This is a genomic window from Actinokineospora globicatena (assembly GCF_024171945.1).
Lineage (GTDB): Bacteria > Actinomycetota > Actinomycetes > Mycobacteriales > Pseudonocardiaceae > Actinokineospora > Actinokineospora globicatena.
Window position 1 is genome coordinate 1,654,543 of the sequence record NZ_JAMTCR010000002.1, and the last position, 56,565, is coordinate 1,711,107.

General features: G+C 71.0%; 57 protein-coding genes (1 of these 57 only partly in view). 37 read left to right on the forward strand and 20 right to left on the reverse strand.

What is annotated here, in order from left to right:
• On the forward strand, positions 1-360 hold the 3' portion of the coding sequence (locus tag LV79_RS08080; RefSeq protein WP_253833712.1) for an RICIN domain-containing protein. Its footprint begins 153 nt before the window's first position; the window shows 360 of its 513 coding nt (coding positions 154-513); its start codon lies beyond the left edge, outside the window; its stop codon occupies positions 358-360.
• A 32-nt stretch (positions 361-392) separates the two neighbouring features.
• Here the strand turns inward: LV79_RS08080 and LV79_RS08085 are convergent, their stop codons facing one another.
• The gene (locus LV79_RS08085) at positions 393-1,802 is read right to left on the reverse strand and encodes an acyl-CoA synthetase (RefSeq protein ID WP_253833713.1); all 1,410 of its coding nucleotides are present in this window, start codon (positions 1,800-1,802) and stop codon (positions 393-395) included.
• A gap of 119 nt (positions 1,803-1,921) precedes the next feature.
• On the opposite strand from LV79_RS08085, the gene LV79_RS08090 reads away from it, so the two are divergent.
• Genes LV79_RS08090 through tsaD form a run of 4 tightly spaced genes read left to right on the forward strand, consistent with a single transcriptional unit; the run spans position 1,922 to position 4,726 of the window.
• Positions 1,922-2,545 carry a hypothetical protein gene (locus tag LV79_RS08090; RefSeq protein ID WP_253833714.1) on the forward strand — a complete coding sequence of 208 codons (624 nt, stop codon included), beginning with the start codon at positions 1,922-1,924 and terminating at the stop codon, positions 2,543-2,545.
• 35 nt (positions 2,546-2,580) lie between these two features.
• On the forward strand, positions 2,581-3,219 hold the full coding sequence (tsaB, locus tag LV79_RS08095; protein WP_253833715.1) for a tRNA (adenosine(37)-N6)-threonylcarbamoyltransferase complex dimerization subunit type 1 TsaB: 639 nt from the start codon (positions 2,581-2,583) through the stop codon (positions 3,217-3,219).
• Positions 3,216-3,692 carry a ribosomal protein S18-alanine N-acetyltransferase gene (gene rimI, locus LV79_RS08100; RefSeq protein WP_301320419.1) on the forward strand — a complete coding sequence of 159 codons (477 nt, stop codon included), beginning with the start codon at positions 3,216-3,218 and terminating at the stop codon, positions 3,690-3,692. The genes tsaB and rimI overlap by 4 nt, the downstream gene beginning before the upstream one ends.
• Entirely contained in the window at positions 3,689-4,726 is a 1,038-nt protein-coding gene (gene tsaD / locus LV79_RS08105) for a tRNA (adenosine(37)-N6)-threonylcarbamoyltransferase complex transferase subunit TsaD (protein WP_253833717.1), read from the forward strand. Before rimI ends, tsaD begins: the two co-directional genes overlap by 4 nt.
• Before the next feature lie 25 nt (positions 4,727-4,751).
• Here the strand turns inward: tsaD and LV79_RS08110 are convergent, their stop codons facing one another.
• From LV79_RS08110 to LV79_RS08120, 3 genes are all read right to left on the reverse strand, one after another.
• Positions 4,752-5,462: a hypothetical protein gene (locus LV79_RS08110; protein WP_253833719.1), complete on the reverse strand. Its 711-nt coding sequence runs from the start codon at positions 5,460-5,462 to the stop codon at positions 4,752-4,754.
• Positions 5,463-5,512: 50 nt separating this feature from the next.
• On the reverse strand, positions 5,513-5,761 hold the full coding sequence (locus LV79_RS08115) for a hypothetical protein (protein WP_253833720.1): 249 nt from the start codon (positions 5,759-5,761) through the stop codon (positions 5,513-5,515).
• Positions 5,762-5,944: 183 nt separating this feature from the next.
• Positions 5,945-6,835, reverse strand: a complete 891-nt coding sequence (locus LV79_RS08120; RefSeq protein ID WP_253833721.1) for a patatin-like phospholipase family protein — start codon at positions 6,833-6,835, stop codon at positions 5,945-5,947.
• Between the two features lie 145 nt (positions 6,836-6,980).
• On the opposite strand from LV79_RS08120, the gene LV79_RS08125 reads away from it, so the two are divergent.
• Entirely contained in the window at positions 6,981-8,519 is a 1,539-nt protein-coding gene (locus LV79_RS08125) for an alkaline phosphatase D family protein (protein ID WP_253833722.1), read from the forward strand.
• Positions 8,520-8,595: 76 nt separating this feature from the next.
• A complete protein-coding gene (locus LV79_RS08130; RefSeq protein ID WP_253833723.1) occupies positions 8,596-9,138 on the forward strand; it encodes an MOSC domain-containing protein in 543 nt (180 codons plus the stop codon).
• 4 nt (positions 9,139-9,142) lie between these two features.
• On the opposite strand, the gene LV79_RS08135 is transcribed toward LV79_RS08130, so the two are convergent.
• Positions 9,143-9,637 carry a GNAT family N-acetyltransferase gene (locus LV79_RS08135; protein WP_253833724.1) on the reverse strand — a complete coding sequence of 165 codons (495 nt, stop codon included), beginning with the start codon at positions 9,635-9,637 and terminating at the stop codon, positions 9,143-9,145.
• 224 nt (positions 9,638-9,861) lie between these two features.
• Between LV79_RS08135 and groES the strand changes: the two genes are divergently transcribed.
• Both groES and groL read left to right on the forward strand, forming a co-directional pair.
• Complete coding sequence (gene groES / locus LV79_RS08140; RefSeq protein ID WP_026316263.1) at positions 9,862-10,155, forward strand: co-chaperone GroES; 294 nt, start codon at positions 9,862-9,864, stop codon at positions 10,153-10,155.
• A gap of 91 nt (positions 10,156-10,246) precedes the next feature.
• Positions 10,247-11,872 (forward strand): chaperonin GroEL, encoded by a 1,626-nt coding sequence (groL, locus tag LV79_RS08145; RefSeq protein WP_253833725.1) that lies wholly within the window; start codon positions 10,247-10,249, stop codon positions 11,870-11,872.
• A 63-nt stretch (positions 11,873-11,935) separates the two neighbouring features.
• Here the strand turns inward: groL and LV79_RS08150 are convergent, their stop codons facing one another.
• Complete coding sequence (locus tag LV79_RS08150) at positions 11,936-12,235, reverse strand: WhiB family transcriptional regulator (protein WP_092777779.1); 300 nt, start codon at positions 12,233-12,235, stop codon at positions 11,936-11,938.
• A gap of 202 nt (positions 12,236-12,437) precedes the next feature.
• Between LV79_RS08150 and LV79_RS08155 the strand changes: the two genes are divergently transcribed.
• The 5 genes from LV79_RS08155 to LV79_RS08175 all read left to right on the forward strand — a co-directional run bounded on the left by LV79_RS08155 (position 12,438) and on the right by LV79_RS08175 (position 17,070).
• Positions 12,438-13,511: a MerR family transcriptional regulator gene (locus tag LV79_RS08155; RefSeq protein ID WP_308208927.1), complete on the forward strand. Its 1,074-nt coding sequence runs from the start codon at positions 12,438-12,440 to the stop codon at positions 13,509-13,511.
• The gene (locus tag LV79_RS08160) at positions 13,504-14,409 is read left to right on the forward strand and encodes a hypothetical protein (protein WP_253833726.1); all 906 of its coding nucleotides are present in this window, start codon (positions 13,504-13,506) and stop codon (positions 14,407-14,409) included. Before LV79_RS08155 ends, LV79_RS08160 begins: the two co-directional genes overlap by 8 nt.
• 123 nt (positions 14,410-14,532) lie before the next feature.
• Complete coding sequence (locus tag LV79_RS08165; protein WP_018682728.1) at positions 14,533-15,129, forward strand: response regulator transcription factor; 597 nt, start codon at positions 14,533-14,535, stop codon at positions 15,127-15,129.
• 269 nt (positions 15,130-15,398) lie between these two features.
• The gene (locus tag LV79_RS08170; protein ID WP_253833727.1) at positions 15,399-15,971 is read left to right on the forward strand and encodes a sigma-70 family RNA polymerase sigma factor; all 573 of its coding nucleotides are present in this window, start codon (positions 15,399-15,401) and stop codon (positions 15,969-15,971) included.
• A gap of 1 nt (position 15,972) precedes the next feature.
• Positions 15,973-17,070 (forward strand): anti-sigma-D factor RsdA, encoded by a 1,098-nt coding sequence (locus LV79_RS08175; protein ID WP_253833737.1) that lies wholly within the window; start codon positions 15,973-15,975, stop codon positions 17,068-17,070.
• A gap of 76 nt (positions 17,071-17,146) precedes the next feature.
• On the opposite strand, the gene LV79_RS08180 is transcribed toward LV79_RS08175, so the two are convergent.
• Positions 17,147-17,524 carry a DUF5319 domain-containing protein gene (locus LV79_RS08180; RefSeq protein WP_253835903.1) on the reverse strand — a complete coding sequence of 126 codons (378 nt, stop codon included), beginning with the start codon at positions 17,522-17,524 and terminating at the stop codon, positions 17,147-17,149.
• A 245-nt stretch (positions 17,525-17,769) separates the two neighbouring features.
• On the opposite strand from LV79_RS08180, the gene guaB reads away from it, so the two are divergent.
• The 4 genes from guaB to LV79_RS08200 all read left to right on the forward strand — a co-directional run bounded on the left by guaB (position 17,770) and on the right by LV79_RS08200 (position 22,760).
• On the forward strand, positions 17,770-19,281 hold the full coding sequence (gene guaB, locus LV79_RS08185) for an IMP dehydrogenase (RefSeq protein ID WP_253833739.1): 1,512 nt from the start codon (positions 17,770-17,772) through the stop codon (positions 19,279-19,281).
• Between the two features lie 31 nt (positions 19,282-19,312).
• Positions 19,313-20,458 carry a GuaB3 family IMP dehydrogenase-related protein gene (locus tag LV79_RS08190; protein WP_253833745.1) on the forward strand — a complete coding sequence of 382 codons (1,146 nt, stop codon included), beginning with the start codon at positions 19,313-19,315 and terminating at the stop codon, positions 20,456-20,458.
• The gene (locus LV79_RS08195; RefSeq protein WP_253833746.1) at positions 20,455-20,955 is read left to right on the forward strand and encodes a GNAT family N-acetyltransferase; all 501 of its coding nucleotides are present in this window, start codon (positions 20,455-20,457) and stop codon (positions 20,953-20,955) included. Before LV79_RS08190 ends, LV79_RS08195 begins: the two co-directional genes overlap by 4 nt.
• 80 nt (positions 20,956-21,035) lie before the next feature.
• Positions 21,036-22,760 carry a GMC family oxidoreductase gene (locus LV79_RS08200; RefSeq protein ID WP_253833747.1) on the forward strand — a complete coding sequence of 575 codons (1,725 nt, stop codon included), beginning with the start codon at positions 21,036-21,038 and terminating at the stop codon, positions 22,758-22,760.
• Between the two features lie 51 nt (positions 22,761-22,811).
• Here the strand turns inward: LV79_RS08200 and LV79_RS08205 are convergent, their stop codons facing one another.
• Together LV79_RS08205 and LV79_RS08210 are read right to left on the reverse strand one after the other, a co-directional pair.
• Positions 22,812-24,368, reverse strand: a complete 1,557-nt coding sequence (locus LV79_RS08205) for an FAD-dependent monooxygenase (protein ID WP_253833748.1) — start codon at positions 24,366-24,368, stop codon at positions 22,812-22,814.
• Entirely contained in the window at positions 24,365-25,348 is a 984-nt protein-coding gene (locus LV79_RS08210; protein ID WP_253833749.1) for an MBL fold metallo-hydrolase, read from the reverse strand. The genes LV79_RS08205 and LV79_RS08210 overlap by 4 nt, the downstream gene beginning before the upstream one ends.
• A gap of 491 nt (positions 25,349-25,839) precedes the next feature.
• On the opposite strand from LV79_RS08210, the gene LV79_RS08215 reads away from it, so the two are divergent.
• The 3 genes from LV79_RS08215 to LV79_RS08225 are packed head-to-tail and all read left to right on the forward strand — an operon-like array spanning position 25,840 to position 28,152.
• The gene (locus LV79_RS08215) at positions 25,840-27,093 is read left to right on the forward strand and encodes an FAD-binding oxidoreductase (protein WP_253833751.1); all 1,254 of its coding nucleotides are present in this window, start codon (positions 25,840-25,842) and stop codon (positions 27,091-27,093) included.
• 51 nt (positions 27,094-27,144) lie between these two features.
• Complete coding sequence (locus LV79_RS08220) at positions 27,145-27,552, forward strand: universal stress protein (RefSeq protein WP_253833752.1); 408 nt, start codon at positions 27,145-27,147, stop codon at positions 27,550-27,552.
• Positions 27,553-27,564: 12 nt separating this feature from the next.
• Positions 27,565-28,152: a pentapeptide repeat-containing protein gene (locus LV79_RS08225; RefSeq protein WP_253833762.1), complete on the forward strand. Its 588-nt coding sequence runs from the start codon at positions 27,565-27,567 to the stop codon at positions 28,150-28,152.
• A gap of 25 nt (positions 28,153-28,177) precedes the next feature.
• On the opposite strand, the gene LV79_RS34375 is transcribed toward LV79_RS08225, so the two are convergent.
• Positions 28,178-31,972, reverse strand: a complete 3,795-nt coding sequence (locus LV79_RS34375) for a glycohydrolase toxin TNT-related protein (RefSeq protein ID WP_253833764.1) — start codon at positions 31,970-31,972, stop codon at positions 28,178-28,180.
• Between the two features lie 119 nt (positions 31,973-32,091).
• Between LV79_RS34375 and LV79_RS08235 the strand changes: the two genes are divergently transcribed.
• The 5 genes from LV79_RS08235 to LV79_RS08255 are packed head-to-tail and all read left to right on the forward strand — an operon-like array spanning position 32,092 to position 36,460.
• Positions 32,092-33,300 carry an MFS transporter gene (locus LV79_RS08235; RefSeq protein ID WP_253833766.1) on the forward strand — a complete coding sequence of 403 codons (1,209 nt, stop codon included), beginning with the start codon at positions 32,092-32,094 and terminating at the stop codon, positions 33,298-33,300.
• Between the two features lie 59 nt (positions 33,301-33,359).
• Positions 33,360-34,346, forward strand: a complete 987-nt coding sequence (locus LV79_RS08240) for a helix-turn-helix transcriptional regulator (protein WP_253833768.1) — start codon at positions 33,360-33,362, stop codon at positions 34,344-34,346.
• Entirely contained in the window at positions 34,337-35,293 is a 957-nt protein-coding gene (locus tag LV79_RS08245) for a DMT family transporter (protein WP_253833770.1), read from the forward strand. The genes LV79_RS08240 and LV79_RS08245 overlap by 10 nt, the downstream gene beginning before the upstream one ends.
• A 13-nt stretch (positions 35,294-35,306) precedes the next feature.
• The gene (locus LV79_RS08250; RefSeq protein WP_253833772.1) at positions 35,307-36,161 is read left to right on the forward strand and encodes a bifunctional methylenetetrahydrofolate dehydrogenase/methenyltetrahydrofolate cyclohydrolase; all 855 of its coding nucleotides are present in this window, start codon (positions 35,307-35,309) and stop codon (positions 36,159-36,161) included.
• Positions 36,158-36,460: a DUF3017 domain-containing protein gene (locus LV79_RS08255; RefSeq protein WP_253833774.1), complete on the forward strand. Its 303-nt coding sequence runs from the start codon at positions 36,158-36,160 to the stop codon at positions 36,458-36,460. The genes LV79_RS08250 and LV79_RS08255 overlap by 4 nt, the downstream gene beginning before the upstream one ends.
• Here LV79_RS08255 and LV79_RS08260 read toward each other — a convergent pair.
• On the reverse strand, positions 36,450-37,286 hold the full coding sequence (locus LV79_RS08260) for a helix-turn-helix domain-containing protein (protein WP_253833776.1): 837 nt from the start codon (positions 37,284-37,286) through the stop codon (positions 36,450-36,452). The two genes, LV79_RS08255 and LV79_RS08260, sit on opposite strands and share 11 nt — an antisense overlap.
• 209 nt (positions 37,287-37,495) lie before the next feature.
• Here LV79_RS08260 and LV79_RS08265 point away from each other — a divergent pair, with 209 nt between their 5' ends.
• The 4 genes from LV79_RS08265 to LV79_RS08280 all read left to right on the forward strand — a co-directional run bounded on the left by LV79_RS08265 (position 37,496) and on the right by LV79_RS08280 (position 40,302).
• Positions 37,496-38,479 (forward strand): malate dehydrogenase, encoded by a 984-nt coding sequence (locus LV79_RS08265; RefSeq protein ID WP_253833784.1) that lies wholly within the window; start codon positions 37,496-37,498, stop codon positions 38,477-38,479.
• A gap of 64 nt (positions 38,480-38,543) precedes the next feature.
• Positions 38,544-39,359, forward strand: a complete 816-nt coding sequence (locus LV79_RS08270) for an inositol monophosphatase family protein (RefSeq protein ID WP_308208928.1) — start codon at positions 38,544-38,546, stop codon at positions 39,357-39,359.
• Between the two features lie 77 nt (positions 39,360-39,436).
• Positions 39,437-39,841 carry a hypothetical protein gene (locus LV79_RS08275; protein WP_253833786.1) on the forward strand — a complete coding sequence of 135 codons (405 nt, stop codon included), beginning with the start codon at positions 39,437-39,439 and terminating at the stop codon, positions 39,839-39,841.
• A gap of 68 nt (positions 39,842-39,909) precedes the next feature.
• On the forward strand, positions 39,910-40,302 hold the full coding sequence (locus LV79_RS08280) for a hypothetical protein (RefSeq protein WP_253833788.1): 393 nt from the start codon (positions 39,910-39,912) through the stop codon (positions 40,300-40,302).
• Here LV79_RS08280 and LV79_RS08285 read toward each other — a convergent pair.
• Entirely contained in the window at positions 40,299-41,252 is a 954-nt protein-coding gene (locus LV79_RS08285; protein WP_253833790.1) for a zinc-binding dehydrogenase, read from the reverse strand. The genes LV79_RS08280 and LV79_RS08285 overlap by 4 nt on opposite strands.
• Before the next feature lie 330 nt (positions 41,253-41,582).
• Here LV79_RS08285 and LV79_RS08290 point away from each other — a divergent pair, with 330 nt between their 5' ends.
• A complete protein-coding gene (locus LV79_RS08290; RefSeq protein WP_253833792.1) occupies positions 41,583-41,987 on the forward strand; it encodes an SsgA family sporulation/cell division regulator in 405 nt (134 codons plus the stop codon).
• A gap of 120 nt (positions 41,988-42,107) precedes the next feature.
• On the opposite strand, the gene LV79_RS08295 is transcribed toward LV79_RS08290, so the two are convergent.
• The 4 genes from LV79_RS08295 to LV79_RS08310 all read right to left on the reverse strand — a co-directional run bounded on the left by LV79_RS08295 (position 42,108) and on the right by LV79_RS08310 (position 45,165).
• A complete protein-coding gene (locus LV79_RS08295) occupies positions 42,108-42,476 on the reverse strand; it encodes a bacteriophage spanin2 family protein (RefSeq protein WP_253833794.1) in 369 nt (122 codons plus the stop codon).
• 52 nt (positions 42,477-42,528) lie between these two features.
• Entirely contained in the window at positions 42,529-43,926 is a 1,398-nt protein-coding gene (locus LV79_RS08300) for a serine/threonine-protein kinase (protein WP_253833796.1), read from the reverse strand.
• A gap of 66 nt (positions 43,927-43,992) precedes the next feature.
• Positions 43,993-44,574: an HhH-GPD-type base excision DNA repair protein gene (locus LV79_RS08305; protein ID WP_253833798.1), complete on the reverse strand. Its 582-nt coding sequence runs from the start codon at positions 44,572-44,574 to the stop codon at positions 43,993-43,995.
• A gap of 147 nt (positions 44,575-44,721) precedes the next feature.
• The gene (locus tag LV79_RS08310; RefSeq protein WP_253833800.1) at positions 44,722-45,165 is read right to left on the reverse strand and encodes a hypothetical protein; all 444 of its coding nucleotides are present in this window, start codon (positions 45,163-45,165) and stop codon (positions 44,722-44,724) included.
• Between the two features lie 603 nt (positions 45,166-45,768).
• On the opposite strand from LV79_RS08310, the gene LV79_RS08315 reads away from it, so the two are divergent.
• Positions 45,769-47,100 (forward strand): hypothetical protein, encoded by a 1,332-nt coding sequence (locus LV79_RS08315; RefSeq protein WP_253833802.1) that lies wholly within the window; start codon positions 45,769-45,771, stop codon positions 47,098-47,100.
• A 3-nt stretch (positions 47,101-47,103) separates the two neighbouring features.
• Here LV79_RS08315 and LV79_RS08320 read toward each other — a convergent pair whose 3' ends face one another.
• On the reverse strand, positions 47,104-48,009 hold the full coding sequence (locus LV79_RS08320) for a LysR family transcriptional regulator (protein WP_253833804.1): 906 nt from the start codon (positions 48,007-48,009) through the stop codon (positions 47,104-47,106).
• A gap of 133 nt (positions 48,010-48,142) precedes the next feature.
• Here LV79_RS08320 and LV79_RS08325 point away from each other — a divergent pair, with 133 nt between their 5' ends.
• On the forward strand, positions 48,143-49,039 hold the full coding sequence (locus tag LV79_RS08325; RefSeq protein ID WP_253833806.1) for a DMT family transporter: 897 nt from the start codon (positions 48,143-48,145) through the stop codon (positions 49,037-49,039).
• Here LV79_RS08325 and LV79_RS08330 read toward each other — a convergent pair.
• Positions 49,036-49,698: a response regulator gene (locus LV79_RS08330; protein ID WP_285469434.1), complete on the reverse strand. Its 663-nt coding sequence runs from the start codon at positions 49,696-49,698 to the stop codon at positions 49,036-49,038. The two genes, LV79_RS08325 and LV79_RS08330, sit on opposite strands and share 4 nt — an antisense overlap.
• Positions 49,695-50,981 (reverse strand): ATP-binding protein, encoded by a 1,287-nt coding sequence (locus LV79_RS08335; protein ID WP_372495282.1) that lies wholly within the window; start codon positions 50,979-50,981, stop codon positions 49,695-49,697. Before LV79_RS08335 ends, LV79_RS08330 begins: the two co-directional genes overlap by 4 nt.
• 113 nt (positions 50,982-51,094) lie before the next feature.
• Between LV79_RS08335 and LV79_RS08340 the strand changes: the two genes are divergently transcribed.
• Positions 51,095-52,384, forward strand: a complete 1,290-nt coding sequence (locus LV79_RS08340; RefSeq protein ID WP_253833808.1) for a PspC domain-containing protein — start codon at positions 51,095-51,097, stop codon at positions 52,382-52,384.
• Positions 52,377-52,583, forward strand: a complete 207-nt coding sequence (locus LV79_RS08345; RefSeq protein WP_253833810.1) for a hypothetical protein — start codon at positions 52,377-52,379, stop codon at positions 52,581-52,583. The genes LV79_RS08340 and LV79_RS08345 overlap by 8 nt, the downstream gene beginning before the upstream one ends.
• Positions 52,584-52,709: 126 nt before the next feature.
• Here LV79_RS08345 and guaA read toward each other — a convergent pair whose 3' ends face one another.
• On the reverse strand, positions 52,710-54,269 hold the full coding sequence (gene guaA, locus LV79_RS08350) for a glutamine-hydrolyzing GMP synthase (protein WP_253833812.1): 1,560 nt from the start codon (positions 54,267-54,269) through the stop codon (positions 52,710-52,712).
• A gap of 289 nt (positions 54,270-54,558) precedes the next feature.
• Between guaA and LV79_RS08355 the strand changes: the two genes are divergently transcribed.
• Positions 54,559-56,016, forward strand: a complete 1,458-nt coding sequence (locus LV79_RS08355) for an aldehyde dehydrogenase family protein (protein ID WP_253833813.1) — start codon at positions 54,559-54,561, stop codon at positions 56,014-56,016.
• 37 nt (positions 56,017-56,053) lie between these two features.
• Entirely contained in the window at positions 56,054-56,482 is a 429-nt protein-coding gene (locus LV79_RS08360) for a protein-tyrosine phosphatase family protein (RefSeq protein WP_253833814.1), read from the forward strand.
• Positions 56,483-56,565 lie beyond the last annotated feature (83 nt).

Sequence of the window (56,565 nt, forward strand, 5' to 3'; positions counted from 1 at the left end):
GAGGACGGTGCGAACGCCATCCAGTACACCTGCCACGGCGGCACCAACCAACAATGGCAACTCGTCCTGGTCGACTCGAGTGACGTGTTCGCCATCTCGGCGGGCAACAGCGGCAAGTGCCTCGACGTCGAGGGCGGCGCCACCAACGACGGCGCCAACGTCATCCAGTGGGAGTGCCACGGCGGCAAGAACCAGCAGTGGCAACTGGTCCCGCTCGGCGCGGGTCTGTACGAGATCCGCTCGGTCAACAGCGACAAGTGCCTCGACGTCGACGGTGGCTCCACCGAGGACGGCGCGAACATCATCCAGTGGCCCTGCCACGGCGGCGACAACCAGGCGTGGTCGCTCACCAACGTCTGACCGGCGCGGGGCCTGACAGTCCCTTGTGGACTTCAGGCCCCGAGTGCCCGCTTGGTGATCTTGCCGAGTTCGTTGCGGGGCAAGGCGTCCAGGTAGTGCACCACGCGCGGGCGCTTGTGCGGCGACAGCAGCCGGGCGACGTGGTCGGCCAGGTCCTGCTCCGACGGGCGCCGCTTGCCCGTCACCACCCAGGCCACGATCCGCTCGCCGAGGTCGTCGTCGGGCTCGCCGGTCACCGCGGCCTCGACGACGTCGGGGTGCTCGAGCAGGGCGTTCTCGATCTCGCCCGCGCCGATCTTGTAGCCGCCGCTCTTGATCAGGTCGGTCGCGCGCCGCCCGACGATCCGGACCCAGCCGTCGGCCGAGCGGGTGGCGACGTCACCGGTGCGGAACCAGCCGTCGCGGAAGGCCTCGGCGGTCGCCTCCGGGCGGTTGAGGTAGCCGAGGAACAGGTTCGGGCCGCGCACCTCGATCTCGCCGATCTCCCCGTCGGCCACCGGCGCGCCCGCCTCGTCCACCAGCCGGACCGACACCCCGTCGACCGCCGGTCCCACGGTGCCCGGCCGGGGCTCGGCCGACGAGTGGACCGCGCAGTTCATCAGCGTCTCGGTCATCCCGTACCGCTCGACCACCCGGTGCCCGGTCGTCGCGGTGATGCTCGTGTGGTCGACGACGGGCAACGCCGCCGAGCCGGACACCAGCAGCCGCGCCTGCGCGACGCCCCGCGCCACGTCCGCGTTCACCGCGCACTCGGCCGCGAGCCGGTGGTACATCGTCGGCACCCCGAACATCACCGTCGCGGAACCGGCCAACGCCGCCGCGACCGCCGCCGGGTCGAACCGCCCCAGGTGCCAGACCGTGCCACCGCGGCGCAGCGGTCCCAGCACGCCGAGGATCAGGCCGTGCACGTGGAACAACGGCAGCGCGTGCACGACGGTGTCCTCCGCCGTCCAGTCCCACGCGTCGGCGAGCGCGTCCAGGTTCGTCGCGATCGCCCGGCGCGGCAGCAGCACGCCCTTCGGCGGCCCGGTGGTGCCCGAGGTGTAGACGACCACCGCGGGCGACTCGGGGTCCGGCTCCTCGGGCAGCGCGCCGGGACCGGGCCCGGCGACCACGCGCGGCAGCCCGGCGAGCGCGGGCGGGAGTTCGACGTCGGCTTCGGCGAGCACCAGGTCGGGCGCGCTGTCGGCGACGATGTGCGCCAGTTCGCGCTCACCGGTCTTCGGGTTGATCGGCACCACCGGCACCCCGGCGGCCAGCGCGCCCACCACCGCGACGCAGGTGTGCGCGGTCGGCGTCGCCCACACCGCGACCCGCCCGGCACCGGCCAGCGCGGCGGCGGTACCCCCGGCGGCCTCGGCCAGTTCGGCGTAGGTCAGCGAGCCGGATTCGAAGCGCAACGCGACACGGTCCGCGCGATCAGCCAGAGTGGGCAGCAGCACCGGGCCAACCCTAGCGGCGCGGCCCGGGCGCGGCGGCGGTGAAGTTCGTCGCACACGGTTACACCCTGGTCGGCTCGCGCGATACCCGACCAGGTGGCCTCGGGTGTCGGGAGCGACGGGTGTACTTCGGGAAGTTCTTCGCGCTGCTGGTGCGGCGGTGGCTGGTGATCGTGCCGCTGCTGCTGGTCACGCTGGTCGGCGCGGGGTACGCCTACGTCTCCACCCCGCTGGGCTACCAGTGGACCGGCACCGTCGTCATGCTCGCCCCCAAGGACGGCCGGATCGTGCGGCCGCCGAGCCAGCTCGAGCAGACCAACTCGCTGCTCGCCTTCGCCCCGACGCTGTCGACCATCACGATCATGCTCATCGAGGAGACCGCCGTCTCCGCAGGCAAGCTGGTCACCCAGCCCAAGGACGCCGTCGAGATCACCCGCGAGGGCCCGTTCATGACCGCCAAGGTCGAGGGCGCGACCATCGCCAGGGCCAAGGAGCTCGGCCAGCAGGCGTTCGACCTGATCCGCAAGTCGCTCGACGACAAGCAGCGCTCGCTTGGCGCGCCGCCGAGCACCTGGGTCACGGTCAGCGTCGTCACCGCGCCAGCCGAACCGGAGAAGCTGCCCAAGGCGAAGATCACCAAGGTCGGCGGCATCCTGGCGGCCGGTGGGCTGCTCGCGCTGTTCTGCGCGGTCGCGGTGGAGAGCGTCGCGGAGAACCGGCGCAGGCGGCAGCAGCCGGTCACCTGAGTGGGTGCGGGGGCGGCCTCGTACCCTTGACGACCGTGCTGGTCCTCGCGGTCGACACCGCCACCCCCGCGGTCACCGCCGGAGTCGTCGAACTCACCGGCGGGACCCCCCGGCTGCTCGCGCTGCGGGTCACCGTCGACGCCCGCGCCCACGGTGAGCTGCTCACCCCGCACCTGCGCGACGCCGTCGCCGAGGCGGGGCACACCCTCGCCGAACTCGACGCGATCGTCTGCGGGATCGGGCCAGGGCCGTTCACCGGGCTGCGCGCGGGCATGGTCACCGCCGCCGCGCTCGGCCACGCGCTCGACCGGCCGGTGTTCCCGGTGTGCTCGCTCGACGCCATCGCCGCCGAGGTCACCGGCGAACCGCTGCTGGTCGTCACCGACGCCCGCCGCAAGGAGCTCTACTGGGCGACCTACGCCGCCGACGGCACCCGGACCACCGAGCCCAGCGTCGACAAGCCCGCCGACATCCCGCTCACGGGCATCACCCGGATCGCGGGCACCCGGATCGCGGACCTCGGACCGCCGGTCACCGGCCCCGAGCACCCCAGCCCGGTCGGCCTCGTCCGCGCCGCCGACCTCACCGGCGAACCCGGCCCGCTGACCCCGCTCTACCTGCGCAGGCCGGACGCCGTCGAGCCGGGCGCCCGCAAACGGGTGAGCCCGGGATGACCGAGCCGATCCGGATCGAGCCGCTGCGCCGCGAAGACCTGCGCCGCTGCGCCGAACTGGAGCGCGCCCTGTTCCCGAACGAGGACCCGTGGAGCGAGTCCGCGTTCGCCTCCGAGCTCGACTGGGGCCACTTCTACCTCGGCGCGCACGCCGGTGAGCTGCTCGTCGGCTACGCGGGCCTGTCGGTCGCCGGTGCGCCCGGGGACATGGAGGCCAGCGTGCACAACATCGGCGTCGACCCGGTGTGGCAGGGCCGGGGGATCGGCAAGGCGCTGCTGCGCCTGCTGCTCGACCGGGCCGACGAGGTGCGCGCCCAGGTGTTCCTGGAGGTCCGCACCGACAACGCGGCCGCCATCGCGCTCTACGAGGCCCACGGCTTCGCCACCATCGGCCTGCGCCGCCGCTACTACCAACCCTCCGGGGCCGACGCCTTCACCATGGTGCGGCCCGCACGGGTGGAGGAGACCACGTGACGATCATCCTGGGCATCGAGAGCTCCTGCGACGAGACCGGTGTCGGCATCGTCCGGCTCGGCTCGGACGGCTCGGTGGAACTGCTGGCCGACGAGGTCGCCTCCAGCGTCGAGCAGCACGCGCGCTTCGGCGGGGTGGTGCCGGAGGTGGCCAGCCGCGCCCACCTGGAGGCCATGGTCCCGACCATGCGCCGCGCCTTCGACGTCGCGGGCCTCCGACTGTCCGATGTGGACGCCATCGCGGTGACCTGCGGACCGGGCCTCGCGGGGGCGCTGCTGGTCGGCGTCTCGGCGGCGAAGGCGTACGCGCTGTCACTCGGCGTCCCGCTCTACGGCGTCAACCACCTGGCCGGGCACGTCGCGGCCGACACCCTGGAACACGGCGCGCTGCCCGCCCCCACCCTCGCGCTGCTGGTCTCCGGCGGCCACAGCCAACTGCTGCGCGTCGACGACGTGGCGGGCCAGATCACCGAGATCGGCTCCACCATCGACGACGCGGCAGGCGAGGCGTACGACAAGGTCGCCAGGGTCCTCGGCCTCCCCTACCCCGGCGGCCCCCCCATCGACCAAGCCGCCCGCCGCGGCAACCCCAAGGCCATCGCCTTCCCCCGCGGCCTCACCGGCCCCCGCGACGCCAAGTACGACTTCTCCTTCTCCGGCCTCAAAACCGCCGTCGCCCGCTGGGTCGAGGCCAACGAGACCGGAGGCATCCCAGTCGACGACGTAGCCGCCTCCTTCCAGGAAGCCGTCGCCGACGTCCTCACCGCCAAAGCCGTCCGCGCCGCCACCGACCTCGGCATCACCACCCTCGTCATCTCCGGGGGTGTTGCCGCCAACTCCCGCCTCAAGGAACTGGCCGCCGACCGCTGCACCGCCGCAGGCATCACCCTGCGCGTCCCCCGCCCCCGCCTCTGCACCGACAACGGCGCCATGATCGCCGCCCTGGGCGCCCACCTGGTCGCCGCAGGAGTCAAACCCTCATCCCTCGACCTCCCCACCAACCCAGCCCTCCCCGTCTCCACCATCTCCGTCTAGGGCCGGGCAGGTGTCCTGGGCATGACTATGCGCCGTCGTGCGCTTCGAGCAACTCGGCGGCCGCAACGGGATCCATCAGGTTGGAGTACGCCTGTTCGTTGGCCCGGAGCGGCCGCTCCGGCATCGCGAACTCCGGGTACCAGCCATCGCGGTCACACCCCGGCACAAGGCTCAGCACTACCGCCACGAGGTCAGTGGGAACCGATCCCACGATCCGCAGGGCCACATATGTCGCGTTGTCCTCAACCGCACGCACGACGACCCCCAGTTCAGCCCCGGAGATCTCCGCTGTGTGCTCATACCCGTCCAGCAACGACGCGTGGACGACGCCGTGCACAGCCGCTCGAAGCTCGCGGAGCAGTCGAACGCCCGCTTCCGCGCGGTACCGGTCCTTGTCTTCGGCGGTGGGCAACAGCCCGGCACTGTGGGTCTGAGTCGCCAACGATGGCGCGTGTTCGGCGTTGTACCGGGTTCGCGCCAGCTTCAGGGACTCAGCAAGTGCCGCGTAGAAGTCATCACGGCTGCCGTCTTCGCGGATACCAGCGGCAACCAGCCAACTCGGCTCGCCCGCATCGACCAAGGCACCGCGCCAACGCTGCACCTTGACCTTGAACATCACCGTGTCATCGACAGCCTTGATCCGCTCCCGCGGGCCCGAGGGCGCCGAGAACTGGTCATTCGCCTTGCGGACCAGTGGATGGTCGACTTCGCTCAGCAGCACGGTGACCGGCGGCAACTCGAGTCCCAGTTCATCGCGCAGGCAACGCAGAGTAGGACGAACCGACATCAGGACTCGTCGACCCCGCCGAGCTCGTCCAGTCGTTCCCGCGACAGTCCGGTCAACGCCGCCACCCGGCTCGCGTCAGTCCCGTCGATCAACTGCATGGCGCGTTGGAGCGCGGCTGCGATCTCCTCGCGTCGGGCGGTCAGGTACTCGCGTACCGCCGCCTCGAGGAGATCTTTCTGCGTTGTGCGCAGTGCTGTAGCCGCATGCGCGAGCAGCGCGTGCGTCTCTGGATCGACCTTCACTGGCATCGAAGCACCAGCCATGACACACCTCCGGTACCCAAGGCTACCCTGGTACCAGAGATAGTCAAGGGGTCTGCGCACGTCCCTGACCAGCGAGAACCATCTAGCTGCGACACCGAAAATCTGCATCGCACTGAACGTCCGATGCGGACAGGCTGCTCGTCCGGTTGATCAGGATGCTGCAGACCTCTAGGCGCTCAACGCGGAGAGGGCTGCTTCTCGGCCGAGGCGGACGGCGCGGCGGAGGAGGAGGGTGTCTCGGGTTAGGCGGGGGACTTGGGGGGCGGTGGCGGGTGGGCGGATCTGCAGGATGTTCGGGTGGGTGGAGAGGTCGGTGTCGTCGGTGAGCTGGCGGGTGTGGCGGGTGTGCCAGCCGGTGACGGCGCCGGGGGCTACGCGGCGGAGGTAGCGGGAGACGACGGCGGTTTCGACGCGCGAAGGCGGGGTCGCGGCCCAGCCGTCGGGGCGGGTGCGCAGGACCAGGACGTCGGTGGCGCCGTCGGCGATGGCGGTGCGGAACGGGATGGCCTCGGCGAGACCCGCGTCGATCCAGCGGCGTCCGGCCAGGGTGACCGGCCGGCCGGAGAGCACCGGTAGGCCGGTCGACGCGCGCAGCGCCAGTTGCAGGGAGCGCTGGTCGGTCAGGTACGGGTGCAGGTCGACGGACTCGCCGGTGGCGGTGTCGGTCGCCAGGGGGTGGAACGTGGTGGGGTTGGCCAGGATCGCGGCGAAGTCCATCGGGACCGCCTCGTAGACGACCTGCACCAGGTGCTCGGTGTCGACGACCCGGCGCAGCCGCCAGGGGTTGGTGACCCGCCGCATGATCGCCGGGTCCGACCAGCCGAAGGTGCCGGTCTGCGCCTGGCCGCCGAGTAACCACGCGCCGTTGAGCGCACCGGCCGACGCGCCGTAGACCGCGTCGAAGCACCCGGCGAACCCCAGGTCGTCGATGCCCGCCACCATCCCGCCGGAGTACGCCCCCCGGCTGCCGCCACCCTCGACGGCGAGGGCGAGTTTGCGGCCGTCGGCACGGCTTCCGGAGGACAGGCGGGAGCGCAGCAACGAGATCACGGGGTGCACCCGGACGACGTTAGTCCAGTCGGCGGCATGTCAGCCGGGGTACGCCGGGTCATCACCCAGGTCTCATCCGGAAGTGGGTCGCGGGAAACCGACACGGAGCAGGGTGGCTCACCGGCATACCCCGAACCGGGAGGTCCCCACCACCATGAACACCACCCGCAGGTCCGTGCTGCTCGGCGGTGCCGCCGCGGTCGGCCTGGCCGCCGTCGGCACCGGCGCGCTCGGCTCGCCCGCCCTGGCCACCCCGAACCGCCGCCTCACCGACCCGTTCACCCTCGGCGTCGCCTCCGGTGACCCGACCGCCGACGGCGTCGTCCTGTGGACCCGCCTCGCCCAGGACCCGCTGGCGCTCGACGGCCTCGGCGCCATGCCCGGCCGGACGCTGCCGGTGCTCTGGCAGGTCGCGACCGACGAGCGGTTCCGCCACGTCGTGCGCACCGGCGTCGAGTGGGCCCGCCCCGAGTCCGCGCACAGCGTGCACGTCGAACTGGCGGGCCTGCGCCCCGGCACCGAGTACTTCTACCGCTTCCGGGTGCAGGACCACGTGTCCGAGGTGGGCCGCACCCGCACCGCCCCGGCCCCGCACTCGCTCTCCGGTGCGCTGACCATGTGCTTCGCGTCGTGCTCGCACTACGGCGAGGGCTTCTTCACCGCGTACCGCCGCCTCGCCGAGGACCACCCGGACCTGGTGCTGCACCTGGGCGACTACCAGTACGAGTACGCGGGCAAGGCCGCCGACGTCCGCCCGGTCGTCGGCCCCGAGACCCGCACGCTCGCCGACTACCGGCTGCGGCACGCGCAGTACAAGTCCGACCCGGACCTCCAGTTGGCGCACCAGGTCGCGCCGTGGCTGGTCGTGTGGGACGACCACGAGGTCGAGAACAACTGGGCCGACGACGTGCCCGAAGCGCCGGACCCCGAGTTCCCGGCCCGCCGCGCCGCCGCGTTCCAGGCGTACTACGAGAACATGCCGCTGCGCCGCACCGCGCGCCCGCACGGCACGGACATGCAGCTGTTCCGCCGGGTCCGGTGGGGCGCACTGGCGAACTTCCACATGCTCGACACCCGCCAGTACCGCACCGACCAGGCCTGCGGCGACGGCACCAAGGTCGACTGCGCCGACCGCCTCGACGCCGCCCGCACCATCACCGGCGTCGAGCAGGAGCGGTGGCTGCTCGACGGCCTGCGCGGCTCACGGGCCAGGTGGGACGTGCTCGGGCAGCAGGTGTTCTTCGCCCAGCGCGACCTGACCGCGGGCGAGAAGCAGGGCTTCAGCATGGACGCGTGGGACGGCTACAAGACCAGCCGGGACAAGGTCGCCGCGGGCCTGGGCACCACCCGCAACGGCGTCGTCCTGACCGGCGACGTGCACCGCCACTGGGCCGGTGACGTCAAGGAGAGCTTCGACCGGCCCGACTCCCGCAACGTCGGCGTCGAACTCGTCGCCACCTCCATCACCTCGACCGGCGACGGCGCCGACGACACCAACGCCACCGTGCTGGCCGAGAACCCGCACCTGAAGTTCTACAAGAACCGCCGCGGCTACGTCCGGACCCGCTTCACCGCCCGGGAGCTGCGGGCCGACTTCCGGGTGTTGCCCTATGTGCGCACCGCGGGCGCCGAGGCCGCCACCGCGGCCAGCTTCGTCGTGGAGGACCGCGGCAACACCCTCAACCAGGTCTGATCACACCAGCAGGTCAGGCAGGTCACCATGGCCTGCCTGACCCGCGCTGGGGGATAGTGGGCGGCAGGAGGTGCCGATGTCCGGGACCGTGATCGCTGTCAGCCTCAGCGCCACGCACACGTTCAGCAAGCCCAACCACGACGCCATCCACCTGCTCGCAGGCCTGGGCGTGGAAGGCGACGCGCACCTGGGCGTCACGGTCAAACACCGGTCCCGGGTGGCCCGCGACCCCAACCAACCCAACCTCCGGCAGGTCCACCTCATCCACACCGAACTCCACGCCGAGCTCCAGGCAGCGGGCTTCGACATCGCCCCCGGCCACATGGGCGAAAACATCACCACCCGCGGCGTCGACCTGCTCGCCCTGCCCACCGGCACCAGGCTGCGCCTCGGCCCGACCGCCGTGGTCGAGATCACCGGGCTCCGCAACCCGTGCCTCCAGCTCAACGGCCTCCACCCCGGCCTCATGAAAGCCGTCCTGGACCACGCCGAAGACGGCACCCTCATCCGCAAAGCAGGCGTGATGGCCATCGTCCTCACCAACGGCACCGTCAAGCCCGCCGACACCATCGCCGTCGAACTCCCGGCACCGCCACACCAGTCACTCCAACCGGTCTGACGCCTTACTGGAAATCGCGGCGCATGCAGGTGCGTTTGGTGGGGTCTAGGCCCAGGGAGGTCTCTCTGTCGACGATGGCTTGTCGAGCTGGGGTTGGCTCTATCGCGCGGAAGCCGATGCGCTCGTAGTAGGGGGCGTTCCAGGGCACGTCGCGGAAGGTTGTCAGGGTTAGGGCGGTGAGGTTGTGGGTGCGGGCCCAGGCCTCTAGGTGATCTACGAGAGCCCGGCCGAGGCCACGGCCGCGGACCACCGGGTCAACGCTTACCTGAGCTATGTGCGCGCACCCGTCGACCACCTCGGCCAGCAGGTATCCGACAACCTGTCCCCGGTACTCCCCGACCCACGCCCGCCCAGCCCCGGCGAACCCCGCCAACTCCTCCACCGACGGCGGCTCGTCCTCGGCGATCTCCGGCATCCCGACCTCCCGGAACGCCGCCCCGGCCACCACCTCGATCTCCCGCAGCCGCTCGAGGTCCCCGGGAGTCGCCGCTCTGATCACCCGCAAGCCATATCACGGTCGGTGCTGGTCAGGCCATGTTCTCATGTCACAGGTGGGGGTCGTTGCAGGCTTAGCAGTCGCGTGGGTAGAGTGCTAGTTGCACGGCGCCAGTACCGCCCCGGCACCCGCGACGGCGGGGTGGCAGGAGCCGTGGGCGCGACCCTCAGGGGAGTCGCGCTCTGTACACCTGCCAACGCTTTCGACGACCCGTGGAGGTCACAGCGGTGAGCGTGAACATCAAGCCGCTCGAGGACAAGATCGTCGTCCAGGCGAGCGAGGCCGAGGCCACTACCGCCTCTGGTCTGGTCATCCCGGACACCGCCAAGGAGAAGCCCCAGGAGGGCAAGGTCCTGGCTGTCGGGCCCGGCCGCATCGACGACAAGGGCAACCGCGTCCCGGTGGACGTGGCTGTCGGCGACGTCGTCATCTACTCCAAGTACGGCGGCACCGAGGTCAAGTACAACGGCGAGGAGTACTTGATCCTCTCCGCCCGCGACGTGCTGGCTGTCATCAACTGACACCCCGGCTGACCTGAGCGCCCCGGCGGCCCCGTTCGGGGCACCCGGGGCGCTTGGCTTATCCAGCGCCGCCATCAACGAGAGGTAGGCAATGCCCAAGCAGATCGCCTTCGACGAGGACGCTCGTCGGGCACTCGAGCGTGGCGTGAACAAGCTCGCCGACGCGGTCAAGGTCACCCTTGGCCCGCGCGGGCGCCACGTCGTGCTCGCGAAGAAGTTCGGCGGACCGACGGTCACCAACGACGGTGTGACCATCGCCCGCGAGATCGAGCTCGAGGACGCCTTCGAGAACCTCGGCGCCCAGCTCGCCAAGAACGTCGCCACCAAGACCAACGACGTCGCGGGCGACGGCACCACCACCGCGACCGTGCTGGCCCAGGCGCTGGTGCGCGTCGGCCTGCGCAACATCGCCGCGGGCGCGAACCCGACCGCCATCGGCAAGGGCATCCAGGCCGCGTCCGACGCGGTGGTCGAGTCGCTCAAGGCCAAGGCCATCCCGGTCAAGGGCCGCGACAACATCGCCCAGGTCGGCACCGTGGCCTCCCGCGACGCCTCCATCGGCGCGCTGCTCGGCGAGGCCATCGAGAAGGTCGGCGAGGACGGTGTGATCACCGTGGAGGAGTCCTCCACGCTGGCCACCGAGCTCGTCATCACCGAGGGCGTGCAGTTCGACAAGGGCTACGTCTCGGCGCACTTCGCCACCGACCTGGAGGCGCAGGAGGCCGTGCTGGAGGACACCTACGTCCTGCTGCACCGCGAGAAGATCTCGGCGCTCGCCGACCTGCTGCCGCTGCTGGAGAAGGTCGCGCAGAGCGGCCGCTCCATCCTGATCGTGGCCGAGGACGTCGACGGCGAGGCGCTGTCCACCCTGGTGGTCAACGCCCTGCGCAAGACGATCAAGGCCGTCGCGGTCAAGGCGCCGTTCTTCGGCGACCGCCGCAAGGCCTTCCTCGACGACCTCGCGGTCGTCACCGGCGGTGAGGTCGTCTCCGCGGAGATCGGCGTCAAGCTGTCCGAGGCGACCCTGGAGCAGCTGGGCACCGCCCGCCGCGTGGTGATCACCAAGGACGACACCACGCTGATCGACGGCGGTGGCGACAAGGCCGCCGTCGCCGGGCGCGCCGAGCAGCTGCGCAAGGAGATCGAGGCGTCGGACTCCGACTGGGACCGGGAGAAGCTGCAGGAGCGGCTGGCCAAGCTCTCCGGTGGCGTCGCGGTCATCAAGGTCGGTGCCGCGACCGAGACCGAGCTCTCCGAGCGCAAGCACCGCATCGAGGACGCGGTCGCCGCGACCAAGGCCGCGGTCGAGGAGGGCATCGTCCCCGGTGGCGGTTCCGCGCTGGTGCAGGTCGCCAAGGAGCTCGAGGGCAACCTCGGCCTCACCGGCGACGAGGCCACCGGTGTGGCGATCGTCCGCGAGGCGCTGAGCGCGCCGCTGTTCTGGATCGCCGCGAACGGCGGCCAGGAGGGCGCGGTCGTGGTGAACAAGGTCCGCGAGCTGCCGTGGGGCCAGGGCTTCAACGCCGCCAAGCTGGTCTACGGCGACCTGGTCGCCGACGGCGTCGTCGACCCGGTGAAGGTGACCCGCTCCGCGGTCGCCAACGCCGCCTCCATCGCGCGCATGGTGCTCACCACCGAGAGCGCGGTCGTGGAGAAGAAGGAAGACGAGTCCGGGTCCGCTGGTGGCCACGGGCACGGTCACGGCCACGGGCACTGATCCGACGGCTTGAGACACGAAGGACCCGGTCGAATCCCGACCGGGTCCTTGGTCTTTTCCGGGCTACTTGGCCACGGCCAGCGTGCGCTTCTCGGTCTTGATGATCGCCTCGCGCTCGGACTCCGAGAGCCCGCCCCAGATCCCGTAGGGCTCGTGCACCGCCAGCGCGTGGCTGCGGCACAGCGACAGCACCGGGCACGCCTGGCAGATCGCCTTCGCCTTCGCCTCGCGCCTGGCCCGCGCCGGGCCGCGCTCGCCGTCGGGGTGGAAGAAGAACGCGCTGTCCATGCCGCGGCAGGAACCGTCGAGCTGCCAGTCCCACACGTCGGCGTTCGGACCGGGGAGCCTGCGAGTGTCCGCCATGGTGGCCGCCTCCTGACGAGTGGACTTGCGGAGTCAATACTCCATTTGGTGCAGCGGCTTAGACGTTAGAAGCGCGCCAACCCTTGTTCAAGGGTGATCGACTCATCGGATACGCGATTCAGCCGATCGGATTCACCCAGTCGACGCAGCGTGGTCAACTCGTCCGGTTGCCGGTCCGGTCGTGTCACCCGACGATGGGCCTGTGGTGGCCGACATCCCGTCCGACCACGCGGACCTCTCCACCGAGCGTGGTCGACTCCCGGTCCCGCGCCGTCCGCGCGGCGCCCGCGCTGTAACGACACCCCGGTCCTCGGACGAGAAGGTCCCGGTCGAACCAACCCTCCCGGTGGCCGCGGTGGCCCGCAGGCTCGGCATCGCGCCGTCGACGCTGCGCACGTGGGACCGCCGCTACGGCCTCGGCCCGACCGGGCACGCCGTGGGCAAGCACCGCAGGTACGGGCCCGCCGACGTCGCGCGGCTGGAACTCATGCGCAGCGCGCTGCTCGAGGGCGCGGCACCGGCCGAGGCCGCCGAGTACGCGCTGCGCGCCAGCCCCGGCGACGTCACCGAGTTCACCGGCGCCAAGCCGCACGGCGGTCGCAGGCTGTCGCTGCCGGGCGAGGTCTCCGCCGCGCGCGGGCTCGGGCGGGCCGCGATGGCCATGGACGACCGGTCGGTGCAGCGGATCATCACCGAGGCGATCGCCGCCGACGGGGTGGTCGCCGCGTGGGACGAGGTGGTGCGGCCGGTGCTGAACGCGGTCGCGGGCCGGTGGGCGGCGTCGGGGGACTGCGTCGAGGTCGAGCACCTCGTCAACGAGTGCGTGCTGGCCGCCATGATCCGCCAGACGCCGCTGGTCCCGGTCCCGCGCAACCCGCGCCCGGTGATGCTCTGCTGCGCGCCGCACGAGACGCACAGCCTCCCGCTCTACGTGCTGCGCGCCGCCCTCGCCCGCCGCCGGATCGGCACTGTCATGCTGGGCGCCGCCGTGCCCGGTGCCGCGCTCGCCGCAGCCGTCCGCCGGATCGCCCCGGCGGCGGTCGTGGTGTGGGCTCAGGTGCCCGGCCACGCGGGCGGCGCGGCGCTGGCCCAGATCCCGCGCACCAGCCAGCGGGCGCACGTGTTCGCGGGCGGACCCGGGTGGGTGGGCACCGACCTGCCCGCCAGGGCCGAGCGGCTGGTCGACCTGCCCGGCGCGCTCGCCAGGGTCGAGGCGCTGCTGCTCGCTGCCGACCCCCGGTCCGAGCGGGTGGAGCAGGATCAGCCGGGTGAGTGACCACGATCGTGAGGCGGGCTGGGCGGCCGCGTTCGGTTCGAATCCGGGCGAACACCCACTGAGGGTGGGTGTTGGCGGCCGGGCCGCCTGGTTGGCCTCGGTCACTCTGGGTGGCCAGGGGCGCTACGCGGCGGCGGCCGCGCTGGTCTGGCCGGTGATCAACGGAACCGATCCCGTGCTGGCCGCCCTCGCCGCCGCGACCCTCGCCGCGCACCGCAGGCAACTGGGCGGGCACGCGGCCGCGCGCGAACTCGACGCGCTCGGTCTGCGCCGCCTCGCCGCCGCCGGGCTGGTCGCCGGGAAACGATCACCGCAAGATCAGCGGGCAGCGCGGGCGGCTGACGGGACCGACGCGGCGGCCGCGCGGTCCGACGTCCTGCTCGGCCTCGCCGCCGACGCGATCGGGCTCGGCAGGCTCGGTGAGGCGCGGGCGCTGATCGGAATCGAGTCCGCCTCGGGGGATGGCGGCTGGCGGGCCGAGATCAAACGCGGCTGGGTGGCCGCCGAGGTCGAGTTGGCCGCCGGGCACCCGGCCGCCGCGGAGGCACCCGCGAGGGCCGCTGCGGCCGCCGCGCGGCGATCTCCGTCGGTGCGCCTGCTGGCCAAGTCGCGGCTCGTCCTCGGGGTTGTCCTCGCCGGGACGGGTGATCGCGCGGGGGCGGTCGCCGAGATCACCACCTGCCTGCGCGAGTCGATCACCCACGGGATGATCCCGCTGCGTTGGCCCAGTCGCATCGTGCTGGCCGACCTGGAACCCGAACGGGCCTCGGAACACCGGTCGGCGGCGGGCAACGACCTTGACTGTGTGTTACGACACGCCGACCCGGTCGGCCGGGCACTGGCCACGGCCTCGCCATGGGTCCCGACCTCGGGTTTTGACCTTGGTCCGAACAGGTGACATCGGCGGTCCGGTCCTTCGGTGGATTGGTTGACAGATTTACCACCGAATCGTGTCAAGGTTCGGGCGCCGGCGTCCGATAGGGGTTATGGAACGTCACTCGGCTGCAGGAAGGGAGTCCCCGTGACGACGGTCTTGATCTGCGACGACCGCCGCAGCGTTCGGGAGGGCTTGACCCGTGTCATGTCTGCTGTGCCAGGGGTCAGTCGCATCGACTGCGTAGCGCACGGTGACGAGCTGCTCGCCCGGTTCTCCCGGCAGCCGGTGGACGTGGTCCTCGTCGGCACCCAGCGCGCGGTGCCCACCGGCGTGGAGGCGACACGGCGGTTGGTCTCGGCCAACCCCCAGGCGAACGTCATCGTGTTCGGCGCACCGGACGACGCGGGCAGCATCGCCGCGGCCATCGCCGGTGGCGCACGCGGGTACCTGCGCTGGGACGCCTCGCGTCCCGAGCTGGTCGCCGCGCTCGCCCACACGCTGGCAAGCACCTCGGTACCAGCACCACGGCAGCCGTCCGACCCGGGCGTGCAGCTGACCGACCGCGAGCTGCAAGTGCTGCGCGGGATGAGCCAGGGCAAGAGCAACGGCCAGATCGGCCGCGAGCTCTACCTGTCGGAGGACACGGTGAAGACGCACGCGCGGCGGTTGTTCCGCAAGCTCGGCGTCCGCGACCGCGCCCAGGCAGTGGCCCACGGGTTCCGGCGCGGCCTGGTCTCCTAACCGCACCAGCGTCGGCGAACAGCCGTGCGTGCCCGAAGCGCACCGGGCCCGCACGGCTGTTCGTGTGTGCCCACTCCGCCGACCGGTGGGGCACTTGTGCCGACGACTACTGTGTCGCCTGCCACCGCGCGCCCGCTCCGGCCGCTCGACAGCCGTCGCGGGCGCCGCGCCACCGAGCAGGGCGGTACGGTGGACCCCGTGTCGGACGACGGCTGCGATTCGGTGTCCTTCAGATGACCGCACTCGTAACACCAGGGCTGCACTCTGCGATGACCACATTGGGGGACGGACTGGACGCGTCGGTGAGCGCTGCCGTCGAGGGTGACCCTCGCGCGGTGGAGCGGGTGCTGGCGTCCGTTCGGCCCCTGGTGGTGCGGTACTGCCGCGCCCGTGTCGGCAGGCAGGAACGCTCGTTCGCCTCGGCGGACGACGTGGCGCAGGAGGTGTGTCTCGCGGTGTTGACGGCCCTGCCCGGCTACCGCGACCAAGGCCGCCCGTTCCTGGCCTTCGTCTACGGCATCGCCGCGCACAAGGTCGCCGACGCGCACCGCGCGGCAGCGCGTAACCGATCAGAGCCGGTCGCCGACGTACCTGACGAACCGGAGACCGAGGCAGGGCCGGAGCAGCGGCTGATGCAGGGGGAGCTGTCGCGCCGGATGAGTGAGCTGCTGTCAGTGCTACCGGACAAGCAACGCGAGATCGTCGTACTGCGGGTCGTGGTGGGGCTCTCGGCGGAGGAGACAGCCGAGGCGGTGGGATCCACCCCCGGTGCGGTTCGGGTGGCCCAACACCGGGCACTTGCCAGGTTGCGCAAGACTTTGTCGGCGGAGGAGGTGGCCTGAAGTGCCCGACCAGAGCGATCGCGATGAGCGCGGCGTGGACGACGCGATGTCCACCACCCGGGGTGACCACTCGAACGTGACCCCGTTCTCGTTCGATTCCGACCTGCGCCTCGGTGCCTTCACCGGCAGGCTCGACGACCTCGACCACGCGGACTACGCCGACCTCGCCGAGGCCGACCTGGCCGACGACGCGGTCGACATCTCCCGGGTGCACGCCGACGACGCGTTCCTCGACGCGCTCGGCGCCGCGGTCCGGGGCGAGCGGCTCGACGTCGACCCGATCGACGGCTCCGCTTTCGACACCGACCTGCCGGTCGACTTCCGCGACGACGAGCTGGCAGCGCTGCTGAGCTCCTGGCGCGACGAGGTCGACTCGGCGCCGATCGGCGAGCTGGTGGACGCCAAGCTCGCGGTGGCGACCGTGGCCGCCGCGAAGGCCCGCAGGCGGCGCAGACCCAGGCTCCTGGTGCCGTTCGCCGCCGCGGCCGCGGTGCTGGCCATCGCCTTCACCGGCGCGGGCCTCGCCGCCCGCGACGCCCAGCCGGGCGACACCCTGTGGAGCCTCACCAAGGTCCTCTACGCCGACCACGCCCGCTCCGTCGAGGCGGCCGCGTCGGTGCGCCAGGACCTCGACGTCGCCCAGACCGCCCTCGCCGAGGGCAAGGTCGCCGAGGCGAAGTCCAAGCTGGAGGACGCCAAGAAGGGTCTGCCGTCGGTCGCGAGCGAGGACGGTGCCGCCGAACTGGCCGCCACCCACGCCGACCTGCTCTCCCAGCTGCCCGGCTCCCCCGCCAACGGGGTGCAGCCGCCGCCGTCGGCCACCCCGACCATGCTGCCGCCGGTGAGCACGACCCAGTCGACCACCACGACCACGGTCAACCCGGCGCCGCAGCCGACGTCGTCGCCGAGCTCGCCGCCGGTGCCGACCACCGAGCCGTCGACCCCGTCGACCACCTCGCAGCCCCCGGTGGAGACCACCGAGCCGCAGACCGAGGGGCCCAGGCTCAACGAGCCGCCCTCGGGCGGGGTGCCGCAGTCCGGCACCGGGACGCAGTCCGGTCCGCTCTCCGCGCCGATCGGCGTCGACTCGACCTCCTGACACCCAGCAGTCGCAAAAGGCCCCGTAGGACGCTCCTACGGGGCCTTTTCGCGGGTTGTCCCGGGGGTCTAAGCGGCTAGAGGGCGTTCTCGCTCGCGGTGACGCCGTCGGCGTAGCCCCGGCAGTACTCCCAGCTGACGTAGCTGGCCGGGTCCGGGTCGAACGCGGGCTCGTGCGGGCGCATCTTGCCGTCGTTGAGCAGCTGCTCCAGGCTGGCCGCCAGCAGCGCCCAGTCGTGGTAGTGCGGCTCCTGGCACTCGCCGCAGTCCACCACGATGCCGCGCACGCCGCGCGGCTCCAGCAACGCCTGGTAGACGGCCAGGTCCGACAGGTCGGCGAGCAGCTCCTCGCGCTCCTGCTCGCTCATCGGCGGGCCTGCCTCGTCGTCGGTCGCGTCGTCGAGCAGCGCCTTGGCCGGGTCGTCCGGGTCACCGGCGAACGGGTCGGGCGGCAGCGCGCCGCTGTGGTCCCCGGTGGACCTGTCGTCCCACGGTCCACCGGAGAACGGGTTGGGCGGAATCGCGTCATGCGGCACGACCACGCACGGTACCGGGCGGGGTCGAGCGGGTGCCCGGATACCATGGGGGAACCGGGCCACCTGCGCACCTCGTGGGCTCACGGCGCGGCACCAGGCCACCCCCGAGAACCCCGGTCCGGCCACCGGGACCGCCAGCCGTGCAGGAAGGTCCGCCACCCACCATGACCAGCGAGCTCAACGCTGACGGGGTCCCGCCCAAGTTCGCCACCCTCGGACTCACCTTCGACGACGTGCTGCTCCAACCCGCCCAATCGGATGTGATCCCGAGCACTGTCGACACGTCGACCCGGATCTCGCGCAACGTCACGCTGCGCATCCCGGTCGCGTCGGCGGCGATGGACACGGTCACCGAGGCCAGGATGGCCATCGCGATGGCCCGCCAGGGCGGCATCGGCATCCTGCAGCGCAACCTGTCCATCGAGGAGCAGGCGCGGCAGGCGGAGACGGTCAAGCGCTCCGAGGCGGGCATGGTCACCGACCCGGTCACCTGCTCGCCCGGCGACACCCTCGCCGAGGTGGACGCGATGTGCGCGCGCTACCGCATCTCCGGGCTCCCGGTCACCGACGCCGAGGGCATCCTGGTGGGGATCATCACCAACCGGGACATGCGCTTCGAGGTCGACCACACCCGGCTGGTCAGCGAGGTCATGACCAAGGGCCCGCTGGTCACCGCCCAGGTCGGCGTGTCGGCCGAGGCCGCGCTCGGGCTGCTGCGCCGCCACAAGGTGGAGAAGCTGCCGATCATCGACGGCGACGGCAAGCTGCGCGGCCTGATCACCGTCAAGGACTTCGTCAAGACCGAGCAGTACCCCAACGCCAGCAAGGACCCCGACGGCAGGCTCATCTGCGGTGCCGCGGTCGGCGTCGGCGAGGACGGCTACAAGCGCGCGATGACCCTGTTCGACGCCGGGGTGGACGTGCTGATGGTCGACACCGCCCACGGCCACGGCCGCGCCGTGCTCGACGTGGTGACCAGGCTGAAGAAGGAACTCGGCGACGCGGTCGACGTGGTCGGCGGCAACGTGGCCACCCGCGCGGGCGCGCAGGCCATGGTGGACGCGGGCGCCGACGGCGTGAAGGTCGGCGTCGGCCCCGGCTCGATCTGCACCACCCGGGTGGTCGCGGGCGTCGGCGTGCCGCAGATCACCGCGATCTACGAGGCCTCGCTCGCCGCGGGCCCGGCTGGCGTGCCGGTGATCGGCGACGGCGGCATCCAGTACTCCGGCGACATCGCCAAGGCCATCGCGGCCGGTGCGGACGCGGTCATGCTCGGCAGCCTGCTCGCGGGCACCGCCGAGGCGCCCGGCGAGTTGATCCTGGTCAACGGCAAGCAGTTCAAGTCCTACCGGGGCATGGGCTCGCTCGGCGCGATGCGCTCGCGCGGCGAGGGCAAGTCCTACTCCAAGGACCGCTACGCCCAGGACGACGTGCTCTCCGACGACAAGCTGGTGCCCCAGGGCATCGAGGGCCGCATCCCGTTCCGCGGCCCGCTCGCCAGCGTGGTCCACCAGCTCACCGGCGGTCTGCGCGCGGGCATGGGCTTCACCGGGGCGCGCACCATCGCCGAGCTCAAGCAGGCGCAGCTGGTGCGGATCACCGCGGCCGGGCTCAAGGAGAGCCACCCGCACGACATCACCATGACCGTCGAGGCGCCCAACTACACCACCCGCTGACCTGGTTCAGCGCTCGGAAAGGAACACCCCCGTGCGGGATCTTGTCGACATCGGCATGGGCCGGACCGCCCGCCGCGCCTACGGGCTCGACGAGGTGGAGATCGTGCCGTCGCGGCGCACCCGCTCGTCCAAGGACGTCGCGACCACCTGGCAGATCGACGCCTACCGGTTCGACATCCCGCTGATCACCCACCCGACCGACGCGACCGTCTCGCCAGCCACCGCGGTGGCCGTCGGGGAGCTCGGCGGGCTGGGTGTGATCAATGCCGAGGGCCTGTGGGCGCGGCACGCCGATGTCGAGGACGCGCTGCTGCGGCTGGTCAGCGCGGCCGAGAAGGGCGACGACCCCGGGCTGCTGGTGGCCGAGCTGCAGCGGCTGCACGCGGCGCCGATCCAGGTCGAGCTGATCGCCGAGGCCATCCGGCCGGTCCGCGAGTCCGGGGTGACGGTGGCGGCGCGGGTGAGCCCGCAGCGGGCCGCCGAGCTGACCCCGCACCTGCTGGCCGCCGGGGTGGAGGTGCTGGTCGTGCAGGGCACGATCGTCTCCGCCGAGCACGTGGCCCGCGAGTCCGATGCTGACGACCCGCTGAACCTCAAGCGGTTCATCGCCGACCTGGACGTGCCGGTCATCGCCGGTGGCGTGCACGACTACCGCACCGCGATGCACCTGATGCGCACCGGCGCTGCGGGCGTGATCGTGGGCTACGGGCACTGCGCGGGGATCACGACCACCGACAGCGCGCTGGGGATCGGGACCCCGATGGCAACGGCGATCGTTGACGCTGCCGCCGCCCGTCGGGACTACCTGGACGAGACCGGCGGTAGGTACGTGCACGTGATCGCCGACGGTGACGTGCACGCCAGCGGCGACATCGCCAAGTCCATCGCCTGCGGCGCGGACGCGGTCATGCTCGGCGCGCCGCTCGCGCTGGCCGCCGAGGCGCCGGGGCAGGGCCTGTACTGGACCTCCGCCGCCGCGCACCCGTCGCTGCCGCGCAGCCGGGTGCTGCCGGTCGCCGAGGACGTCGAGGTGGACCTCAAGACCCTGCTGTTCGGTCCGTCCACCGACGCCGACGGCCTGGTCAACCTGTTCGGCGCGCTGCGCAGGTCGATGGCGAAGACCGGGTACTCCGACCTCAAGGAGTTCCAGAAGGTCGGCCTGACGGTCCGCGCATGAGGCGGCTGCTGGCCTCGGGTGGCGGGTTCGGCCTGGCCGAGCCCGCCGAGGGCGAGGTGGAGCGGTTGCGGGCGGAGTCCGACGGCGCGTTCGACGTCGACCCGGACCCGAGGCCGACGTCGCGGCCGGTCGACCTGGACCGCGCGGTCGTCATCGACGTGGCGACCGGCGAGCTGCTCGGCGACGTGAGCTGGCACCTGGTGTCCTACGGGCCGACCCGGGCGTGCTCGGCGTGGAACATGGGGATCGGGCTGCTGCCGTCGGCGCGGGGCCGGGGCGCCGGTGTCGCGGCGCTGCGGTTGCTGGTCGGGCACCTGTTCGCGACGACCGACCTGGACCGGCTGGAGGCGTCGACCGACGTGTCCAACCTGCCCGCCCAGCGGGCGCTGGCCGGGGCAGGTCTGCAGCGGGAGGGCGTCGCGCGGGGTGCGCAGCTGCGTGGCGGCGAGCGTCGGGACATGGTGCTCTACGGCGTCTTGCGGTCCGACGTCGGCTGACGGTGTCGTGTTACCGCCGGTCACAGAAAAGTTGGTCGCGGCTCTAGCCGGGCGCCCGGGGCGGCGCCTAGCCTGGCGGGATGGGCGCGCAACTCACCGGTAACTTGCCGGACTACGACGTCGTGGTGGTGGGTTCCGGTTTCGGCGGCAGCGTGGCCGCGCTCCGGCTGACCGAGAAGGGCTACCGGGTCGCGGTGGTCGAGGCCGGGCGCCGCTTCGCCGACGACGAGTTCGCCAAGACGTCGTGGGACGTGCGCAACTACCTGTGGGCCCCGCAGTTGGGGTGCTACGGCATCCAACGCATCCACCTGCTCAAGGACGTCCTGGTGCTGGCGGGCGCGGGTGTCGGCGGTGGGTCCCTGGTCTACGCGAACACGCACTACCGGCCGTTGAAGCCGTTCTACCAAGACCGGCAGTGGGCGCACATCACCGACTGGGAGTCGGAGTTGGCGCCGCACTACGACCAGGCGACGCGCATGTTGGGCGTGGTCACGAACCCGACGGTGACGCCGTCGGACGAGGTGATGCAGAAGGTCGCCGCCGACATGGGGGTCGCCGACAGCTACCACCCGACGCCGGTCGCGGTGTACTTCGGCTCTCCGGGCAAGAGGGACGCGGACCCGTTCTTCGGCGGTGAAGGCCCTGCGCGCGTTGGCTGTACCGAGTGCGGCTCGTGCATGACCGGTTGTCGGGTCGGCGCTAAGAACACTCTGGTCAAGAACTACCTCTACCTGGCGGAGAAGAACGGCGCGCAGGTCATTCCACTGACGACAGTCACGGCCGTTCGCCCCAACGGGGATGGCTTCGAGCTGGAGCTGCGCAAGACAGGTCGGCGGTCCAAGGAGTTCCGGACCACGATCACGGCGGGGCAGGTCGTCTTGGCCGCGGGGACCTGGGGCACCCAGAACCTGTTGCACGCCATGCGCGATTCCGGTGACCTGCCCGAGCTCTCGCCGCGCCTGGGCGAGCTGACGCGGACCAACTCGGAGGCGATCCTGGGTGCCGGTCGCACCACAGTGGACCCGGCGCACGACTACAGCCGCGGCGTCGCGATCACCTCGTCGTTCCACCCCGACGAGAACACCCACATCGAGCCGGTGCGCTACGGCAAGGGCAGCAACGCGATGAGCCTGCTGCAGACCCTGGCGACCGACGGCTCCTCGCCGGTGCCGCGCTGGCGCCAGGCCCTGCGGTACGCGCTGCGCCACCCGATCCTGACGACCCGGCTCCTGCAGGCCTACCGCTGGAGCGAGCGCACGGTGATCCTGCTGGTGATGCAGAGCCTGGACAACTCCATCACCACCTACACCCGGCCCGGCTGGTTCGGCCGCCGCAAGTACACCTCGCGCCAGGGCCACGGCGAGCCCAACCCCTCGTTCATCCCGGCCGGGTACGAGGCCAACCAGCTCACCGCCAAGCACATCTCCGGCCTGCCCGGCGGCACCTGGGGCGATCTGGCCAACATCCCGCTCACCGCGCACTTCATCGGCGGCTGCCCCATCGGCGCCACCCCGCAGGACGGCGTCCTGGACCCGTACCACCGCGTGCACAACTACCCGGGCCTGTCCGTCGTCGACGGCTCGGCCATCACCGCCAACCTCGGCGTGAACCCCTCGCTCACCATCACCGCCCAAGCCGAACGGGCCTTCTCGCTGTGGCCCAACAAGGGCACCGCGGACCAACGCCCGGCGCAGGGCACCCCATACCGCCGCGTCCAGCCCACAGCCCCGCGCTCGCCCGCCGTGCCCGCCACCGCGCCCGCCGCCCTGCCCTTGGCAGACATCTCCCGCCATCAGCCGAGCTAGTGGCCCGCAGGCGCTCCCGAACCACCGGTACTCGTCGGGAGCGCCCGCGGTTCACACCGTCTCGACCACCCACCCGGTAGCTCGCCGGATGGCGTCGTGCGGTGACTCGGCGCTCGGGAGGACCGCCGCGATGAAGCCGTCCGGGCGGACCAGTACCGCCCCGCCCGCCGGGATCTCCAGTGCGGTCTGGTCCGCGGGTAAGACGACGACCCGCAAGTCGTGCGCCGGATCCGCTGGGTCTGCCGTCTCGTCGGGCGCCTGTCCGTCGAGCACCAGGAGCGTGAACCGCGGCCCCAGGTGGTCCCGCAGTCGGCTGCCGTCCGGGAAGGCGAAGTCCGGGCACAGCACACCGGGCAGCGGTGGCCGGGGGACGCCTGCCTCGCGCGGGAAGCGGGCGATCTCGTCGGCCGGGGCGGCAGTCGTGAGGGGGGAGTCCAGGTACCAGTACGGCTCGGACAACTTGCCGCTGTCGATCTCGGCGCGGGCGGCGGGATCGGTGACGCTGCGCTCCAGGATGTCGCGGCGGCGGGTCCACTCGTCCTCGTCGGCCGGGCAGAGGAAGCGCATGGTGGTGCTGGTGACCCGGAGGTTCTCGTCGGTGGCCGGGCCGCGCTCCAGGTCGTAGCTGTCCAGCAGCCCCGGGCCGCCCCAGCCGCGCCGGATGGCGGCGATCTTCCAGGCGGCGTTCTCCACGTCGGCGATGCCGGAGTTCATCCCCCGGGCGCCGAACGGGCTCATGATGTGCGCCGAGTCGCCCGCGAGCAGCACCCGGCCCTGCCGCATGGTCGGCACGCGGCGCTGGTGGAAGCGGTAGAGGGAGGCCCAGACCAACTCGTAGTCGATGTCGCCGATGACGGTGCGGATGCGCTTGTCCAGGTCGCCGTTGGCCTGCTCGGCGGCCAGGTCGTACTCGTCGGGCACCTGCCAGTCGATGCGCCACACCGAGTCCGGCTGGGGGTGCAGCAGCGCCTGCCGACCGGGGTTCCACTCCGGGTCGAAGTAGAACCGGCGCTCGGGCATCGGGAAGTCGAACCGGGCCCGGATGTCGGTGATCAGGAACTTGTCGCCGAAGGAGTGGCCCTCGAACGGGATGCCCAGCAGCTTGCGCAGCGTCGAGCGGTTGCCGTCGGCCGCGATGCAGTGCGACCCGCGCACCTCCTCGACCCCGGCGGGGCCCTCCACGGTGAGGGTGACCCCGTCGTCGTCCTGGCTGACGTCGACCGCCTTCGTGCGGTAGCGCAGGTCGATCAGCGGCTCGGCCAGCACCCGCCGCTCCAGGACGTGCTCGATGCTGTTCTGCGGCGTGTTCACGAACGGCGGGAAGTGCCCCGGCGCGGGCTCGGGCAGCTTCATCGAGAACACCTCGTGCTCCCGGTAGAAGATCCGCCCCGAGTACCAGGTGACGCCGAGGCCGACCACGTCGTGGCCTGCGCCGACCCGCTCCAGCACGTCCAGCACGTCGCGCTGCACGCAGATCGCCCGGCTGCCCTCCAGCATCCGGCCGGGCAGCGCGTCGACCACCACGCTCGGCACCCCGTGCCTGGCCAGCACGAGCGCCCCGGTCATGCCGACCGGGCCCGCGCCGACGATGAGGACTGGCTCGGTCACCGCTGCTCCTCCTGCTGCCCGTCCTCCTGGAGGGCGGCCCAGACCTCGCGGTCGCGCTCGGCGGTCCAGACGACCGGCCAGTCGGTGCCGTCGAGCTCGTCCCAGTAGCGCTGCACGTCGAAGGGCAGGCAGTGCTCGAAGATCGGCCACCGGCCGTACTCCGGCTCGAGCGCGGTGTGCGTGGCGCGGAACGCCTCGGCGACCGTGCCGCCCCTGCCGTGCACCTCGCCGACGATGCGGCGCAGCTCGTCGAGGAAGTGCCTGCTCTGCGCGATGGCGGCGGCCACCTCGGCCCGGCCGGTGGCGACCGCGCCCCGGCCGCCGACGAGCACCTCGGCGTCGAACTCGGCCACCCGGTCCAAAGTGGAGGTCGCCCAGTCGTCGTGGAACGCGTCGCCGGTGTAGAGCGCTGCCCTGGCCTCCACCAGGTCACCGGCGAAGAGGATCTTGTGCTTGGGCAGCCAGGCGACGATGTCGCCCGCGGTGTGCCCGCGCCCGCAGTGCGCCAGCACCAGATCGCCCCGGTCGCCGCCGAGCGGGATGACCAGCCGGTCGGTGAAGGTCAGCGTCGGCCAGGTCAGACCGGGGACGCTCTCGGGCTCCTCGAACAGCCGGGGCATGCGGCCGAACTCGCTCGCCCAGTCCGCCTCGCCGCGCTCGGCGATGAGCGTGCGGGTGGTCTCGTGCGTCACGATCTCCTGGGCGTCGAACGCGCTGGCGCCCAGCACCCGGACCGCGTGGTAGTGGCTGAGCACCAGGTAGCGCACCGGTTTGCCGGTGCGCTCGCGCAGCTGGTCTAGCCAGCGGCGCGCGGCGACCGGCGTGGCCCTGGCCTCGAAGCAGACCAGGAAGTCCTCGCCCTCGATGGCGCCGACGTTGGGATCGCCCTCCGCGGTCAACGCGTAGACGCCGTCGGCCAGCTCGGTGAAGGTCTCGACTTTGCGCTCGAGATCGGCGCTGGATGCGAATGACTTTGTCACCTTCGCCACCCTGCCACCGGTGGGCGCCCGGGTACAGGGCTCGCGTTGACCTGTGGACAACTCGGGGCGTTGTGGACACCTGGTCTGGACCAAGGTGGATCACAATGCGGTCCCGGGTCTGGGTTCCACCGCCCGCCCAGTGTCTACTGGGACCGTGTCGGACCAGGTAGCGCTATGCGGGATGGCCGCGGGAGTGGTGTGATCAGACAGGTGTGATCGGGAACACTTGGGGAGGTCGGGGAGTGTTCAGCAGGAGGGCTTTTCTGCGGGCCGCGGGCGTCGGCGCGGCTGTCACGGCGGTGTCGTGTTCGGGGAACGAACAACCAGGGGCAGCGCCACCGACGACCACTGCCAGTGCGCCGCCCGTGTCGACGAGTGCGCGGCCTTCGGCAGTTCCTCCTGACTTCGACGGGTTGCGCAAACGGCTTGGCGGTGCGTTGCTGCAAGTCAGCGACAAGGGGTACGCCGAGGCCCGTCGATCGTTCAACCCTGTGTACGACCAGCGCGCGCCCGCCGCTGTGGCGATGTGCGGCACCACCGACCACGTACAGGCCTGCATTGCCCTAGCCAGGGACTCTTACCTCCCGATCGCCGCCCGTAGCGGTGGCCACAGCTACGCCGGGTACTCCGCCCCCGATGGTGGTCTTGTCGTCGACCTGCGTGGAATGTCCGCAGTGGACGTTAGGCCTGACGGGACCGCTGTCATCGGTGCGGGCGCGCGCCTCATCGACGTCTACACCGCCTTGGCGGCCGCCGGTCGTTGCCTGCCTGCGGGTACCTGTCCCACGGTGGGCATCGCAGGCTTGACCCTCGGTGGCGGCCTCGGCGTGCTCACCCGCAAGTACGGCCTGACCTGCGACCGGCTCGTGTCGGCTCAGGTCGTCACGGCCGACAGCGTTGTCCGCACCGCGACGCCCAGCAACGAGCAGGACCTCTATTGGGCGCTGCGTGGTGGTGGCGGTGGCAACTTCGGCATCACGACCTCGTTCACCTTCTCCACCGAACCTGCCCCGTCGGTCACGGTCTTCCAACTCGGCTTCACCGACGGCGCGGCGGCCGTGGTCGGCGCGTGGCAGCAGTGGACCGCGAAGGCGCCCGACGAACTGTGGTCCACCGTCGTCATCACCGGCGGCCGCACCCCGACCGCCCGGCTCACCGGTTGCTTCGTCGGCCCCCAGTCCGGGCTCAACCCGCTGCTGGACGAGTTCATCGCCGCTGCGGGGAAACCTGCCAACCGGTTGGTGCAGCAGAAGTCCTACCTCGACGCGATGCGCTTCTTCGCGGGTTGCGCCCACAGCCAGTGCACCGTGGACTCCTCGCCTAGAGCTACCTTCGCGGCGTCGTCACGGATCCTGTCCGAGCCCGTCGCCGACCCGGCCGCCCTGGTCGACGTCCTCGACGGCCGCACCGACATGGACCTGCTGCTGGACTCCCTCGGTGGCGCTGTGTCCAGAGTGGACCCGTCCGCGACCGCGTTCCCCCACCGCGACGCGCTCGGCACCATCCAGATCTACCAGAAGACCACAGTGGACAAACACGAGGCAGCGGCAAGAGCGGTCGCCCAGGTCCGCGACGCGCTCGGTCGGATCGGCGCTAGAGGCGGCTACGTCAACTACATCGAGACAGCCATGCCTGACTGGGGTACCGCCTACTACGGACCGAACCTGAGCAGGCTGGACAGCGTCGCCCGCCGCTACGACCCCGACGTCGTCTTCGGCTTCGCCCAGTCGATCCACCGCACCTGAACCAGGTCAATCCACGCCAAGCCCACGGCGACCACCCTACGATCTACAGGTGTGAAGGACGGGCTGACGACCATCGTCGTCGGGGTCGACGGCAGCCAGGCCTCGCTCAACGCGTTCGCGTGGGCAGCCGGGTTGGCCCGCCGTGAACACGCCCGACTCGTGCTCGTCTTCGTAGAGCAGTTGGCCAATCCCGCGTACTGGACTGGCGTTGGCATTACCGGTGCGCGTGAGGCCGCCGAGGCATATGCCGATGAGCTTCGCCTAGACGCGACCCGCTACCTCGACCCGATAGGCGTGCCTTGGGAGGTCGTGCACATCACCGGGGATCCTGCGCGCGGCATAGAGTCCGCTGCCGAGCAGGCGGGCGCGGATTGCGTCGTCGTCGGGCGGTCCCGCCACGGCAGGGTCACCCGCACGCTCATCGCCGACGCCGCACGCCCAGTTGTCGTAGTGCCGTGACACGCTGAGCGGGTGGAGACGACCGGTGAGGACTTCAGCGAGACCGACCTGCACGAACAGCACTGGGAGCAGCGGACTTTCACCGCGTGCGACTTCACCGGTGCCGACCTGCGCGGTGTGACCACCACCGGCTGCGTGTTCGTGGACTGCACGTTCACCCGGGCCGACTTCGGTGAGTCGGTCCACCGCACGTCCGCGTTCCGCAACTGCGTGTTCGACCGCACGACCCTCACCGACAGCGAGTTCACCGGCTGCTCGCTGATCGGCTCCACCTTCACCGACGTCCGGCTCCGCCCCATCACGCTGCGCGACACCGATCTCACCCTGGTCAGCCTCGCCCGGGCCGCGTTGCCCAAGTCGACGCTGCGCGGGCTGCGCTTCCGCGAGGCCAACCTGATGGAGACGGACCTGCGCGAGTCCGACCTGCGCGACTGCGACCTCAGCGGCGCCCGCCTGGCAGGCACCAAGCTCGACAAGGCAGACCTGCGCGGCGCGCGGCTCGACGCCAACGGCCTGGTCGCGGCCTCCCTGCGCGGCGCCAGGGTCGACCTCGACACCGCCATCGCGTTCGCCGCCGCCCACGGCCTGGTCATCGACTGACCGGGTGGGCGGCGGCGACCGCGAATCACGGCAGCGTCGGCGCGTCCCTGTCGTCGACCTCGACCAGGTTCCCGTGGTCGAGCAGTTCCCCGATGGACCGCTTGAGCAGGTAGGCGACCCCACCGCCCGGCTGGTCGAACCACGGGATGGCGACCCCGGTCAGCGCCTCGGTCGGCTTGACCACCCGGTACGCGCGGTACGGGCGGTTCACCCACTCGGGGACCAGCGAGCGCCGCTCGAACGGCGTGCCCGCGGCGTAGGTCAGGTTGCCCATCGGCTCGCCGTAGCGGTCGATCTCGGTACCGGGGGGCAGCTCCATCAGCTGCTTGCCGCGGAACAGGGTCAGCGGCGGCTCGCCGGGCCGGGGCTGGATCGGCCAGTCCTGCGGCTTGCGGCCGGTCGGCTCGGTCCGGTTCGTCACCGGCTCCGGGCGGTGCCCACCCGGTTCGGGGCGGGTCGGCAGCGGCTCGGGGCGGTGCGGCACCGGCTCGGCGCGCAGCGCGGCAGGCTCGGGACGGCGCACGGCCGGTTCCGGCTTGCGCTGCAACTGCCTGGGCTGCGCCCGGCGCGGGGTGAAGTCGTCGTCATCGTCGTCGAACACCGGGGCGGGCGCGGCGACGGTGGCGGGCTGCTCCGGGCGCCGCGGCGGCGTGAACAGGTCCGAGGGCCGGGCCGCCTCCAACTCGGCGAGCGACGCCTGCACCGTCGACGGACCGGGGTCCTGCGGCGGCGCGGGCGTGGACGTGGCGGCGTTGTCGAGCAGGATCTTGCCCAGCAGGAACGCCGACGCGTCCGCGACGTCCTCGAACACCGCGGGCGCCACGTACCGCTCGTCGAACCAGCCGACCCGCCAACCCTCGCCGGTCTGCTCCATCGTCCACGCGGCCTCGGACGGCGACCCCATCCGGTACCGCGAAGGCGAGACCCCGAGGTCGGTCAACCGCGACCGCAACCGGGCCACGACCTCGGCGGCGGGCCCCTGCGACGGTAGTGCTGCCGCCGGTGGGGTCCGCATGTCCTTGGTGGCGGACTCCCTGGGCGGGGCGAACTCCTGCTGGGCAGGCTCTACCGCGACTAGCGGCTGTTCCGCCCGGACAGGCTCAACCACGACCGGATCAGAAGCGGCCTGGGACGGCGCCTGCTCACCCTGCCACCCGGCTGAGGCCTCGTTGGCCTGCTGACGGGACGAACCGTTCTGCTCGGGCTGCCAGGTCGGCTCCTGCTGCCAGGGCGTCTCGGGGACGTTCTGGTCCTGCTGCCAGCCGGCCTGGCGTGCGCCCTGCCCGTGCGCGATGTCCGCCTCGGGGGTGTCCTGCCAGGTCGACTGCTCCGGCTGCCAGGGCTGTGTGGTCTCCACCGCCGGGGGAGCCTGCTCGGCGGGCTGCCACGGGGTGTCCTGCTGCCGCGCGGCCTCGGCCTGCTCCGGCTGCCAGGGCGCGTCCTGCCCGCGTGCGGGCTCGGCCTCCGGCACCGCGGGCTGCCAGGGCGCCTCGCTGGGCGCCTCGGCCTCCTGCCAGCGCGCCGGGGGCTGGATGTCCTGCTCGCGGTTCGCGACGGGCTGGTCGGCCGTGTCGACCTGGCGCTCTTGCTGCCACGGCGCGCTGGGCTGCTCGGGCTGCCAGCCAGCGGTCGGCTCCGCCTGCTGGGCGTTCTGCTCGGGCTGCCACGCGGGTGCGGCTGGCTGCTCAGTCCAGGGCTCGGCGGGCTTCTGCTCCGCAGGCTCCCAGGTAGGCGTAGCTGCCTCTGGGGCGTTCGGCTGCCACGCGGGCTCTTGGGCTACCGGCTGCCACGGGGCCGCAGGGGCCTCCGGCTCCTGGGCCGCCTCTGGCTGCCATGGTGCGCTCGGCTGCTCTGGAACCTCGGGGGCCTGCTGCCACGGCGCGCGCTCCGCCGTGTCGTCCTCCAGGTCCGGCTTCCAGTGCGCCGTGGGCTGGTCGGCGTGACCCGCGGGCTGCCACGGCGCCTGCTTCGCGTCAGCGGGCTGTTCCGGCTGCCAGGACGGGTTCGCCTGGGCAGGTGCGTCGACAGGCTCCGGCTGCCAGGACGGGGTGGACTCGCTCTGCTGGTGAGCACCGGCCTCCGCCGGGCGGTCTTGCTGCCAGGGGGCGTCAGACTGGGTTTCGGGTTGCCACGGCGCGGTGGCCTCTGCCTGGGCTTCCTCGGCCTCTTGCGCTGCCGGTTCTGGCTGCCACGCGGGGGTCTTATCGGCCTCCGGCGCGCGCTGCCACGGCGCTACCGCCTGCTCCGGCTGCCAGGGCGCTGCGGGCTCCGGCTGCTCCTTAGCCTGCTCAGCGGGCTGCCACGAGTTAGCGCTAACGGGCTGCTGCTCGGCCTGCCACGGCGTGTCGGTCTGCGCGGGTGCGCTGGGCTGCTCCGGCGCCTCAGCGGCCTCCGGCTGCCACGCCTGGGCGGGCTGCTCGGCCTGCTGCCACGGCGCCGGTGCCGCGGGCTGCGCCGCCCACGGCGTGTCGGACTCGGCCACCACCGGGGGCGTCGGGACCGTCTCGTCGACCTCGGGGTGCCACGGCGCGGTGTCCTCCAGCGGGGACTTCTCCGCCACCGGGCGCATGCCCTTCGCGGTGTCCTCCGGCTCGTCCGCGCGCTCCCACGGCGCCTGCTCCGGGGCATGCGAGTGGCCGTTGCGCGGGGTCTCGGCCGCGTCCTCGCCCTTGGGCGCCCACGGCGACTCCGGCTTGTCCTCCGGCTCGGCCTCGGCCGAGGCCGGCGACTCGGCGTCCGCGGGGGTGCGCGACCACGGCGGCGGGTTCTCCAGGTTCACCGGCGCGGGGCTGAACGCGTCGAAGGTAGTCCCGAACGGGCCCATCTCCTCCTTCGGCGCGGCGACCGCGCCCCGCTCACCAGCGGCGACGAACGCGTTGGCGACGTCAGAGGTATCAGGTAGCGCTGCCGGAGCACCGGCCGCGACCTTGGGCTGGACCGCGCGCGGGTCAGGCAGCCGGGGCACCTCGGCCTCGACCGGCGCCGCGCCGTTGACCTGCACCGGGCGGGGCGGCCGTCCGCGGTTGAGGAAGGCGGCCGCGTTAGCCCTGACGTGCTCCTCGACGTCGGGCAGCGTGAACTCCGTGCGGCGGATGTGGTCGACCAGTTCCGGCTCGGGGGCCACACCGTGCGCACGCAGGTAGTAGTTGACCGCGGCGGGCCAGATCCAGCTGCCGTCGGTGTGGAAGGCCACCGGCACGCTCTGGCGGCCCTCGTCGTCGAGGTGGTCGGTGTCCAGACCGCGGTGCGGTAGTGCCAACGGCGCCTCGTCCAGGAACCGCAGCAGCGCCTCGCGCTCGGTGTCGTCGACCTGCGGCCGGTTGACCAGGGGGCGGCCGTTGGGGCCCTTGCCGTCGAAGATGCGCGCGACCCGGAACGGCGGCTTCAGCGCGGCCAGCCTGCGCGCCAGCCACTCCGGCACGTTCTCCTCGTCCCTGGGGAAGATCCGCAGGTCGTCGGCGAAGGCGGGCGGCGGGGGCGGCTGGATCCACTTCGGCTCGTCGCGGTCGTACTCCAGGTTGTAGGCCGAGGGCTGGTCGAGCTGGTAGCGCGCGTTGAACCAGGTGCCCCTGCCCTCGCGGTACATGCCCGCGCGCAGCCTGCTGAACAGCATGGTGATGTCCGGGGAGACCGGCAGGTCCTCGGCGCCGTCCTTGTCCTGCACGGTGACCTGGCCCATGGTCTCCATGTACCGGCCGGTGGCGCGGTACTCGACCACGATCGACGCCCACCGCTGCGGGGCGACCCGCAACAGCGCCAGCCCGATCTGCTTGACCAGGGCGTCCTGTTCGGTCGGGTTCAGCTGCGTCGGTAGTGCCACGGTCACATCTTCTCCTGGGGGCATGCCTTCGGCATACGGTGGATCGAGCGGTACCGGTCTGCCAGCGACAATGACATACCGTTATCCCCCTGTCGGGGGTGTGGGGCAGAGTTGCCCACGTGCTGGGCCCATATCGTCAACTCCTCACCGTCCGCGGACTGCCGAGCGTGTTCGTCTGGTCACTGCTGGGCCGACTGCACCTACCTGGCACCGCGCTGGCCACCACTTTCCTCATCGCCGGGTGGACTGGTTCTTACATCGCATCGGGTGTCGTCGGGGGTCTCTACACGGTGGGTGTAGCCGTTGGTGGCCCGTTGCGGGGTAGATCTGCCGACCAGGGTGACCCGGCACGCCTCATGATCGCCATTTCACTCGCCTACGCGACCGGTCTCACAGTGCTCGCGTTCACGCCCTCGCTGGTCGCGGCGGCGTGGTGGCCGATAGCCGCCGTGATCGGTTTGGTCACTGGACTAGCCCAGCCCCCGGTGACCCAGATCGCTAGGGCTGCCTGGCCCAGGTTGACCGATGACCCTGCCGCGCGCAGGTCAGCGCTAACTGTCGAGTCCACCCTCCAGGAGTTGCTCTGGGTGGTCGGGCCGGTGCTCATCGCGGCAGTGGTCGCGTTCGGGGGCGGCACGGCGGGGGTCCTCACCTGCGCGGGCCTCGCGCTGGCGGGCTCGGTCGGCTTCGCGGTGGCCCTGCACCGAGCGGGCCTGCGCGAGCCCATCGCGCTCGAGCACCGGATCGCGGGCTCGGTCCTGAAGGCGCACGGCGTGCGGGCCGCGCTGGTCATGAGCCTCTGCGTCATCGCCCCGCTGATCGTCGTGGACATGGCCGTGGTCGCCTGGGCGCGCGACTTCGGCACCCCCGCGGCCGCCGGTGCGCTGGTGGCCGTCTGGTCGATCGGGTCGCTGGTGGGCGGCCTCGTCGTCGGGGCGCGGTCGGCCCCGCCCCGGTTGGCGCTGCGGATCGTGCTGATGGCCCTCGGGCTGGCCGCGCTCGTCCTGGTCCTACCGCCGGTCGCGGACGGGTCGGCCTGGGTGATCGGGATCGTGCTCGCGGTCGGCGGGGTGGCCGTAGCGCCCGCGCTGGCGGCCTCGAACGTGCGCATCGGTGAGTTGGCACCCGCGGGCCGCACCGCGGAGGTGTTCGGCTGGGTGATGACAGCGGCCACGCTGGGCTCCGCGATCACCTTGCCGATCGCCGGGTGGCTGCTCGACCACGTCGGTCCCGCCGCGGCCGCTGGGGCCGCCGCGGCACTTGCCCTGGCCGCCGCCTGCTTCGCCCTGGCGGTGCCCGATCCCAGCAGGCAGCCGAGCACGACGTGACATTTGTGTCAACGTCACATCTGTGCCAACCTGCTGCGGCCCCACCAGGAGGAACCACCATGTCCGACGGCGACCTCGCGCCGCACCTGAGCAGGCTGGGCCTGCCGGACGACGAGATCCGCGCATACCTCTACCTGCTGCGCACCGGTCCGTCCACGATCGACCAGGTCTCCATCGGCCTCGCCGAACCGATCGACATCGTCACCCCCGCCGTGCGCACCCTCGTGGACGCGGGCCTGGTCGGGACCGGTGGGGCGGATGGCCGGATTGTGACTCCGGTCCCACCCGCGAGCGGGCTGCAGATCCTCAGCCGCCGCCGCGAGTCCGAATTGGAGCAGGCGCGGGTAGCCACGCTCAACGCCTACGACACGTTCCGGCGCGCGGTGTCCCCCCAGCGCACGGACGACCTCATCGAGGTCGTCACCGGTACGGCCATCGCGCAGCGCATCCAGCAGATGGAGCTGAGCGCGCGCAAAGAGATCCGCAGGCTTGACTCGCCGCCGTACTTCACCGAGGGGCACGTCAACAACGCCGAGATGGAGCAACTCGCCCGCGGTGACGTGACTTACAAGGTCGTGTACGCGCGAGCGGCCATAGAGGACCCTGGGCGCTACGCCCAGAACATCCAGCCTTGTGTCGCCGCGGGGGAGCAGGCTCGAGTGCTCCCAGAGGTGCCGGTGAAGCTGACTATCGTTGACCAGCAGTTCGCCACGGTGTCACTACCGGTCGCGGAGGCCGATGTGAACCGCTCGCTTCTAGTCGTGCGCCCCAGCAGTCTCCTGTCAGCGCTGATCGGCCTGTTCGAGGCGTCGTGGCGGTTGGCCGTACCGCTGCACGCTGGCGCTAGAGCCCCCTCGCCGGTCCAACCCATAGAGCAGCGTTTGCTGGGTCTACTCGCGGCAGGCGCCAACGACGACTCCATCGCCCGGCAGCTCGGGGTGAGCCGCCGGACCGTCTTCCGCCACCTCCAGCGCCTGATGGACCACGCGGGCGCGACCTCCCGGTTCCAGTTAGCCGTCCACGCGGTCCGCCACCGATGGATCTAGCCACCCGGCCGGCGCTGGCCCGCGCGGCGGCCGTTCTGATCACCTGCCTCGGCGGGGTCGGCCTGGCGACGCAGAGCCGGGTCAACGGCCAGCTCGCCGCCCACCTGCGCGACGGACTGGTCGCCGCGCTGGTCTCGTTCCTCGTCGGCCTGGTCATCCTGGTCGTCGGCGTGCTGGCGATCCCGAGCGCTCGGGCGGCCATCCCGAAGGTCGCGCTGGCCGTGCGGGAGCACCGGCTGCGGCCGTGGCAGTGCCTCGGCGGCGCGGCGGGCGCGTTCTTCGTGACCGCGCAGGGGCTGACCGTCGCGGCGCTCGGCGTGGCGATGTTCACCGTGGCCGCGGTGTCCGGGCAGGTCCTCAGCGGCCTGCTGATGGACCGCGCGGGCATCGGGCCGGGTGGTCCCCGGCCGATCACCCCGACCAGGGCCATCGGCGCCGTGCTCGCGGTCGTCGCGGTCACCGCTGCCGTCTCCGACGAGTTCGACTCGCCGTCACGGCTGTGGCTGTCGCTGATCCCCGCCGCCGCGGGCCTCGGTCTGGGCTGGGCGCAGGCGGTCAACGGGCGGGTGAGTGCGGCTTCCGGGAGTGTCAGCGTCGCCACGCTGGTCAACTTCGGGATCGGGACTGTCGCGTTGGCGTTGGCCTGTGCGGTTGACGTTCTCGTGCGCGGACTCCCGGCAGGCTTACCGTCCAACGCGATCCTCTACGTCGGTGGAGCGTTAGGAGTCATCGGCGTCTCCGCGAGCGTCTTCGCCGTCCGGTACATCGGTGTGCTCATGGTCAGCCTGGGCATGATCTCCGGTCAGCTCGCGGGCGCTGTCCTGTTCGACCTGACCGGGCCGGGCATCGAACCGGCGACCGCGGTCGGTGTCGTGGTCACGCTCCTGGCCGCCGGGGTGGCCGCGCTGCCCAGTGGGCGCCGGCTGAGGGGGACGACGGCGCAGTGAGAGGATGACCGCCGTGACCGCGACGATCCTTGACGGCAAGGCCACCCGCAACGCGATCCTCGACGAGCTCCGCGTGCGGGTCGCCGCCCTCGCCGAGCGCGGCGTCGTCCCCGGCCTGGGCACTGTGCTCGTCGGCGACGACCCCGGCTCGCACGCCTACGTGCGCAGCAAGCACAACTTCTGCAAGAAGATCGGCCTCAACTCGATCCGCCGCGACCTGCCCGCGCACACCACGCAGGCCGAACTCGAAGCGGTCATCGATGAGCTGAACGACAACCGCGACTGCACCGGCTACCTCGTGCAGTTGCCGCTACCGGGTCACCTCGACCAGGGCCGCGTCTTGGAGCGGATCGACCCGGCCAAGGACTCCGACGGCCTGCACCCGGTCAGCCTGGGCAAGCTCGTCCTGGGCGACTCAGGTCCGCTGCCATGCACTCCCGTTGGCATTGTCGAGCTGCTGCGCCGCTACGACGTACCGCTGGCGGGCGCGCGCGTCACCGTCGTCGGCCGTGGCGTCACCGTCGGCCGCCCCCTCGGGCTGCTGCTGACCCGCCGCAGCGAGAACGCCACCGTGACCCTGTGCCACACCGGCACCAAGGACCTCGCCGCCGAGGTCCGCCGCGCCGACATCGTGGTCGCCGCCGCGGGCAACGCCGGTCTCATCACCGCCGACATGGTCAAGCCCGGTGCCGCCGTGCTCGACGTCGGCGTCACCCGCACCGACGCGGGCCTGGTCGGCGACGTCCACGACGACGTGCGCGAGGTCGCGGGCTGGCTGGCCCCGATGCCCGGCGGCGTCGGCCCGATGACCATCGCGATGCTGCTGCGCAACACCGTCGAGGCGGCGGAGCGGGGCCTGCGCGCGTGAACGACGGCCCGCAGCGGGGCGGCAAGCACCCCGTGCTGGTGCACCTGCCGTTCGCCCTGGTGATGGCCGTCGTCGTGCTCGGCCTGGTGCGGATCATCCAGTTCTCCTGGCGCGAGGGCACGGTGTGGATCGGCCTCGCGCTGCTGCTCGCCGCGGGCCTGCGGGCCCTGCTGCGCGACGAGCAGGCCGGACTGGTCGCCATCCGCGGCCGGGCCGTGGACGTGCTGCTCTACGGCCTGTTCGGGGTCGTGGTGATCGCGGTCGCGCTGACCATCGAGGGCGGCTGGCTCAGTCGTTGAGCCCGCCCAACTCGGCGATCATCCTGGTGGACGCCGCCTCGTCCAGCGCGACGCTGAGCAGCTCCACCACCACCTGGTCGTAGCGCTTGACCTCGACCGGGTCCTCCACGAACAGGCTCGACGTGCGGTTCTCCAGCAGCACCAGCGCGCCGCGGCCGTGGAACTGCAGCCGCCGGAACGACCCGCGCAGCCCGGGGTGGCCGTGGCCGAGCCGGGGCACGACCCGGATCGTCACGTCCGGTTTCGTCCCCGCCTCCACCAGGTACCGCAACTGCCCGCGCATGACCTCGCGCCCGCCGACGACCGTGCGCAGCGCCGTCTCGGTCAGGATCGCGTAGTAGCGCGGCGGCTGCGGCTTGCGCAGGATCGCCTGGCGCCGGATCCGCTCGGTGGTGCGGTCCTCGATGGCGGGCTCCTCGACCATGTCGACCTCGCGCAGCACCGCCTGGGCGTAGGGCACGGTCTGCAGCAGCGCCGGGACGAGCATCGCCTGGTAGTCGACCAGCATCTCCGCCTTCGACTCCAGCACGCGCAGCGTCGCCGACGGCCGTTGCTCCGGCCACGCGGTCGGCTCGGTGGCGTCGCGGGCCAGCGCGACCAGGTCGTCGCGGCGCGCGTCGCGCACCCCGTAGATGGCCAGCAGCGCTTCGACGTCATCGAGCTTGTGCGGGCGGCGGCCGTTCTCCAACCTGCTCAGCTTCGAGGTGCTGATCCCGGTCTTCGAGGTCACCTCGGCCAGGCTCATCCCCGCCGTCTCGCGGTGTCGGCGCAATTCCTCCCCGAGCAGTTCTAGCCGGACAGTGGTGTCCGCGGTGTGCAGCGTCACCCGGCCATGATCCGGCCGCGCGCGGTCACATACCCACAGGTAGGGGGCCTTGTCGGGGCAAGTCCACCCGAAGGGGTCGAGACCCTGGTCACCGACGGGCTCCCCGGGGACCCCCGCTTGGTAACCTGCCCGGTGCCGGGCGACGTCGCCGGATGACCGCGTGAGGTCCCCTGTGCGACTCAATCCGTCTTCCCGGGAGGATCCGCCAAGTGGCACCCGTCAACGTCACGGTCACCGGCGCGGCTGGCCAGATCGGCTACGCCCTGCTGTTCCGCATCGCCTCCGGCCACCTGCTGGGCCCCGACACCAAGGTGAACCTGCGGCTGCTGGAGATCCCGCAGGCCGTCAAGGCCGCCGAGGGCACCGCGATGGAGCTGGACGACTGCGCGTTCCCGCTGCTGGCGGGCATCGAGGTGACCGACGACGCGAAGAAGGCGTTCGACGGTGCCAACGTCGCGCTGCTGGTCGGCGCCCGCCCGCGCACCAAGGGCATGGAGCGCGGTGACCTCCTGGAGGCCAACGGCGGCATCTTCAAGCCGCAGGGCGAGGCCATCAACGCCGGTGCCGCCTCGGACATCAAGGTGCTGGTCGTGGGCAACCCGGCCAACACCAACGCGCTGATCGCCCAGCAGCACGCCCCGGACGTCCCGGCCGGTCGGTTCACCGCGATGACCCGGCTCGACCACAACCGGGCCATCTCGCAGCTCTCGACCAAGCTCGGCGTGTCGGTCGCGGAGATCAAGAAGCTGACCATCTGGGGCAACCACTCGGCCACCCAGTACCCGGACGTCTTCCACACCGACGTCAACGGCCGCTCCGCCGCCGAGCTGGTCAACGACGAGGCGTGGCTGGCCGACACCTTCATCCCGACCGTGGCCAAGCGCGGCGCGGCGATCATCGAGGCGCGCGGCGCGTCCTCGGCGGCGTCGGCGGCCAACGCGGCCATCGACCACATCCACGACTGGGTGCTCGGCACCCCGGCTGGCGACTGGACCTCGATGGCCGTGTCGTCGGACGGCTCCTACGGCGTGCCCGAGGGCATCATCTCCTCGTTCCCGGTGACCACCGCGGACGGCGAGTACCAGATCGTGCAGGGCCTGGAGATCAACGAGTTCTCCCGCGCCCGCATCGACGCCTCGGTCGCCGAGCTCGTCGAGGAGCGCGACGCGGTCCGGGCCCTGGGCCTCATCTGAGTCGTTCGCGGCGGCCCCCACTGTTTCGGCGGTGGGGGCCGCCGCGGTGTTTTACGGTGCACTGGTGACCTTCATCCCGTGGCCGATCCCCGAGCCGGACTTACCGGCGAGCGTCAACTCTGTCCTGGCTGAGGCGGCCAACGCCGCTGTTGCCGCGTACCGGACCGCGCGCCGCATGCTCATCCGGCCGGAGTTGTCCGAAGAGGTCGCGATGGGCGCTGACGGCACCCCGACCATGCGCGTCGACTCGCTGGTCGAGGACGCTATCGCCGAGTCCGCGCAGAGCAACCGGGTCAACCTCTTGTCCGAAGAGGCTGGCTTCATCGACAACGGCTCGTCGACGACTCTTGTCATCGACCCGCTGGACGGGTCTGCCAACGCCGCGTCCGGGGTACCGCTGTCTTGTTTCTCCGGCGTGCTGACCCGCGACTCGATCGCGGTCGAGGCGATGACCGTGTGGCTGGACACCGGCCGGGTGTGGTGGGCGAAGGTCGGCCAGTCCACTCCGTACCGCACGACCGGTCGCACGACCCTGGACGGCGCCGCGGTGTCGCTGCTGCGGCCCAAGCGCAACAACGGCGAGGCCTGGCAGCGGGTGGCCGCGCGCGCCGGTCGGCTGCGCATCCTGGGCACGACCTGCCTGGAGACCGCCTTGGTCGCCGAGGGCTCGGTGGACGCCTTCGCCGACCCGGGGTCGGACACGCTGCGCATCGTCGACCTGGCCGCCGCGCTCGTGCTGGTCCCGGCCGCCGGTGGCGCGGTGATCGACGCGCACGGCAGGCCGCTGGACTTCGACCCGGACCTGACCCGCCGCTGGTCAGGCATCGCGGCGGCCACCTCCGCGCTGGCCGACCAACTGGCGGAGGCGGTCCTGGGGTGAGGTAGGGCCCTGTGAGACGCTGGGGAGGCAGGATTGACCGATGGGGAGTACCGATGGCCGCTCGGGCTAGATGCGCCGTGATTGTCGTGGGCCTCGCACTCGCCGCGTGCACCACCCCCGAGGCGGCTCCCTTACCCGCTACGGCAGGCCCCAACTCGCTCCCCGGTGGCTCTAGCGCCCATGGCGCGCCTCAGCAGTTCGTGCAGATCGGCGAGTCTTTTCCCTACCGGCTCATGAGCCACTGCGGGATCAAGTACGCGACGTTCGCCGGTCAGAACTGGGTCGCCGAGCAGACCTGGCCGGACCCGGAGCGCGTCCCCGACTTCGACGGCAAGGTCGTCAACGACGGTTTCGTCTCCGGCCGGGTCGTCCTGCTCGACGACCGGACCCTGCGGTTCAAGGTCGACCCCGCGACCATCGCCGGGAAGCCGACCGAGGTCATCTTCCACCCCACGGACGTCGAGATCCCTCTCTGCAAGTAGTGCTGCAACGTCAGCCGGTAGTGAGTACGTCTCCTTGGTGTCGGTAGAGCTGACTCATGGGGGATGTTGTGAGAGTTCGGTACTTCGCGATAGCCGTAGGTGTCGCCTTCGCGGCCGGGTGCACCCAGCCACCAGCGGTCGTGGAATCCATACCGTGGACTGGCCCTGCGCCTGTCCTCACGACTGAGGCGAAGTCGGCGCCGTTCCGCCTGTACACGCATTGCGACATCAGGTTCGTGCGGTACAACGGCCAGGCCTGGGCGGCCGAGCGCGAGTACCCCGACCCGACTCGCGCACCTGGCCCGGACGGTTCCACGGCCTACGACGGCTACATCTCCGGCCGGATGGTGGAGGTCGACGAACGCACCCTGCGGTTCGTGACCGACCCGGGGTTCGTCATCGGTGAACCCGCCGAGGTCGTCTTCCACCCGACAACCGCCGAGATCCCGCTGTGCGCCTAGAAGGTGAGAACGGTCTTGCCCACGATCTTGTGCGCGGTGAAGTCCGTGAGCGCGGTGGCCGCGTCCCGGTAGTCGTAAGCCGTCGTGGGGATGGTTAGCCCTGCCGCGATGACAGCGGTGAGGTCGGCGGCGAACCGGTCGTTGGGAGCTACGTTGAAGAGCCGCGTTCGCCGCCCCTTACCGAGTCCGACGAATCTGCTGGCCTCCCACAGCACGATCCGGCCCAGGATGACGAGGTAGGGCAGGAGTCCTTTGTTGGGCTTGTCAGCTGTAGATGCGTTGCCGTAGCTGACCAGCGTGCCGCCTCTATTGAGGTGTCGGTAAGAGTCGACGAGGTGCGTGCCGCCGATGTGGTCGAAGATGACGTCCGCGTGCACGTCGACCGGTTGCCGGTAGTCCAGTGCGGTCGCCCCCAGCTTTCGGACGACATCCAGATTGGCCGCTGACGACGTGCCGACGACCGACGCGCCCGCCTGGACCGCGATCTGGGTGAGTAGTTGGCCGACTCCGCCGGAGGCACCGTGTACGAGCACGGTTTGCCCTGCCTTCACGTGTGCGACCTGGTGAGCCATCCGCCAGGCAGTGACACCGTTGGTGATCAGCCCTGCCACAGCGATGGGGTCTACGTCGTCGGGCAACGTGACCAAGGCTGACGGCGCTAGCTGTACCTGGCTGGCCCAGCTCCCACGCCGGGGCATCGCCGCGACCAGCGTGCCCACGGCAGGACCACCCGGGACAGTCTCGGTAACCCTCCCGACCAGGTCGTACCCGCTGACGAACGGGAACTTGGGCTGCGAATAGAACTGTCCCGCGGCCATCTCGCTGTCCGCCGTGCCCAGCCCTGCCGCGATGACGTCGATGAGTACCTTCGCCGGGTCCCGCACTAGAGGCGCGTCCTGGACCTCTAACACCTCGGGTCCACCCGGTCTTGTGGTCACAACCTGCTGCATGTTTCAACCATACACGAAAGTTAGAGCATCTAACACGAGCTTGTTCGACCGCTGACCCCGTCATGGTGGGGCGTGTGGACAGTCCACTTGACGCGGAGCCCGAGGGGGCGCTGCGGGGCGGCCGGACACCTGAGTGCACAGACGGGTGACTTTGCTCCCCGGCTACACGGAGGTAAGTAAAAAACGCGGGCCAAATCGTAGCTCGAACGGGGCTGTATCCCCCGATAGCGTGAACCCGAGTCCAATGGCATCACGGGCTGCCGCCGAATGCGTTTCCCTGCTGAAGGTTCGCCAAGCCGACGCGCGAACACCAGGACAGGAGGCAACGAGATGACCAACGACGCCGAGCACTCCGAGCAGATCATCTCGCACTACGGCGGGACTACTCCTGTCCGCTCGCGCTGGACCTACCGGGCCTCCGAGCCCTACACCGTCGTCGCCGCCTTCCAGGCCGACGCCGACCGGTGGGTCGAGTGGATCTTCGGTCGCGACCTGCTCGCCGAGGGCCTGGTCCGCGCCGCTGGTGACGGCGACGTGCGGCTGGCCCCGGTGACCACCGGCGGGACCGCCAAGCTGGCGCTGGAGATCGAGTCCCCGGACGGCCACGCCGTGCTGGAGCTCGACCACGCCGCGGTGCAGTCGTTCTTCGCCACCACCACGGCCATGGTGCCGCTGGGCGGCGAGGCTGACTTCTTCGACATCGACGCGCTGATCGAGGAGATCACCAACGTCTGAGCCACCCCGCCAACCCTGACCCATGTGGACGGACAGCGCCGAGGGGGTGGCCGGTGAACTCGATAGGCATAACGGAGCCGACGGCCGCCTGCGCACCAGGCGGCCGTCGGCTTTTCCGGCTCAGCCGCAGGCCTGGGCCAGGGTGGTGAACGCGGTGAGCTTCTGCTGCGCCCAGTTGGTGACCGTGGTCGGGTCGAGGTTGGGCACGCTCAGCGACTGGACCTGCTCGGCCATGCCGTTGATGGCGTCGCGCAGCGTGGTGTCCGCCGCCCGCTCGGCGAGGCCGGTGAGTTCCTCCGAGGTCTTCTTCGCGTCTTGGGCGGTCTGCTCGAGGTTCTGCGTGCTCGGGCTGAAGTTCGCCAGCCGGAGCGCTTCGAGGCAGATGCTGGTCTTGTCGGCCGCGTTGCCTGCGTCCTGGACCGCTTGACACGCGGTGAGCGCGCCGAGCAGGGCCGCCGCGCTGAGCGCCGTGATCAGCCGGTGTCGCACTGTGCCCCCTGGGGAGAGTGGGTATTTTGCCTAGAATATCCGGTTTGCCGGATCAGCCGGTGGCGAAGGCGCTCCCGTCCGGTGGCTCGCCCTCCCCGGGCCGGGCCAAACAGTACAGGTAGAGGCGGTCCGGGCTGCCCGTTTTGCTGGGCAGGATCGTGATCTGCCAGCCGCTGGTGTCCGCGCCCTGCCGGGTCCGCGCGGCCATCACCTCGGCCGTGCAGATGCCGCTGACCTCGGGCAACGCGGCCAGGTCGGTACCGGTCATGTCCTGCGCGCCGGTCGGCAGCCAGGTCCCGGTGAACGCCTGCCAGTTGTGCTCGCCCGCGCAGTCCAGCGGCTTGGCCTTGATGTCGACGTCGGCGATGTTCACGAGCCCGCCGAAGCACTTGTCCGTGACGCAGAAACCGCTCTTGTCGCTACCTGCGCACGCGGTCATCCCCGGTGGCGGGGTCGCTGCGGCCTGCGCGGTGGTTGACGGTGTAGTAGTCGTCTGCGGTTGAGTCTTCGTGCCGGTCAGAGTGCTGCCGAAGAACCCCGCGGCTAGAAGTGCAGGTACGGCTACCGCAGCGGCAGTGATCCGGACCGCGCGCGCCCGGTTACTCGCAACATGGGGGAGCGGCCGGATGGGCCGTAGGCCGTCGAGTTCGTCTCTTAGCTGCCTCGCGTCCGTTGTGCGTCGTGACGAGTCGGACGCAAGAGCGTTGAGCAGCGCGGCATTGAAGGCAGGGGGCGCGTCGGGGATCGGCGCTACCGGCGCGCGGAGGGCCGCGATCAGACTGTCGAGGGACTGCGCGGGCCACGGAATGTCGCGGGGACGGTTACCGGTCGCGAGCGTGTAGAGCGTCGCCGCTAGGGAGTAGATGTCTCCGGCAGCGCTAGGGGCGGCGTGGGCGAAGACCTCGGGTGCGGCGTAGTAGGGACTGAGAGCGCCTACGGTGACAGTGCTTTCCGCGTGCGCGTCGAGGATCGCGGCGAGACCGAAGTCCGCGAGCTTCACCGCACCGAACGAGTTGACCAGGATGTTCGCGGGCTTGATGTCCCGGTGCAGGATCCCCACCTGGTGCGCCTGCGCGAGCGCGTCCGCAAGCCGCGCCCCCATCTCCGTAACCTCCGCGACCGGCAACCGCCCACGCTGCGCCAAGACGTCCGCCAGCGACCCACCGGTGCACAACTCCATGACGATGTAAGGCCTACCGTCCGCGGTAACACCGGCGTCGTAGACGTTAACGACATGCGGGTGCCCCGACAGCCTCGCCGCCGCCCGCGCCTCCCGAAGGAACCGATCCCGGTCCCGATCGGTCTGCAGCACCCGGTTGTCGACCTTCACGGCGACATCGCGCTGCAACCGGTCCTGACGAGCGAGGAAGACGGTCCCGAACCCGCCCTGCCCCAGCGGCCCACCCAGGCTGAGCCCAGCAATCACCGGAGGTCGGGGTGTCACATGCACGAGAGGAATGTACTTCCACACCCAGGACCGGCGGACCCGCCACCAGCCCCACCAGCCGCCTACCGGTCATCCCGAGCTCTTCGCCGCCAACTTGGCCGCCTTCTTGAAGTCCCGCACCTCACCCAAACTCGCCGCATCGACCACATCGGCCACCGACCGCCTGGACCCCTTGAGCCCGTAATCCCCGGCCGCCGCCCGCCACCCAGCAGGAGCGACACCCCGCTGCTTCCCCAACAGCGCAAGGAAGATCTTCGCCTTCTGCTCCCCAAACCCAGGCAGAGCCTTCAAGCGCTTGAGAACCTCAGCGCCATCAGGCGCATCACGCGTCCAGATCGCCTCAGTCTCACCCCCATAGTTCTCGACGATGTACTGACACAACACCTGAACCCGCTTCCCCATCGACCCCCCATACCGATGAATAGCAGGCGGCGTAGTAGCCAGAGCAACGAACGCATCGGGGTCGTAGTCAGCTATTTCATGAACATCAAGCTTGCCTCCAAGCCGACCGAAGAGCTTGTACGGCCCCCTGAAAGCAATCTCCATCTGTATCTGTTGATCTAGGAGCATCCCCAAGAGCAGGGCCAAGGGCGACCGTTCGAGGAGGGCGTCGGCCTCGGGGTCTTGGGCTATGCAGATCTTCGGGGTCATGGGGTAGGAGCATATCGGCGTGTGGGTGCCTTCCAGTCGACTTGGCGTAGCTCGATCAGGGTGGGCGACGCAGCCTGTATGGGGCGGCGTTGTCGGGCGTGTGGACGGTCGGGCAGGGCTGCACCCTGATGTGCGTCTGGGAGAGCGTCAGAATCTCCAGATCAGCCACCCGCCCAGGGTTGCCTCCAGGTCGGTCGGGTGCGCTGTTCCCGAGCCCTGGCTGACCCCGATGGCGATCACGATGACCATTGCCAGCAACCGCAACGGCATGAACGCGTCGCCCTGGAGGCGGTATTCGGTCGCGAGGAACACCGGGACGAAGATCACCAAGCTGGCGACCAGTTTCACCCAGTCCCAGAACGCCAGGTCGATCGCCGCTGTGGTGTGGCCGAAGGCGCTCGCGACCAGGAACAGCACCGCGTACGCCGCGGCTGTGTAGCCCCAGTGCAGCGCGGGCCAGTACTCCCGGTCGTCGGCCTGGTACAGGTGGATGTCACCGTGGATATCCCCTGCTTGGACGACGTTGTGAGACTGCCCGGAGTGGGTGTTGTAAGTGTGCCCGGGCTCGTCCTCGTCGTCCCAGTCGTTCATCTTCGTCCATCCCCCAGTTCGCCCGTGCGCTCCCGAGAAGCACGGTAGCCGCGGTGGGGGCCGCTTGATCAAATCAAGGTCGCCCGGTTCACCGCTTTGGGCTAGTGGGTCGCCACCAGGTGAGTTCGAGGCGGTCCGGGGTGTTGCCCGTTGTGGTGAAGGGGCTTGGTGGGTGGCCTGTGCGGGGGTGGGGCCTGCTGGTGGTCGGGGTTGGTGAAACGTCTGCGAAGCCGGGGCGACGTATGGTGTACGCGGAAGATGATGGGAGTTGACGTGGCGATTCTTTATCGGGCGATGTGGAATGCTGCTGATGTGGATCTGGTTGATCGGGTGGGTGGGGAGTTCGCTCGCTGGGTTGAGGATAAGACTGGGGGTGCGATAAGGGCGCCTGGGGTTGGGGATTTCGAGAGTGGCGGTCGGACGTTGAAGGTTCGTTCTGGTTCTGATGTGGACCGGGGTGTGCGGGCCGCGTATCGGGCGGCGTTTGTTGAAGACCAAGGTAATGGGTCGAGGTGGGCGACGACGGTTACTGCTTGGTCGGGTGAATGTACTGCGGGGGACGGTGAGACCGGCGATTCTTGGGTCTGGGTCGACGTGGACGCTGTGGGGCATGGGCTGTTGGACAACGTGACGATCGCGGCGCCCAGGTTTGTGCGGCCGTTGTTGGAAATCGGTGGTGCGCACCGCGGTGAGATCCGAATCTCGCCGTCCCCGGTCGACTACGTGGGGGCGGACGGTGCTGAGGCGCTCGCGGAGATCGTCACCCAGTGGGCGCGGGATGTTCCGGTGGTCGTTTTCACCCCGGTGCCCAGGGGTTTCGTCATGTCGGAGATCGGCGGGTTCGACGCCATCGTCGAGCAGCACCGGAGTTGCGTGGAGCGGGCTGCCACCATGTGCATGGGGTTGGCTCAGGTGTGCACGTTGGACAGCGCTGGCGTCTCGGCGTTCGACGCGATCGTGGGCGAGACCTACGGTGTCCGGGACGGGGCGTTCCGGATCTACCTGCCCGAAGTGGATCCTGCGACGGACCTGGCGTGGCGGCACCGATATTCCCCGCTCAACCGGTATCTGAGGACCTACGCGAGCGCGGGCCGGATGATCAATCGGTCGATAGGGTTCCGCGCGGGGGCGCGAATGGCCCCCAAGAGCTACGACCTGGTCTCCCGGCTGCTTACCGGGTCCACCAGTTCTGAATTTGAGGAGCTTCTCGATATCGCGGACGAGGAAAACCAAGCACTGCGGTCTATGGCGCAAACGCTCGACCAGCGCTATCAAGACCTGATCGACGAGGTCCAGCAACTCGAGTCGGACAACAACCGCCTGCGCGCCGATCTCGTTGTCGCCAAGAAGCAACTCGGGCTGGCAGGTGCGGTGTTGTGGACGGGGCACGCCGAGGAAATGACGGCGGCGGAGTCACTCCGGCTTCCCGAGGGCGCGGACTCGCCGAGCGACGCGTTCCGGCAGGCCAGGGAGTACCTCGGGGAGTTCCTCTCCATACCCGACGGGGTCGGGGTGGAATTGGACAACCTCGATGCCAGCGTCGAATCAAGGGCGTGGGGCGCGACGGCGTGGCGGGCATTCGTAAGTCTCTATTCTTATGGCCAGGCCATGGCCGTGGACCCCGATGTCGGCTCGTTCTGGACCTGGTGCGAGACCTCGGGCAATCCGCACGTGTGGACCGCCAGCCCGAAGAAGCTGGCGATGAAGGAGAGCGCGTCGGTCAACCGGAGCGAGAAGTTGCGGGCCAAGCGGTACTTCCCGGTCGACCCGGCGGTCGATGCCAGCGGGAAGCGGTACATGGAGGCGCACATCAAGATCGCCGAGGGTGGCGGGCCGCTCGCGCCGCGGATCTACTTCTGCGCCGTGCACGACCCGGCCAAGGTGCACGTCGGGTACTTCGGCCCGCACAGCAAGGTGCCCAACACCCTCAACTAGCGACTACTTGCCGTGGACGGCGTGGGCGGCTGCTTCGCGGAGGGCGGTGAGGAGTTCGATGAGGGGTGGGCTGTCCAGGGTGGTTTCGCGGACGGCGGCGTGGATTTCGCGGATGGGTTCCGGGTTGCGGATTCGGCGGGTGATGATGCCGGGGTGGGGGTTGGAGAGGCCCATGACGGGGATGAGGCTGATGCCCAGGCCCGCGGCGACGAAGCCCTGGGCGTTGGTGTAGTCCTCGCTCTCGACGGTGACGCTCGGGGTGAAGCCCGCGGCGGCGCAGGCGTCGAGGATGATCTGCCAGCAGGGGCCGCCCATGGGCCACTCGCCGACCCAGGGTTCGTCGGCGAGGTCGGCCAGGTCGATCACCCTCTTACCCGCCAAGCGGTGGCCGCGAGGTAGCACTACCCGGTACGGGTCGTCCAAGAGGTGTGTCATGTGGACGCCCCGGGGGGCCTCGCGCGGGTGGACGACGATGGCGAGGTCCGCGTGGCCCTGGGCGATCTCGGGCAGCGGGTCCCCGGGGTCGACCAGCTTCAGGTCGACCTGGACTCCCGGGTGGACGCTGCGGAGGCGGGCCAGGGCTGGTGGGACGAGGGCGGAGCCCGCGGTGGCGAAGTAGCGGATGGCGAGCCTGCCGGTGCGGCCCGCGCGCAGGTCGGCCAGCGCGGTCTCGGCCTCGGCGACGTGCCGGGAGATGATCGCCGCGTGCTCGGTGAGGAGCCTGCCCGCCGCCGTGGGTTGGACGCCGCGGCCGACCCGCTCGAGCAGGGAGATGCCCGCCTCCTTCTCCAGGGTGGCGATCTGCTGGCTGACCGCTGACGGTGTGTAGCCGAGGTTGGTGGCCGCCGCCGTCACCGAACCGCTGGTGACCACGGCGCGCAGGACCTGCAGGCGGCGCACATCAAGCATGTAGTCCAGCTTAACGGTCCATGCAGGACTTTTCACTTGTGCTGGACAAAGCTCTCCGTCAGAGTTGCCGATGGGATGACCCGATGGGGGAGGAAAACGAGTGATCAGCGGCGGTAGGGGGACACTTGTCCGGATGGGCGTGCTGGCCCTGCTCTGGGGTTCCAGCTTCCTCTGGATCAAGCTGGCGCTGCACGGGCTGAACCCGGTCCAGATCACCGTGGCCCGGTGCGCCCTCGGGGCGCTCGTGGTGGTGGTGCTCTGCTACTCAGCGCGACACAAGCTGCCCGGTGATCGCCGGGTCTGGGGTCACCTGGTCGTGGCTGCCATCTTCGGCAACGTGCTGCCGTTCGCGTTGTTCGCCCTGGGGGAGCGGACCGTCGACTCCGGCGTCGCGGGGGTGCTGAACTCCACCACCCCGCTGTGGGCGCTGCTGATCGGCATCATCATCGGCACCGAGCGCGCCCTCAAGCCGGTCCGGCTGACCGGGCTGCTGCTCGGCTTCGTCGGCACCCTGCTGATCTTCGCCCCCTGGCAGCAAGCGGGCGTCGCGAGCTGGGGGTCGCTGATGATCCTCGCCGCCGCCGCGAGCTACGCCGTCAGCTACACCTACATCGGTAAGACGCTCTCCGGCCGCGGCGTGGCCCCGATCGCGCTGTCCGCCACGCAGCTCGTTACCGCTACCGGCCTGAGTCTGTTCACCCTGCCGATCGGCGGGTTCGCGACCGTCAACCTGACGCCGTCGGTCCTCATCGCGATCGCGGTACTCGGCGTGTTCGGCACCGGCTTCGCCTTCGCCATCAACTTCCGCCTGATCGCCGACGAGGGCCCCACCAACGCCACCACCGTCGGCTACCTGCTCCCGGTCGTCTCCGTGCTGCTCGGCGCCGCGTTCCTCGGCGAGGGCATCAACCTGCGCGTCATCGCGGGCATGGTCGTCGTCCTCATAGGCGTCGGCATGACCCGCTGGCAGAAGAAGACCCCGTCCCCGGTGGTGGCGGAAGACTCCACTGCCGTGCTCGCGAAGACTTAGACCAACCTGCGGTCTGAGGCCCAACGGGAGAGTTCGTACCGGTTGGACAGCTGGGTCTTACGCAGCACGCTCGACACGTGCGTTTCCACTGTCTTCACGGAGATGAACAGCTCCGACGCGATCTCCTTGTAGGCGTACCCGCGGGCCAGTAAACGCAGCACGTCCCGTTCGCGCGGGGTCAGCAGGTCCAGTTCGGGATCGCTGATCGGGGCCGCGCCCGGGCGGTCGGCGAAGGCGTCGAGGACGAAACCGGCCAGGCGGGGGGAGAACACCGCGTCGCCGTCGGAGACCCGCAGGACCGCCGTCACCAGCTCCTGGCTGGAGATCGTCTTCGTCACGTACCCGCGCGCGCCCGCCCGGATGACCGCGATGACGTCCTCGGCCGCGTCCGACACCGACAGCGCCAGGAACACGACCTCCGGGAACGCCTTGCGGGCCTGCCGGAGCACCTCCGCGCCGCCGCCGTCGGGCATGTGCACGTCGAGCAGCACCACGTCCGGGCGCAGGTGCCCGATGCCTGCGACGGCCTCGCCGACCGTCCCGGCCTCGCCGACCACCTCGATGTCGTCGGTGAGGGTGTCGAGCTCCGCGCGCACCCCGGCGCGGAACATGCTGTGGTCGTCGACCAGGAAGACCCGGACCAAGCGCTTCTCACTCATGTGGTCACCTTCGCACGCGGCATGTGCAGCTGTACCTCTGTCCCGTCCCCGGGGGCGGTGCGCAGGGTGATCTCGCCGCCGTTGCGCTCCATCCTCCCCCGGATCGAGTCCGCCAGCCCGTGCCGGTCGTCGGGGACCGCCTCCGGGTCGAAGCCCTTGCCCCGGTCGCGCACGAACACGGTGACCTTCTCCGGCTCGACCTCGGCGTACACCGAGACCTCGGCGACCCCGGCGTGCTTGGCCGCGTTGACCATCGACTCGCGGGCCGCCATCACCACCGCGACCAGCTTGTCGTCGAGCTCGCAGTCGCCGACGGCCACGTGCTGGACCTTGATCGCGAACGTGTCCTCGACCTCGCCAGCCGCCCTGGCCAGCGCCTCGGCCAACGACCCCCCAGCCAGGCCTTCCGCTCCTCGCCCATATCCGGACGGCCCGTAGAGCCAGCTACGCAGCTGCCGCTCCTGGCCACGGGCCAGCCGCAGCACCTCACGCGGCGCCTCGGCCTGCTTCTGGATGAGCGCAAGCGTTTGCAGCACCGAGTCGTGCAGGTGGGCGGCGATCTCCGCGCGCTCCTCGGTGCGGATGCGGGCCCGCCGCTCCTCGCCGAGGTCGCGCACCAGCCGCAGCCACCACGGGACGGTGATCACCGCGACGCCGACCAGCGCGGCCACCACGGCCAGCAGCGCGAACTGCACTTGGTCCAGGCCGATGCTGCTGATCAGGAAGATCACGATGCCCGAGGCGACCAGCGCGGCCCCGCTCAGCACCCGGATGACCGCCGAGCGACCCCCGCCGCCGAACACCGCGCCGCGCACCTTGCGCCGCTGCCCCTGGTCGGCCTCGCGCCAGATCAGCGCCGCGCCGACCAGCGCGACGCTGGTGGCCCCGGCGACCCAGCCGTTGACCGTGCCCGCCAGCGTCCCGGCGCCGATCGCCAGCCCGATGCCCAGCGCGACCAGGCCGAACGCCTGCTGCCGCTCCCGGCCGGTGATCTCCGGCGCCGGTTCCTCCGCGGACACCTGCGGCACGAAGATCCACAGCAGTCCGTAGGCCACCACCCCGGCGCCGCCGAGGGCCGCGAGCAGGGTGAACGCCACCCTGGCCCACAGCACCGGGATGCCGAGGTGGTCGGCGAGGCCACCGGCGACCCCGGCGACGGCGCGACCGGACCGGCGGCGGGTGACCCGGGGTTCCCCGGACACCGCCACCTGCCGATCCACGCTGGTCACCGACCGCTCGATGTCCGCCTCCACAGGCCCGTGCTCACGCAGTACCGCCGTCACGTCAAGAATGCTCACACGGGCGGGTGAGCGCCACATCGGGGTTTGACCCTGAACGCGAAGTCAGGGTCGTTCCCCGATGCAGAACGCCCTGGTGACGAGCCATTCTTGTCCTCGTGAGTGGCACAACGAACCAGATCGGCGTCGAAGAGACGCTCAAGGACTTCTGGGCGTCCCGACCGAGGCGACCGCGGCAGGGTCGCAAGGTCGCGGGCGTCGCGGCTGCCATCGGCAACCGCTACGGCATCGACCCGGTCATCGTCCGGGTCGCGCTCGCCGTCGCCACCTTCTACGGCGGCGCGGGCGTCATCTTCTACCTGTTCGGCTGGCTGCTGTTCCCGGAGCAGGACGACGAGTCCGCCCCGGCGGAGGCGCTGATCGGGCGCGGCCGCAGCTCCAGCTCGACGCACTTCACGGTGGGCCTGATCGCCGCCGTGATCATCGCGTTCAGCGTCGGGTTCGACTTCAACGGCTTCCTCGGCCTGGTCGTCATCTCCGCGCTGCTGTTCTTGCTGCACCGCAGCCGGGGGCACCTGAATAGGCCGGTAGCGCCTACGACCGACTACGACACCGCTATGGGTCCGCTGATGACGGTCCCGGTAGCGAACACGACTGAGGTGCCATCGCCGATGACAGCGCCACCTTCCGGGGCAGAGACAACGCCCCTGAACACCCCACCTGCCTACGGTTACCCCAACCAGCCACCCGCGTGGGATCCGCTGGGGGCGGCCCCGTTCGCGTGGGACCTGCCCGAGCCCGCGGCGGCCATGCCGGACCCGGAACCCCCGGCTCCCCGGCGCCGCTCGAAGGTCGGCCCGGTCACGGTGGCCCTGGCGTTCCTGTTCGTCGGCACCGCGGTGGTCATCGAGCCCTACACCGGCGACTGGTTCAGCTTCCGGCACATCATCGGCATCGTGCTCGGGGTGCTCGGCGCAGGCATGGTCGCCGGGGCGTTCACCAGGGGCGGCCGCGGCCTGATCGGGCTCGCCGTGCCGCTGGCCGCGCTCGGCATCGCGATGACCCTCGTGTGGCCGCAGGGCTTCAAGGCCAACGGCGTCGGCGACGTCCAGGCCACCCCGCGCAGCCTCAGCGAGGTCCAGGACGTCTACAGCCGCGACATCGGCTCCATCGACGTCGACCTGACCCAACTGCCCACCAGCGGCTCGATCACCACCGTGGCCGAGGTCGGCATCGGCGACGTCACCGTCACGGTGCCGGAGAACGCCGACGTGACCGTGTTCTGCGAGGCGGGCATCGGCGACGTCGACTGCCTCGGTGAGCAGCGCGACGGCACCGACACCGCCGTCGACCGCACCGACCTCGGCGCCGACGGCGCGGGTGGACTCAAGATCGAACTGCGGGCCGAGGTCAACGGCCCCGGGACTGTGAAGGTGCTCCGTGGCTGACGAGACCAAGACCCCCCGCGGGTTCGACCCGCTTGCCCTGCTCGCGGGCCTGGCCACGCTGGTCGCCTCGGCCTACGTGCTCACCGACGGCCGGATCTGGCTGCCCTCGCTCGACCCCCGCTGGATGATCGCCGGTGTCGCCGTCCTGGTCGGACTGCTGCTGCTCGGCGGCACGCTCAAGGGGAGGCGCCACAAGTAGCGCGCACGCCACTCACGACGAAGGCCCGGCCGGGACACCCCAGCCGGGCCTTCGCCCGTCTCACGCCTATGTAGCTAGTCCACGCGGTGTCTTACGCCCGAGATGGCTCTTACTCCCACGCTGTGCCTACTCCCATTCGATGGTGCCCGGCGGCTTGCTGGTCACGTCCAGCACCACGCGGTTGACCTCCGCCACCTCGTTGGTGATCCGGGTCGAGATCCGCTCCAGCACGTCGTAGGGCAACCGGGTCCAGTCGGCGGTCATCGCGTCCTCACTGGACACCGGGCGCAGCACGACCGGGTGGCCGTAGGTGCGGCCGTCGCCCTGGACGCCGACGCTGCGCACGTCCGCCAGCAGCACCACCGGGCACTGCCAGATGTCGCGGTCGAGCCCGGCCGCGGTCAGCTCCTCGCGGGCGATCGAGTCGGCGGCGCGCAGGATGTCCAGGTTCACCGCGGTGACCTCGCCGATGATCCGGATCCCGAGGCCGGGGCCGGGGAACGGCTGGCGCTGCACGATCGTCTCCGGCAGCCCCAGCTCGGTGCCCACCCGGCGCACCTCGTCCTTGAACAGCGCGCGCAGCGGCTCGACGAGCTCGAACTCCAGGTCGTCGGGCAGGCCGCCGACGTTGTGGTGGCTCTTGATGTTGGCCGCGCCCGCGCCGCCGCCGGACTCGACCACGTCCGGGTACAGCGTGCCCTGCACCAGGAACCGGTACTTGTCGCCACCGGCCTCGGCCTGCAGGTCCAGCTCGGCCTGCTCGAACACCCGGATGAACTCCCGGCCGATGATCTTGCGCTTCTCCTCGGGGTCGGTCACCCCGGCCAGCGCGGTCAGGAACCGCTCCCTGGCGTCGACGGTGACCAGACGGACCCCGGTCGCGCTCACGTAGTCGCGCTCGACCTGGGCGCGTTCACCGGCGCGCAGCAGCCCGTGGTCGACGAACACGCAGGTCAGGCGGTCGCCGATGGCCCGCTGGACCAGCGCGGCGGCCACCGCGGAGTCGACCCCGCCGGACAGCCCGCAGATCGCCCTGCCGTCGCCGACCTGGGCGCGGATCCGCTCGACCTGCTCGTCCACGATCGACGCGGTGGTCCACTGTGGACGCACACCGGCGATGTCGTGCAGGAACCGGCGCAGCACCTCCTGCCCGTGCGGGGAGTGGTGCACCTCGGGGTGGTACTGCACCCCGGCGAAGCGGCGCTCGGTGTCCTCGAACGCGGCCACCGGCGCGCCCTCGCTGCCCGCGGTCACCGCGAAGCCCTCGGGGGCCTTGGTCACGCAGTCGCCGTGGCTCATCCACACCGGGTGCCGCTGGGGCAGCCCGTCGTGCAGCACGCCCTCGCGCGCGGCCAGGTCGGTGCGGCCGAACTCGCGGGTCCCGGTGTGCTCGACGGTGCCGCCCAGCGCCAGGGCCATCGCCTGGAAGCCGTAGCAGATGCCGAACACCGGGACACCGGCGTCGAACAGGGCCGGGTCGACCGAGGGGGCGCCGTCGGCGTAGACGCTCGACGGGCCGCCGGAGAGGATGATCGCCGCCGGGTCCTTGGCGAGCAGGTCGGCAACCGACGTGGTGTGCGGCACCACCTCGGAGTACACCTGCGCCTCGCGCACCCGCCGCGCGATCAGCTGCGCGTACTGGGCACCGAAGTCCACCACGAGGACCGGGCGCTGACTGTCTGTCATCGTGAAGAGCACCTTCCGTTGGCGCGGAAGCCGCGGCACCGAACGGGGGGTCCCCACATCGGCGCACGGCGTCCATGACCGTGCGCCGACCGGTCCCTCCCTGGGTTTCTCTCCCGGAGATGCCTGCCCGCGCACCTGTCCGCGCGGGCTTTCCGTGACGCTCGAACCAGACCCGCGCCTGTATCAGGCGCGGCGGAACCCTAGTCACCACCGTCGGTCAGCCGCCGACATCCTAACCCGGGGCGTTCTCGGCCAAGCCGCGCACCCGGTCGCGGCCTACCGTGGACCCATGACCGACGAACAAGACGCCGTGGTGGCCAAGCCGCGCCCGTTCTGGGTGGCGGGCAGGCCGCAGAGCAGCGACGACACCATCGAGGTGCGCCACCCGTACGACGGCACTGACGTGGCGACGGTGTCGGTGCCCACCCCGGAGCACGTGGAGGCGGCCATCGCCGCCGCGGCCGCCGCGGCCAAGCCGCTGCGGTCCGCGCCCGCGCACGTGCGCGCGAACGCGCTCGAGCACGTCTCGCGCACGCTGGCCGCCCGCACCGAGGAGATCGCGGAGACGATCACCGCGGAGAACGGCAAGCCGCTCAAGTGGTCCACCATCGAGGTGGCCAGGGCGGTGTCGGTGTTCAAGTTCGCCGCCGAGGAGGCCCGCAGGCACGTCGGCGAGCTGCAGCGGCTCGACACCGACGTCGCCGGTGAGCGCCGCATCGGCCTGATCCGGCGCCGCCCGCGCGGCCCGGTGCTGGCCGTCGCGCCGTTCAACTTCCCGCTCAACCTGGTCGCGCACAAGGTCGCCCCGGCGCTGGCGGTCGGCGCCCCGGTGATCGTCAAGCCCGCGTCGGCCACCCCGCTCTCGGCCCTGCTGCTCGGCGAGATCCTGGCCGAGACCGACCTGCCCGCGGGCTCGTTCTCGGTGCTGCCGGTGCGCGGCTCGGCGATGTCGGCGCTGATCGAGGACCCCCGGCTGCCGGTCATCTCGTTCACCGGGTCCACCGGGGTCGGCCACGGCATCAGCGCCGCCGCCCCGCGCAAGCACGTGGTGATGGAGTTGGGCAGCAACAGCGCGGCCATCCTGTGCCCGGACTGGACCGACCTGGACTTCGCGGCCCGCCGGATCGCCACGTTCGGCAACTACCAGGCGGGCCAGTCGTGCATCGCGGTCCAGCGGGTCGTCGTGCACCGCTCGCTGGCCGACGAGTTCATCCCCCGGCTCGTCGCCGAGGTCGAGGCCCTGCACACCGGCGACCCGCACGACCCGAACGTCGACGTGGGGCCGCTGATCGACGAGCGCAACGCCGAGCGGGTCGAGACGTGGGTGACCGAGGCGGTGGCGGCGGGGGCGACCCTGCTGACCGGCGGCACGCGGTCGGGGGCGACGGTAGCGCCAACTGTGCTGAGCGGCGTCCCGGCGTCGGAGAAGGTGTCGTGCGAAGAGGTCTTCGGGCCGGTTCTTGTCGTGACCGTGGTGGACAGCGTTGAGGAGGCGTTCGAGGTCGCCAACGGGACGGACTACGGGCTGCAGGCGGGCGTGTTCACCCGCGACCTGCAGACCGCGTTCCAGGCCTCGGCCGAACTGGAGGTCGGCGGCGTCGTGATCGGCGACGTTCCCTCGTACCGCGCCGACCAGATGCCCTACGGCGGCGTGAAGGGCTCCGGCACCGGCCGCGAAGGTCTCCGCTCGGCGATGGACGACTTCACCGAGGAACAGGTGATGGTCCTGTCCGGCATCGACCTGTAGTTGAACGGCTGGTCATCCCGCTGATAGAAGTAGCGGGATGACCAGCCCAACCCCGGTCGACCTCCCCGACGGCACCCGCGTCTTCGCCAGGGGCCTGCGCAACGGCCCCGTCGCCGCCGTCCCCGACTACGGCCTCTACCTCGGCGGCTCCCGCCTCCGCCGCCACGAACCCACCCTCACCTGGCCCCACGCCTGGATCGACTGGCCAGACTTCCTCCTCCCCCGCGACCGCCCAGAAGCCATCCGCCTGATCCGCGCCACCCACTCCCGTGCGGCAGCCGGTGAAGTCGTGGAAATCGCCTGCGGCGGCGGAGTAGGCCGAACCGGCACAGTCCTGTCCTGCCTGGCCATCCTGAGCGGAGTGGCGCCCACCGACGCCGTTGCCTGGACCCGACAGCACTACCTCCCACGCGCCGTCGAAACCCCCTGGCAGAAGCGCTGGGTGGAGAAGTTCCCGACCAGCTGACTGTCGGCCGATCCGAGGGTTTGTCGGTACCCGCTGCCAGTGAGTTCAGCCGCCACGAGTTCTTCTTGTTCTTGCACGCCATC

What these genes read in the sequence shown, in the direction of transcription:
- rimI (WP_301320419.1), top strand. Translation starts at nt 3,216, where the DNA reads ATGACCGAGCCGATCCGGATCGAGCCGCTGCGCCGCGAAGACCTGCGC.
- LV79_RS08115 (WP_253833720.1), bottom strand. Translation starts at nt 5,761, where the DNA reads ATGCCAGTGAAGGTCGATCCAGAGACGCACGCGCTGCTCGCGCATGCG.
- LV79_RS08125 (WP_253833722.1), top strand. Translation starts at nt 6,981, where the DNA reads ATGAACACCACCCGCAGGTCCGTGCTGCTCGGCGGTGCCGCCGCGGTC.
- LV79_RS08130 (WP_253833723.1), top strand. Translation starts at nt 8,596, where the DNA reads ATGTCCGGGACCGTGATCGCTGTCAGCCTCAGCGCCACGCACACGTTC.
- groL (WP_253833725.1), top strand. Translation starts at nt 10,247, where the DNA reads ATGCCCAAGCAGATCGCCTTCGACGAGGACGCTCGTCGGGCACTCGAG.
- LV79_RS08150 (WP_092777779.1), bottom strand. Translation starts at nt 12,235, where the DNA reads ATGGCGGACACTCGCAGGCTCCCCGGTCCGAACGCCGACGTGTGGGAC.
- LV79_RS08170 (WP_253833727.1), top strand. Translation starts at nt 15,399, where the DNA reads ATGACCACATTGGGGGACGGACTGGACGCGTCGGTGAGCGCTGCCGTC.
- guaB (WP_253833739.1), top strand. Translation starts at nt 17,770, where the DNA reads ATGACCAGCGAGCTCAACGCTGACGGGGTCCCGCCCAAGTTCGCCACC.
- LV79_RS08195 (WP_253833746.1), top strand. Translation starts at nt 20,455, where the DNA reads ATGAGGCGGCTGCTGGCCTCGGGTGGCGGGTTCGGCCTGGCCGAGCCC.
- LV79_RS08200 (WP_253833747.1), top strand. Translation starts at nt 21,036, where the DNA reads ATGGGCGCGCAACTCACCGGTAACTTGCCGGACTACGACGTCGTGGTG.
- LV79_RS08240 (WP_253833768.1), top strand. Translation starts at nt 33,360, where the DNA reads ATGTCCGACGGCGACCTCGCGCCGCACCTGAGCAGGCTGGGCCTGCCG.
- LV79_RS08245 (WP_253833770.1), top strand. Translation starts at nt 34,337, where the DNA reads ATGGATCTAGCCACCCGGCCGGCGCTGGCCCGCGCGGCGGCCGTTCTG.
- LV79_RS08285 (WP_253833790.1), bottom strand. Translation starts at nt 41,252, where the DNA reads ATGCAGCAGGTTGTGACCACAAGACCGGGTGGACCCGAGGTGTTAGAG.
- LV79_RS08290 (WP_253833792.1), top strand. Translation starts at nt 41,583, where the DNA reads ATGACCAACGACGCCGAGCACTCCGAGCAGATCATCTCGCACTACGGC.
- LV79_RS08305 (WP_253833798.1), bottom strand. Translation starts at nt 44,574, where the DNA reads ATGACCCCGAAGATCTGCATAGCCCAAGACCCCGAGGCCGACGCCCTC.
- LV79_RS08310 (WP_253833800.1), bottom strand. Translation starts at nt 45,165, where the DNA reads ATGAACGACTGGGACGACGAGGACGAGCCCGGGCACACTTACAACACC.
- LV79_RS08320 (WP_253833804.1), bottom strand. Translation starts at nt 48,009, where the DNA reads ATGCTTGATGTGCGCCGCCTGCAGGTCCTGCGCGCCGTGGTCACCAGC.
- LV79_RS08325 (WP_253833806.1), top strand. Translation starts at nt 48,143, where the DNA reads ATGGGCGTGCTGGCCCTGCTCTGGGGTTCCAGCTTCCTCTGGATCAAG.
- LV79_RS08330 (WP_285469434.1), bottom strand. Translation starts at nt 49,698, where the DNA reads ATGAGTGAGAAGCGCTTGGTCCGGGTCTTCCTGGTCGACGACCACAGC.
- guaA (WP_253833812.1), bottom strand. Translation starts at nt 54,269, where the DNA reads ATGACAGACAGTCAGCGCCCGGTCCTCGTGGTGGACTTCGGTGCCCAG.
- LV79_RS08355 (WP_253833813.1), top strand. Translation starts at nt 54,559, where the DNA reads ATGACCGACGAACAAGACGCCGTGGTGGCCAAGCCGCGCCCGTTCTGG.
- LV79_RS08360 (WP_253833814.1), top strand. Translation starts at nt 56,054, where the DNA reads ATGACCAGCCCAACCCCGGTCGACCTCCCCGACGGCACCCGCGTCTTC.